We start from the raw sequence: 54,520 nt of genomic DNA, 5'->3' as shown, positions 1-54,520 counted from the left end.
GCTGGACAAGTAATGACCCAGGCGTTCACTGTCGTCATTCCCGCCCGCTACGCCTCCACTCGTCTGCCCGGCAAGCCATTGCAGGATATCGCCGGCCAGCCAATGATCCAGCGCGTCTGGAACCAGGCCCGCAAGAGCGCCGCCAGCCGCGTGGTCGTCGCCACCGACGACGAACGCATCCTGGCGGCGTGCCAGGGGTTCGGCGCCGAGGCGCTGCTGACGCGTGCCGAGCACAACTCCGGCACCGATCGCCTGGAGGAAGTCGCTTCCCGGCTCGGCCTGGCCAGCGATGCCATCGTGGTCAACGTCCAGGGCGACGAACCGCTGATCCCCCCGGCGCTCATCGACCAGGTGGCGGCCAACCTGGCGGCGCACCCGGAAGCCGCCATCGCTACCCTGGCCGAGCCGATCCATGAGGTCTCCGCGCTGTTCAATCCGAACGTGGTCAAGGTCGCCACCGACATCGACGGCCTGGCCCTGACTTTCAGTCGTGCGCCCTTGCCCTGGGCTCGCGACGCCTTCGCCCGCGATCGCGACAGCCTGCCGGAGGGCGTGCCCTATCGTCGCCACATCGGCATCTACGCCTATCGCGTGGGTTTCCTTGCCGATTTCGTCGCCTGGGGACCGTGCTGGCTGGAGAACGCCGAAAGCCTCGAGCAATTGCGCGCGCTCTGGCACGGGGTGCGAATCCATGTGGCCGATGCCCGCGAAACCATGCTTCCGGGCGTGGATACGCCGGAAGACCTCGAACGCGTTCGCCGCGTGCTGGGGGACTGATGCGCGTCCTGTTCGTCTGCCTGGGCAACATCTGCCGGTCGCCCACCGCCGAAGGCGTGTTCCGGCGCAAGGTCGAGGAGGCCGGGCTGGCCTCCCGTATCCATGTCGATTCCGCCGGCACCGCCGGCTGGCATGTCGGCAAGGCACCTGACCAGCGCACCCGCCTGGCCGCGCAAAGGCGCGGCTACGATCTGTCGGCACTGCGTGGACGCCAGGTCGGCATCGAGGATTTCTCCTGCCATGACCTGATCCTGGCCATGGACCTGTCCAACCTGGCCGACCTCGAGACCCTGCGTGCCGGGCGCGGTGCCGCCGAGCTGGATCTGTTCCTGCGTCGCTACGGATCCGAGCGGGACGAAGTACCCGATCCCTACTATGGCGGCGAAGAAGGCTTCGAGCAGGTCCTCGACCTGATCGAACATGCCTGCGACCGTCTGTTGATCGAAGTCAAGGGGCGACTGTGAGCCTGGAACTGCAAGAGCATTGCTCGCTGAAGCCCTATAACACCTTCGGCATCGACGTGCGCGCCCGCCTGCTGGCCCACGCCCAGGACGAGGCTGATGTGCGCGAGGCCCTGGCCCTGGCTCGGGAGCGTGGATTGCCGCTGCTGGTGATCGGTGGTGGCAGCAACCTGCTGCTGACCCGTGACGTCGAGGCGCTGGTATTGCGCATGGCCAGCCAGGGGCGGCGAATTGTTTCCGATGCCGCGGATTCGGTGTTGGTCGAGGCGGAGGCGGGCGAGGCCTGGGACCCATTCGTGCAATGGAGCCTGGAACGGGGCCTGGCCGGTCTGGAAAATCTCAGCCTGATTCCCGGCACCGTGGGTGCGGCGCCGATGCAGAACATCGGCGCCTATGGCGTGGAGCTGAAGGACGTCTTCGACAGTCTGACGGCGCTGGATCGCCAGGATGGAACCCTGCGTGAGTTCGACCGCCAGGCCTGCCGTTTCGGCTACCGCGACAGCCTGTTCAAGCAGGAGCCTGATCGCTGGCTGATCCTCCGCGTGCGCCTGCGCCTGACACGGCGGGAGAGGCTGCACCTGGACTACGGGCCGGTACGCCAGCGCCTGGAGGAGGAGGGCATCGCCAGTCCGACGGCCAGGGACGTAAGCCGGGTAATCTGCGCCATTCGCCGGGAAAAGCTGCCCGACCCCGCCGTATTGGGCAATGCCGGCAGCTTCTTCAAGAATCCGCTGGTGGATGCGGCGCAGGCCGAACGCTTGCGTCAGGCCTTCCCGGATCTGGTCGGCTATCCGCAGGCGGACGGTCGGCTGAAGCTGGCTGCAGGCTGGCTCATCGACAAGGGTGGCTGGAAGGGTTTCCGCGATGGCCCGGTGGGGGTACACGCGCAGCAGGCGCTGGTCCTGGTCAACCATGGCGGCGCCACTGGTGCCCAGGTCCGGGCATTGGCCGAGCGTATCCAGGAGGACGTCCGTCGGCGTTTCGGCGTCGAATTGGAGCCTGAACCCAATCTCTACTGAGGGTGCGGCTGGAGAATGAAAAAGGGATGCCGGCGGCATCCCTTTTTCATTGTGCGTGTTCGGCGGCTCTGGTCATGACGGGCGGTATGCCGGAGTGCCGCGGAATGGCGCGCAAAAAAAGGGGATGCCATGGCATCCCCTTTTTTCAGCCTGTCACTCAGGCATGCGGGCGCGAGGTTTCGCTTTCCTCGGTCTTTTTCGCGTGCTCTGTGTCGGCGGCGTCTTCGCCGGAAGCTTCAGGCTCGGCCTGTACCGCTTCCTGGGCTTCGTCCGCCTGAGACGGAACGTCGGCCTGGGCGATTTCTTCAGCCTGGGGTGCAGCAGGTTCCTCCTGGGCCGACGCTTCCTCGCTCGCTACAGCTGGGGTCTCCTCGACGGCGGGAGCGGCCTGAGCTGCCGCTTCGGCTGCTGCTGCGGCTTCGCGTGCCAGACGCTCGGCTTCGCGTTGCAGGCGACGTTTTTCCCGTGGGTCGTTGAGGGCACGGCCAGTCGCGTTGGCCGGCACCGCCGCGATGGCCGGGGTCGGCTCCTCGGTGGCTGCGGGCTCGCTAGGGGCTGCTACCTCGACGGGCGCCGGGGCGGCAACTTCTTCGGCCGCTTCCGTTGCCGGTTGCACGGCGCTCTCGGCGTCTTCGCGGCTTTCCACGCTTTCGCTGGCGAAGGGAGCTTCTTCAGTGACTTGCGCGACCAGCAGGGTGCTCTGGTCGGCTTCGTCCCGGACCACGCTGACGGTCACCGGCGCTTCGATGTCGGCGGTTTCGCCGGCATTGGCCTCGCTGTCCGCGCCCTGGGTTTCCACGGCTTCGCTGGTCGGCGCGTCGGTTTCATCGCTTGCCGTGGTTTCGCTGGCAGCCTCGCTGGTAGTGGCCGGGGCTTGCTCCACGTTTGCTTCTACGGCTTCGCTGGCGACAGCGATACCGGCAGCAGCGGCGGCTGCGACGGTGTTCAGCGGCGCGGCGGCGTTATCGGTCGCCTCGCTGCCTTCCAGCTCGCCGCTGACCTCGCGCTGGCGTTCGCGGCGGTTGCTGCGACGACGCTGGCCGCGGGAGCGGCGGCGCGGGCGCTCGCCATCGGTATCGTCCTGCTCGTCCTGCTCCAGGCTCTCGTCGTTCGGCAGCGCCTCGGCTTCCAGGGCCGCGGCGTCGCGAGCCTGGCGATCCTCGCGCGGCTGGCGCTCTTCGCGGGCCGGGCGCTCGGCGCGTTCTTCACGGCCTTCGCGGGGTTGGCGCTCTTCGCGAGCCGGGCGTTCGGCGCGCTCTTCGCGGCGGCGTTCGCTGCGTTCCTCGCGACCTTCGCGGCCTTCGCGCGGCTGGCGTTCTTCGCGGGGCGTCCGCTCGGCGCGCTCTTCACGGCCTTCGCGCGGCTGGCGCTCCTCGCGAGCCGGGCGCTCGGCGCGCTCTTCGCGGCGGCGTTCGCTGCGCTCTTCGCGGTTCGGGCGTTCGGCGCGCTCTTCGCGCGGTTGGCGCTCTGCGCGTTCCTCGCGGGGCTTGCGCTCTTCGTCGCGGCGATTGCCATCGCGGCCATCGCGGCGGCGGTTCTGCTGGCGGCCGTTGCGACGCTCGTCCTGGCGGGTTTGGCGCTCGGCAGCCGGCTTGCTGGTTTCAGCAGGCTTGGCGGCAGGTTGATCCTTGCCTGCGAACAGGCCGACCAGGGACTTCACCAGGCCCTGGAACAGGCTCGGCTCGGGCATCGGCTTGGCCGGCTCGACCGGTGCTTCGGTGTGTTGCGGTGCGGGCTGCTGGGGAGCGACGGTCTTGACTGCTGCTTCCTGGCGGACCAGGGTGCGGGTCGAGCTGACCGGCTGGGCTTCTTCGTGCTCGACGGTGGCCATTTCGTAGCTGGTCTGGCCGGCAACCAGTTCGGGGCTGTCATCGCGCAGACGCTGGACTTCGAAATGCGGGGTTTCCAGATGATCGTCCGGCAGGATGAAGATGCGCGCGCGGGTGCGCAGTTCGATCTTGGTGATGGCGTTGCGCTTCTCGTTGAGCAGGAAGGCGGCGACCTGGAAGGGCACGCGGGCGCGGACTTCCGCGGTGCGGTCCTTCAGGGCTTCTTCCTCGATCAGGCGCAGGATGGCCAGCGACAGCGACTCGACGTCGCGGATGATGCCCTGGCCGTTGCAGCGCGGGCAGACGATGCCGCTGGTCTCGCCGAGGGACGGACGCAGGCGCTGGCGGGACATTTCCAGCAGGCCGAAGCGCGAGATGCGACCGACCTGGACGCGCGCGCGATCGGCCTCGAGGGCTTCGCGGACACGCTCTTCCACGGCGCGCTGGTTCTTCGCCGGGGTCATGTCGATGAAGTCGATGACGATCAGGCCACCGATGTCACGCAGGCGCAGCTGGCGGGCGATTTCCTCGGCCGCTTCCAGGTTGGTCTGCAGGGCGGTTTCCTCGATGTCGCCGCCCTTGGTGGCGCGCGCCGAGTTGATGTCGATGGAAACCAGGGCCTCGGTCGGGTCGATGACGATGGAGCCGCCGGACGGCAGCTTCACTTCGCGCTGGAAAGCGGTCTCGATCTGGCTCTCGATCTGGAAGCGATTGAACAGCGGAACGCTGTCCTGGTACAGCTTCACCTTGCTGGCGTACTGCGGCATCACCTGGCGGATGAAGTTCAGGGCTTCTTCCTGGGCGTCGATGCTGTCGATCAGCACTTCGCCGATGTCCTGGCGCAGGTAGTCGCGGATGGCGCGGATGATGACGTTGCTTTCCTGGTAGATCAGGAAGGGCGCGCCACGTTCGCCGGACGCTTCCTTGATCGCGCTCCACAGTTGCAGCAGGTAGTCGAGGTCCCACTGCAGTTCCTCGGTGCTGCGGCCGAGGCCGGCGGTGCGCACGATCAGGCCCATGTCGGCCGGTGCGTTGAGGCCGTTCAGGGCCTCGCGCAGCTCGTTGCGTTCTTCGCCTTCGATACGACGGGAGATGCCGCCGGCGCGCGGGTTGTTCGGCATCAGCACCAGGTAACGGCCGGCCAGGCTGATGAAGGTGGTCAGGGCGGCGCCCTTGTTGCCGCGCTCTTCCTTCTCGACCTGGACGATGACTTCCTGGCCTTCGCTCAGGACTTCCTTGATGTTGATCCGGCCTTCGGGGGATTTCTTGAAGTATTCGCGGGAGATTTCTTTGAGGGGGAGGAAGCCGTGGCGTTCGGCGCCGAAGTCGACGAAGGCGGCTTCGAGGCTGGGTTCGACGCGAGTGATGCGGCCTTTGTAGATGTTGGCCTTCTTCTGCTCGCGGGCGCCCGACTCGATGTCGAGGTCGAACAGGCGTTGGCCGTCGACCAGTGCAACACGCAACTCCTCGGGTTGAGTCGCGTTGATCAGCATTCTTTTCATGTAGTACCAATGGTTTCCGGGGCTACCGGAAACGGCGATCGGCACACACGACTCTCACGGTCGGTGCTCGGGCGCGTATTCAGGAATGGCGGGCCATTCCCGTGTCCAGCGGCGCTCGGCACTGGGTGCCGGTCCGCGACTACGTCTCCTGCTTCCTGTGTTTCAGAAGCACTTGAGTCAGGAGGAGGAATCGGCTGTCGGAGGCGGACGAAAAATGCGTCTGGATCAAGCTAGAAGCTACGCAGTCCAACAGCCGTACATCTCCACCCTACACATGTTCCTTAAGAATCGGGCGCCGCTCGCAGTATCCGGAGCGGGTTGGCATCTCGCGCTCACCGAAGTGGTCGCGGCTCATGTTTCAAGGCTTTGGTTTCGAGTCGTTAGCGGGTTGGAAATTTTCGTATTTCCGCTGAAACGCCTCTGTAGGACGGCCTGACGTCCGTTCAAAGTGTTTGCAGGCGAGGGGGAAATGCAGGTTGGCAATCATCCGCAGGCCAGGCCGCTTATGGCGGCTTCCCGACTATAGCAGCAATGATTAAGTGCTTCAATTGAATGAAAAATTGTTATGATGTACGGATGACTACTCCCGCCTCTCCGACCACCGGTGTCCAGCTGCTCGATGTGCCGCCGGAACTGGCTGGTCAACGTATCGACAATTTCCTTATCGCCCGTCTCAAGGGTGCGCCCAAGACCCTGATCTATCGCATCCTGCGTAAGGGCGAAGTGCGCGTGAACAAGGGGCGGATCAAGCCCGACTATCGGCTCCAGGCCGGAGACCAGGTGCGCGTGCCGCCGCTGCGCCTGGCCGAGCGTGATGAGCCGGCGCCGCTGGCGCAGGGGCTGCTGGAGCGGATGGAGGCGGCGATCGTCTACGAGGACAAGGCGCTGATCGTGGTCAACAAGCCCGCCGGGATCGCCGTGCATGGCGGCAGCGGCGTGAGCGCCGGGGTCATCGAGGTGTTTCGTCAGTTGCGCCCCGATGCCAAGGATATCGAATTGGTGCATCGTCTCGATCGCGATACCTCCGGCCTGCTGATGATCGCCAAGAAGCGCAGCATGTTGCGTCACCTGCATGAGGCCCTGCGGGGCGAGAAGATCGTCGACAAGCGCTATCACGCCCTGGTCCGTGGCCACTGGCCGGCTGGCAAGAAGAACGTGCGCGCGCCGCTGCTGAAGAACAACCTGCGTTCGGGCGAGCGAATGGTAGAGGTGAACGTCGAGGGCAAGGACGCGCTGACCGAGTTCCGGGTGCTGCGTCGCTTCGGCGATTTCGCCACCCTGGTGGAAGCACGCCCGATCACCGGGCGGACCCACCAGATCCGCGTGCATGCCAAGCACGCCGGGCATGCCATCGCCGGCGACCCGAAGTATGGCGACGAGGATTTCTCCCGCGAGATCCGCGAGTTGGGCGGCAAGCGCCTGTTCCTGCATGCCGCGCAGTTGCGCGTGCCGCTGCCCGACGGGCAGGTGCTGGAGCTGGAGGCGCCGGTGGACGAGATGTGGCAGCGTTCGCTGGAGCGTTTGAATGACTGATTACGCGTTGCTGGTATTCGATTGGGACGGCACCCTGGTCGACTCGATCGCGCGCATCGTCGATTCGATGAAGGCAGCGGCGCGGGAAACCGCTCTGCCGGAGCGGGACGATACCCGGATCAAGGGCATCATCGGCCTCGGCTTGCCCGAGGCGATCGCTTCGCTCTATCCGGAGGTTGGCGATCCTGCTCTGGTCGAGCGTTTCCGGCGTGCCTACAGCGAGCATTACCTGGCGCAGGAGGCGCAGTCGTCGCGGTTGTTTCCCGGCGTGGCCGAAGCCATGGTGCATTTTCGCGAGGCCGGGTTCCGCCTGGCGGTCGCCACCGGCAAGAGTCGGCGCGGCCTGGACCGGGTGCTGGCAGGGCATGGCTGGAGCGATTTCTTCGATATCACCCGCTGCGCCGACGAAACGGCCAGCAAGCCGGACCCGTTGATGCTCCACGAGATCCTGGCGCACTGCCGGGTCGAGCCGGGGCGGGCGCTGATGATCGGTGATTCGCCGTTCGACCTGGAAATGGCGCGACGGGCGGGGATGGATTCGGTTGCGGTGGCCTATGGCGCCCAATCGCTGGAGCAGTTGCGGCCTTATGCGCCGCGGCTGGAAGTTGAGCATTTCACCGAGTTGCGCGCCTGGTTGGGCGGTGCTCGACGTGAGGCGGTTTCAGGAGTGGTTGAGCATGTCTGACGAGTGGAAGTCGGAAACGCCGAAGGCGAATGACGACAAGAGCTGGAAGCTGCTGGAGAAGGCGGTTCTCGCCGGGGTCCAGGAGCAGCGGCGGGCGCGGCGCTGGGGGATATTCTTCAAGTCGCTGACCTTCATCTATCTCTTTGTCGTGCTGCTGGCCTTCAGTCCGTTCGGCAGCCTGGAGAAATCGGCCTCGCGCAGCGGTAGCCACACGGCGCTGATTGAGGTGAAGGGTATGATCGCCGACGATGAGCCGGCCAGTGCCGACAATATCGTCACGGCCTTGCGCGCGGCGTTCAAGGATGAGGGTACCAAGGGGATCGTCCTGCGGATCAACAGTCCGGGCGGCAGTCCGGTGCAGTCGGGCTATATCTATGACGAGATTCGTCGCCTGCGCGGCGAGCACCCGAACGTCAAGGTCTATGCGGTGATCAGCGACCTGGGTGCCTCCGGCGCCTACTACATCGCCAGCGCCGCCGACCAGATCTACGCCGACAAGGCCAGTCTGGTCGGTTCCATCGGCGTGACGGCGGCCAGCTTCGGTTTCGTCGGCACCATGGAGAAGCTCGGTGTCGAGCGACGCGTCTATACCTCCGGCGAGCACAAGTCGTTCCTCGATCCTTTCCAGCCGCAAAAGCCCGAGGAGACTCAGTTCTGGCAGCAGGTGCTGGATACTACCCACAAGCAGTTCATCGACAGCGTGAAAAAAGGGCGCGGCGACCGGCTCAAGGTCGAGGGGCATCCGGAGCTGTTCTCGGGTCTGGTCTGGTCCGGCGAACAGGCATTGCAGCTCGGTTTGATCGACGGTCTGGGCAATGCCAGCTATGTGGCGCGCGAAGTGGTGAAGGAGAAGAAGATCGAGGATTACACCGTGCAGGAGTCGCCTTTCGATCGCTTCGCCAAGAAGTTCGGTGCCAGTGTGGCGGAGCGCCTCGCGCTGTGGATGGGCTGGCAGGGCCCGGTATTGCGCTGAGAGCGTTTCCCTTCCTTATATAAAGAAGCCCGGCCGAAGCCGGGCTTCTTTATATGGGAATGCCGGATATGGGAATGCCGGCTCAGGGGATTTCGACGCCTTCCTCGAGGAGCATGTCGACCAGGCGGATCAGGGGCAGCCCTACCAGGCTGGTGGCGTCCTCTCCTTCGGTGGCGCGGAACAGGCTGACGCCCAGGCCTTCCGCCTTGAAGCTGCCGGCGCAGTCCAATGGGCGTTCCGCTTCGACGTAGCGGCGGATGCGGCTCTCGTCGAGGTGGCGGAAGTGCACGGTGAACGGCACGCATGCCACCTGGATGCGCCGGCTGGCGCTGTTGAGGAGGGCCAGTCCGGTGAGGAAGGTCACGCTATTGCCGCTGGCGTCCCGTAGCTGCTGGATGGCGCGTTCGGGGGTGTGCGGCTTGCCGAGGATGTCGCCATCGAGTACGGCGACCTGGTCGGAGCCGATCACCAGGTGTTGCGGATAGCGTCCGGCCAGCGCTTCGGCCTTGCTGGCGGAAAGGCGGCGCACCAGTTCCTCGGCACTTTCCCCGGGGCGATGGCTTTCGTCGATATCGGGGCTGGCGCTTTCGAAGGGAAGGCGCAGGCGGGTCAGGAGTTCGCGTCGGTAGGGGGAGCTGGAGGCGAGGATCAGGTCGGGCATGAGGTTCTCCATGGCGAGCGGCCGATTTTAACGAAAAGACTCGTCCTTACAGCGGTTTATGGCTAATTTCCTTTGACAGGCGCGGGGGCGTCCCTATAATGGCGCGCTTATGTTGAATGGGCCGATTCCACCTCATATCGATCCGCGCAAGTTGGTCGACCGCGGCGCCACCCTCGAGGGTGTGTACGCGCTCGCCGATATGCCGCGTGTATGCGAGCAACTGACCAGCGATGCCGGTGAGGTGCGCGTGAAGGTTTCCTTCGAGCGCGACCACCAGAAGCTGGCGGTCATGCATATGCAGCTCGATACCGAGGTGAGCATGGTATGCCAACGCTGCCTGGATGCGGCGGCCATTCCCGTGCATGGCGAATATACCTACGCCATTCTTCGGGAAGGTCAGTCCGCCGACGGTCTGCCGAAGGGGTACGATGCGCTGGAAGTGGGGGAGGAACCCCTGGACCTGCTGGCGCTGGTCGAGGACGAGCTGTTGCTCGCCTTACCCATCGTTCCGGCCCATGACCCCGAAGTATGTCAGCACCCGGCTGGATTCGTCGTCGAAGACGAGCCGGAGTCGAGCGAAGTCGAGGACAAGCGTCCTAATCCGTTCAGCGTACTGGCACAGTTGAAGCGTGACCCAAACGTTTAGGAGTTAATCAATCATGGCTGTTCAGCAGAACAAAAAGTCTCGTTCCGCTCGTGACATGCGTCGTTCCCACGATGCGCTCGAGTCCAATGCTCTGTCCGTGGAAAAGAGCACAGGTGAAGTCCACCTGCGCCACCACGTATCCCCGGACGGCTTCTATCGCGGCCGTAAGGTAGTAGACAAGGGCTCCGACGAGTAATCCTTGTCCGCACCAATCATCGCGATTGATGCAATGGGTGGGGACTTCGGTCCCCACTGCGTTGTTCCGGCCTCTATTGCCTTCCTGGCCGAGAATTCCTCTTCGCAACTGATCCTCGTCGGTCAGCCTGCCCTCCTCGAAGAACTCCTTTCCCGCTATCCGTCGCTCGACCGGCAGCGCCTGCGCGTGCATGCGGCCAGCGAAGTGATAGGTTCAGACGAACGTCCCTCCCAGGCCTTGCGTGGCAAGCCGGACGCCTCCATGCGCGTGGCGCTGGAGCTGGTCCGCGACGGCCGGGCGCACGCGTGCGTCAGCGCCGGCAATACCGGGGCGTTGATGGCGCTGTCGCGGCACCTGCTGAAGACCCTGCCCGGTATCGACCGCCCTGCGATGGTGACGGCGGTTCCGACCGAGAAGGGGCATTGTCATCTGCTCGACCTCGGCGCCAACGTGGATTGCAGTGCCGAGCATCTCTACCAGTTCGCGGTGATGGGCGCGGTGGCGGCAGAGGCCTTGGGCTGCGTCTCGCCCCGGGTCGCCCTGCTCAACGTGGGGACCGAGGAGATCAAGGGCAACCAGCAGGTCAAGCTGGCGGCGAGCCTGTTGCAGAAGGCGCAGGGGTTGAATTTCAGCGGATATATAGAGGGCGATGGCCTGTATCGCGGCGAGGCCGACGTGGTGGTCTGCGACGGTTTCGTCGGCAACATCCTGCTGAAGGCCAGCGAAGGCCTGGCTGCCATGGTGTCGGCGCGGATCGAACAGCGCTTCCGCGATGGACTGGCGGCGAAGCTGGTCGGTGCGCTGGCGTTGCCGCTGCTGCGCCGGCTGCGCGGCGATATCGCTCCGGCACGCTATAACGGCGCCAGTTTCCTCGGATTGCAGGGGATAGTGGTGAAAAGCCATGGGTCTGCCGCCGAGGAGGGTTTCCAGAGCGCCTTGCGTCGCGCGGCACTGGAAGTCCGGGAAAACCTGCCGCAACGATTGCATGGCCGTCTCGAGCATCTGCTGCTCTAATGTGTGACCGGGCGGTCCAGGCAGCCATCCAACACTCAGTTTCCTGCGCCAGTCGCGGCTGGCGCGTTATCTCTGACGAGCAAAAGACCACAAGGGACCTATTCAATGTCTGCATCCCTCGCATTCGTCTTCCCCGGCCAGGGTTCGCAATCCCTCGGCATGCTGGCCGAGCTGGGCGCCCAGCAGGCGCTGGTGCGCGATACCTTCGCCGAGGCCTCCGAGGCGCTCGGTTACGACCTTTGGGCGCTGGTCCAGAATGGACCTGAAGAGCGCCTGAACCAGACCGACAAGACCCAGCCGGCCATCCTCACGGTTTCGATCGCGCTCTGGCGCCTCTGGCTGGCCGAGGGCGGCGCGCGCCCGGCGTTCGTCGCCGGGCACAGCTTGGGCGAATATTCCGCGCTGGTCGCGGCCGAAAGCCTGGCGTTCGCCGATGCGGTCAAGCTGGTCGAGCGTAGGGGCCAACTGATGCAGCAGGCGGTTCCGGCGGGGCAGGGCGGCATGGCCGCGATCCTAGGCCTGGAAGACGCCGATGTATTGGCGGCCTGTGCCGAGGCGGCCCAGGGCGAGGTGGTCAGCGCGGTCAACTTCAACGCGCCGGGGCAGGTAGTGATCGCCGGTGCCGCGGCTGCCGTGGAGCGTGCCATCGAGGCGTGCAAGGCGCGCGGCGCCAAGCGCGCGGTGGCGCTGCCGGTCAGCGTGCCGTCGCATTGCGAACTGATGCGTCCGGCCGCCGAGCAGTTCGCCGCCTCGGTCGAAAGCTTGCAGTGGCAGGCGCCGAAGATTGCGCTGGTGCAGAACGTCAGCGCCGCCGTGCCGGCTGATCTCGATACGCTGCGCCGCGACCTGCTGGCACAGCTGTACAGCCCGGTTCGCTGGGTGGAGAGCATCCAGCTGCTGGCGGAAAAGGGCGTCACCGAGCTGGTCGAGTGCGGGCCGGGCAAGGTCCTGGCAGGCCTCAACAGGCGCTGTGCGAAGGGCATCAATACCCATGGCCTGGATGGTGTCGAGGCGTTCGCCGCCACGCGCGCCGCCCTGGCCTGAGAGAGAGAAAGGAGAGAATCCCATGAGTCTGCAAGGTAAGGTCGCATTGGTAACCGGCGCCAGCCGTGGCATCGGCCAGGCGATTGCGCTGGAACTGGGGCGCCTGGGTGCCGTGGTCATCGGCACCGCGACCAGCGCGTCCGGCGCCGAGAAGATCGCCGAAACCCTCAAGGCCAATGGCGTCGAGGGTGCGGGCCTGGTCCTGGACGTTTCCAGCGACGAATCCGTAGCCGCGACCCTGGAGCACATCCAGCAGCATCTCGGCCAACCGCTGATCGTGGTCAATAACGCCGGCATCACCCGCGATAATCTGCTGGTGCGCATGAAAGACGACGAGTGGTTCGATGTGGTCAACACCAACCTGAACAGTCTCTACCGTCTGTCGAAAGCCGTTCTGCGCGGTATGACCAAGGCCCGCTGGGGGCGCATCATCAACATCGGTTCCGTGGTCGGCGCCATGGGCAATGCCGGGCAAACCAACTATGCCGCGGCGAAGGCCGGCCTGGAAGGCTTCACCCGTGCGCTGGCCCGGGAAGTCGGTTCGCGTGCCATTACCGTGAATGCGGTGGCGCCGGGCTTCATCGACACCGACATGACCCGCGAGCTGCCGGAAGCCCAGCGCGAAGCGCTGCTGGGCCAGATTCCGCTGGGTCGCCTGGGGCAGGCGGAAGAGATCGCCAAGGTGGTCGGCTTCCTCGCTTCGGACGGCGCAGCCTATGTGACCGGGGCCACCGTGCCGGTCAATGGTGGGATGTACATGAGCTGAATGTGACGTTACCTTTCTCGGGTCTGTCATAAGCGCTGTCTAGAATTCGTTGCGGAATTGCAGCCGGGTTATTAGATAGAATTATCGAAGTGGCCGTGGGAAGGTGAGGCGTTCAGCTTGAAAAGCAGAAAACCCTTTCTATACACTTACCCGCAGCCCAGCTGCTCGGATTTTCCATAGGAGTGAAAACAAGGTATGAGCACCATCGAAGAACGCGTTAAGAAGATCGTCGCTGAACAACTCGGCGTGAAGGAAGAAGAAGTCACCAACAGCGCTTCCTTCGTCGAAGACCTGGGCGCCGACTCCCTTGACACCGTCGAGCTGGTGATGGCTCTGGAAGAGGAATTCGAGACCGAAATCCCTGACGAGAAAGCTGAAAAGATCACCACCGTTCAGGAAGCCATCGACTACATCGTTGCTCACCAGCAATAAGTAGTCGTCGGATTTTCCGACGTGGAAAAGCCGCACAGCCTGTAAGGGCGTGCGGCTTTTCTTTAGCGCCTTACCTACTCTGGTAGTCTGTCGGCGCAACCCCGTGAAATGAGAAAGAGGAAGTCGTAGTGTCGCGTAGACGCGTCGTCATTACTGGCATGGGCATGCTGTCGCCGCTGGGCCTGGATGTCCCGAGCAGTTGGGAAGGTATTCTCGCCGGTCGCAGCGGGATCGCCCCGATCGAGCATATGGACCTGTCCGCCTATTCCACCCGCTTCGGTGGTTCGGTCAAGGGTTTCAATGTCGAGGAATACCTGTCCGCCAAGGAAGCCCGCAAGCTCGACCTGTTCATCCAGTACGGTCTCGCCGCCAGCTTCCAGGCCGTTCGCGATTCCGGCCTGGAGGTCACCGACGCCAATCGTGAGCGTATCGGCGTATCCATGGGTTCCGGTATCGGCGGCCTGACCAATATCGAGAACAACTGCCGATCCCTGTTCGAGCAGGGGCCGCGGCGCATCTCGCCGTTCTTCGTGCCCGGTTCGATCATCAACATGGTTTCCGGCTTCCTGTCGATCCACCTGGGTCTGCAGGGGCCCAACTACGCCCTCACCACCGCCTGCACCACCGGTACCCACAGCATCGGCATGGCTGCTCGCAACATCGCCTATGGCGAGGCCGACGTGATGGTCGCCGGCGGTTCCGAAATGGCTGCCTGCGGTCTCGGCCTGGGCGGTTTCGGCGCGGCTCGCGCGCTCTCCACTCGCAACGACGAGCCGACCCGTGCCAGCCGTCCGTGGGACCGGGATCGCGACGGCTTCGTCCTGTCCGACGGTTCCGGCGCCCTGGTGCTCGAAGAACTGGAGCACGCCCGTGCCCGCGGCGCGCGGATCTATGCCGAGCTGGTTGGCTTCGGCATGAGCGGCGACGCCTTCCACATGACCGCGCCGCCGGAAGATGGCGCCGGTGCCGCCCGCTGCATGAAGAACGCGCTGCGCGATGCCGGCCTGGATCCTCGTCAGGTCGATTACATCAACGCCCATGGCACCTCCACCCCGGCCGGCGACATCGCCGAGATCGCCGCGGTGAAGAGCGTGTTCGGCGAGCATGCCCATGCGCTGTCGATGAGTTCGACCAAGTCGATGACCGGCCACCTGTTGGGTGCCGCCGGTGCGGTGGAGGCGATCTTCAGCGTGCTGGCCCTGCGCGACCAGGTCGCCCCGCCGACCATCAACCTGGACAACCCGGACGAAGGTTGCGACCTCGACCTGGTGGCCCACGAAGCCAAGCCGCGCAAGATCGACGTGGCCCTGTCGAACTCGTTCGGTTTCGGCGGGACCAACGGCACCCTGGTGTTCCGCAGGTTCGCCGACTGATGCTGGACTGGGTCGACGGCCGGCCCGCCGCCGAGCTGTCCGTGCGCGATCGCGGACTGGCCTATGGCGACGGGCTGTTCGAGACCCTGGCGGTGCGCGCCGGCACGCCGCGTCTCCTGGAGCGCCACCTGGCGCGCCTGGAAGAGGGGTGTCGACGCCTCGCGATCCCTCTCGACGCCGCAGCGTTGCGCCAGGAGTTGCTGGCGTTCTGCGCGGCGCTGGGCGACGGTGTCGCCAAGCTGATCGTCACCCGCGGCGAGGGTTTGCGTGGCTACGCGCCGCCTGCCGAGGCCTCGCCGCGGCGAATCCTCTCCGGATCGCCGCGTCCGGCCTATCCCGAGCGCCACTGGCAGCAAGGCGTGCGCCTGTTCGCCTGCCGTACGCGCCTGGCCGAGCAGCCCCTGCTGGCCGGCCTCAAGCACCTCAATCGCCTGGAGCAGGTCCTCGCCCGTGCCGAGTGGGGCGACGCCGGGCATGCCGAAGGGCTCATGCTGGACGTGCACGAGCGGGTGGTGGAGGGGGTGTTCAGCAACCTGCTGCTGGTTCTCGACGGCACCCTCGTGGCGCCTGACCTGCGGCGCTGCGGCGTCGCGGGAGTGATGCGCGCGGAATTGCTCGAGCGCGCCGAAGGAATCGGCGTCCCGCTGGCGATACGGGATGTTTCCATGGCTGAACTGGCGACGGCCGACGAGGTCTTTCTGTGCAACAGCCAGTTCGGCATCTGGCCGGTCCGGGCATTGGACGAGCACGTCTGGCCGGTCGGCGAGCTGACCCGTAAACTGCAAGACCAACTTCGCGACGACCTGGATTTCTGACTTTGATGCGCAAACTGCTGGTGCTGCTGGAGAGTGGCCTGTTGTTCGTTGGCCTCTGCGTCGGCCTGGCTGCATGGCAGCAGCAGCGGGCGCTGGAGCAGCCCCTGCAATTGACCGAGGAGCGCCTGCTGGACGTTTCCTCGGGCTCCACGCCGGGCGGCATGCTCGCGCGTCTGGAGCAGGAAGAGGTGCTCCATGGCGCGTTCTGGCTGCGCCTCTACTGGCGTTTCAACCTGCCGGGCCAGGCCCTGCACAGCGGTGAATACCGCCTCTTGCCGGGGATGACGGGCGCCGACCTGCTGGAACTCTGGCGTGAAGGCGAGGTGGTGCAGTACAGCCTGACCCTGGTCGAGGGCTGGAGTTTCCGCCAGGTGCGCGAAGCGCTCGCCAGGCAGGGCAAGCTGGAGCAGACCCTGGCCGGCCTGAGCGACGGCGAGATCATGCAACGCCTCGGCAAGCCCGACGAAGTGGCCGAAGGGCGCTTCTTCCCCGATACCTACCGCTACACCCGTGGCATGCGCGACATCGACATACTGCGCAAGGCCTACCAGCGGATGCAGAACATCCTCGCCAAGGAATGGGATGGCCGCAGCCAGGACCTGCCTTATCGCGACGCCTACCAGGCGCTGATCATGGCCTCGTTGGTGGAAAAGGAAACCGGCGTGCCGGAAGAGCGTTCGCAGATCGCCGGCGTCTTCGTCCGCCGCCTGCAGCGCGGCATGCTGTTGCAGACCGATCCGACGGTGATCTATGGCATGGGCGAGCGCTACAACGGCAAGATCACCCGCGCCGACCTGCGCGAACCGACCCCTTACAATACCTATGTGGTGCCGGGCATGCCGCCGACCCCGATCGCCCTGGCCGGGCGCGAGGCTATTCGCGCCGCGCTGCATCCGGCCGAGGGCGAGACCCTGTATTTCGTGGCGCGCGGCGATGGCAGCCACGTGTTCTCCAGCAGCCTGGACGAACACAACAAGGCGGTCCGCGAGTATCAGTTGAAGCGTCGCTCGGACTATCGCTCCAGCCCCGCGCCCATCACCCCGCCGCCACAATGAGCGGCGCAGTCAAGATAAGGAGTGCCGTGTGACCGGCCTGTTCGTCACCCTGGAGGGCCCGGAAGGGGCCGGCAAGAGCACCAACCGCGACTACCTGGCCGAGCGTCTGCGCGAGCGCGGCATCGAGGTGCAGTTGACCCGCGAGCCTGGCGGCACGCCTCTCGCCGAGCGCATCCGTGAGCTGCTGCTGGCGCCCGGCGACGAGCCGATGGCCGCCGATACCGAGCTGTTGCTGATGTTCGCCGCGCGGGCCCAGCATATCGCCGGGGTCATCCGTCCGGCACTGGCGCGCGGGGCCGTGGTGCTCTGCGATCGCTTCACCGATGCCACCTATGCCTACCAGGGCGGCGGGCGCGGCTTGCCGGAGGTGCGCATCGCCGCGCTGGAAAGCTTCGTCCAGGGCGACCTGCGGCCCGACCTCACGCTGGTCTTCGACCTGCCGGTGGAAATCGGCCTGGCGCGGGCGGCGGCGCGTGGCCGGCTCGACCGTTTCGAGCAGGAGGACCGACGCTTCTTCGAGGCCGTGCGTCAGACCTACCTGCAGCGCGCCGCGCAGGCCCCGGAGCGTTACCAGGTGCTCGACGCCGGGTTGCCGCTGACCGAGGTGCAGGCTGGCCTGGATCGGCTGCTGCCGAATCTGCTGGAGCGTCTGAATGGCTGATATCTATCCCTGGCAGCAGGCGCTCTGGAGCCAACTGGGCGGCCGCGCCCAGCACGCCCACGCCTATCTGCTCTACGGTCCCGTCGGGATCGGCAAGCGCGCCCTGGCCGAGCATTGGGCCGCCCAGCTGCTCTGCCAGCGGCCCGCCGCCGCTGGCGCATGCGGCGAGTGCAAGGCCTGCCAGTTGCTGGCCGCCGGTACCCATCCGGACTACTTCGTGCTGGAGCCGGAGGAAGCGGAGAAACCGATCCGGGTCGACCAGGTCCGCGACCTGGTTGGCTTCGTGGTGCAGACCGCGCAACTGGGCGGGCGCAAGGTCGTGTTGCTCGAGCCCGCCGAGGCGATGAACGTGAATGCCGCCAACGCCCTGTTGAAAAGCCTCGAAGAGCCCTCGGGCGATACCGTGCTGCTGCTGATCAGCCACCAGCCCAGCCGCCTGTTGCCGACCATCAAGAGCCGCTGCGTGCAGCAGGCCTGCCCTTTGCCGGGTGCGGCGGCGAGTCTGGAATGGCTGGCGCGGGCCCTGCCCGACGAGCCGGCCGAGGCCCTGGAGGAACTGTTGGCGCTTTCCGGCGGCTCGCCGCTCACCGCCCAGCGCCTGCACGGCCAGGGTGTGCGCGAGCAGCGCGCGCAGGTGGTCGAGGGGGTGAAGAAGCTGCTCAAGCAGCAGATCGCCGCCAGCCCACTGGCCGAAAGCTGGAACAGCGTGCCGCTGCCATTGCTGTTCGACTGGTTCTGCGACTGGACGCTGGGCATCCTGCGCTACCAGTTGACCCGCGACGAGGAGGGGCTGGGGCTGGCCGACATGCGCAAGGTGATCCAGTACCTGGGCGACAAGTCCGGGCAGGCCAAGGTGCTGGCCATGCAGGACTGGCTGCTGCAACAGCGGCAGAAAGTGTTGAACAAGGCCAACCTCAACCGTGTCCTGCTTCTCGAAGCCCTGCTGGTGCAGTGGGCAAGCCTGCCCGGGCCGGGCTAGAATCCCGCTGATATTCGACTGGCAGGAACCTGCATGAGTTTGCCACCCAATCTGGGGCCGCGTAACGGCATCCTGTCCTTGACCATCAAGGACAAGTCCGTGCTTTACGCCGCCTACATGCCGTTCATCAGGAACGGCGGGCTGTTCATTCCCACCAACAAGAACTACAAGCTTGGCGACGAGGTCTTCATGCTGCTCAACCTGATGGAAGAGCCGGAGAAGATCCCGGTGGCCGGCAAGGTCGTCTGGATCACCCCGAAGGGCGCTCAGGGCAACCGTGCGGCGGGCATCGGCGTGCAGTTCAACGACGGTGACAACACCGCCCGCAACAAGATCGAAACCTACCTGGCCGGGGCGCTGAAGTCGGACCGGCCGACCCACACGATGTAACGCTAGACAGGATCATGCTGGTCGATTCCCACTGCCACCTCGATCGCCTCGACCTGGCCGCCCATGGCGGCTCGCTCGATGCGGCGCTGGATGCCGCGCGAGCGCGTGGCGTCGGTCAATTCCTCTGCATCGGCGTCAGCGCCGACAATGCCCAGGCGGTGAAGGCCCTGGCCGAGCGCTATGCCGACGTGCACTGTTCGGTCGGCGTGCACCCGCTGGACCTGGAGCCCGGAAGCGCGCCAGCGCTGGACTGGCTGCTAGGCGAACTGGCGCATCCGCGGGTGGTGGCGATCGGCGAGACCGGCCTCGACTACCACTACGAACCGGAAGCCGCCGAGTTGCAGCAGGAGGCGTTTCGCCTGCACCTGGAAGCCGCGCGGATCACCGCCAAGCCAGTGATCGTGCACACCCGCGAGGCGCGCGCCGATACGCTGGCGCTGCTGCGCGAGGCGGCGTTGCCGCAGGCCGGCGTGCTGCATTGCTTCACCGAGGACTGGGAGATGGCGCGATCGGCGCTGGACCTGGGCTTCTACATTTCCCTGTCCGGCATCGTCACCTTCCGCAATGCCGATGCCCTGCGCGAGGTGGCTCGCCAGGTACCGGCCGACCGCCTGCTGGTGGAGACCGACTCGCCCTACCTGGCGCCGATTCCCCATCGCGGCAAGCCGAACCTGCCGGAATACGTGCGCGATGTCGCCGAATTCCTCGCGACGTTGCGTGGCGTCAGCCTGGAAACCCTGGCGGAGCAGACTACCGCCAATTTCCATCGGCTGTTTCCGTTGGCCCGCTAGGCCGACAAACGGATAAAAAAAACCCGGGTTCTGGGGGATGAATCCGGGTCAAGACCATTAGGAGTGGAACAAAGGTACGCATTCCTCGGTACCTTCACTGGCTGGGTACTTGGGGGGAGATACCGCGCGCCAGTACCTTTCAGTATTGGTCATGTTCGTGGGGCGTCCAGACAGGGCTGGCGGTTTTTTAAACAGATTTGGAATACCCTCGCCGTCCTTGAGCACCTAGGTGCCTGCGACCTGGCGCAAGATCGCCAGGGTGTCGTCGATCACCGTCGAACTCGTGTAGAAGTGCGGGGAAAAACGGATACCTCCGCCACGCTGGGCGCAAATGACCCGCTCCTGGCGAAGCGTTTCGAAGAGTGTCCGGCTGTCCTGGCCGTCCAGGCTGAAGGTCAGGATGCCCGCGCGTCGGCTCGGGTTCCGCGGGCTGTGCAGGCGTACCCCGGGAATTCCCGACAGACCGTCCTGTAGCCACTGGACGCGCTCGGCGATGTCTCTGCCGACCCGCTCCATGCCGACCTCCTCCAACAGCCCCAGGCTGGCCTCCAGGGCCATCGCGCCGAGCATGTTCGGGCTGCCGCATTCGAAGCGCCGGGCGCTGCGCGCCGGCCGCCAGTCGCGACGCTCGTAATCGAGGGCATGTTCCAGCATGTGCCAGCCATATTCGTGCAGCGCCAGGCGCTCGCGCTGCTCGGGATGGCAATAGAAGACGCCCAGCCCTTCGGGGCCGAGCATCCACTTGTGCCCATCGGCCATGGCGAAGGCACAATCGTAGGCCTGTACGTCGAAGGGCAGGGCGCCGAGCTGCTGGATCGCGTCGATGCAGAACAGCACGCCGCGGCGGCGACATCCCGTGCCGATGCGCTCCAGGTCAAGGCGCAGGCCGCTGGCGTACTGCACCGCGCTGATCGACAGCAGGCGGGTGCGTGGGCCGCAGGCGGCGAGCAGGGCGCCCTCGGGGTCGTCGCCGGCGAGACCGACCTCGACCACTTCGACGCCGCGCGGGCGCAAGGCTTCCCAGACCACTCTATTGGAGGGGAACTCCTCGTTGCCGATGACGACCTGGTCGCCCTCTCGCCAATCCAGGCCGAAGGCTACGAAGGAAAGCGCCTCGGAGGTGTTCTTGACCAGTGCGAGGTCGCTGCCGGCGCGCGCATTGAGCAGTCGGGCAAGGCGTTCGCGCAGGCGATGTTCTATCTTCAGCCATTCCGGATAGTCGCTGGCGCCGTGGGCGACGTTCTCCCGGGCGAAGGCGCTCACCGCGTCGGCGGCGCGTCTAGGCCAGGGTGCGACCGCTGCGTGGTTGAGGTAGCGCAGACCGTTGGTCTGGTCGAATTCGTCCTGGTAACAATTCATCGTCGGATGTTCCGTGCATTTTCGTGCTGAATAGGCATAATACGCGGCTTCGATTTTTGACTCATTTTGACCTGACAGTCTTTTTATGCAGAAAGAGCCTCGCAAAGTTCGTGAATTTCGTCGCCGTGAACAGGAGATTCTCGATACCGCCCTCAAGCTGTTCCTCGAACAGGGGGAAGACAGCGTAACGGTCGAGATGATCGCGGATGCCGTCGGCATCGGCAAAGGCACGATCTACAAGCACTTCAAGTCCAAGGCGGAGATCTACCTGCGCCTGATGCTGGACTACGAGCGCGATCTCGCCGCCCTGTTCCATTCCGAAGACGTAGCCCGCGACAAGGAAGCCCTGTCGCGCGCCTACTTCGAGTTCCGCATGCGCGATCCGCAGCGCTACCGCCTGTTCGACCGCCTGGAAGAGAAGGTGGTGAAGACCAGCCAGGTGCCGGAGATGGTCGAGGAACTGCACAAGATCCGCGCCTCCAACTTCGAACGCCTGACCCAGCTGATCAAGGAGCGTATCGCCGACGGCAAGCTGGAGAACGTTCCGCCGTACTTCCATTATTGCGCTGCCTGGGCGTTGGTGCATGGCGCCGTGGCGCTGTACCACTCGCCGTTCTGGCGCGAGGTGCTGGAAGACCAGGAAGGTTTCTTCCACTTCCTGATGGATATCGGCGTGCGCATGGGCAACAAGCGCAAGCGCGAAGGCGACGCTCCCAGCGCCTGATGCCTGTGGTGCCGGGACGCAGTCACTGCGCCCCGCGCACTCTTTGCCGGCAGGGATATACTCGTCGCCCATCGATCCGCCGGCGGGACGTCGGCTGCCCATTTCCGGCGAATCCGCCGGCGGCACCGGCCCGCTGGCGGCTCCACGTTCGTTCAGGAGTTCTCCGATGAGTGTCCGTGAATTCCCCATCCACTACATCGAACCGGTGTTCCGGCCCCCGAGCGAGGCGCATTCGCTGATCCTCCCGGTGACCAATGGCTGTTCCTGGAACAAATGCGGCTTTTGCGAGATGTATACCCAGCCGCAAAAGAAATTTCGCGCCCGCGACGAGAACGAGGTACTGGAGGAGATCCGCCGCTGCGGCGAGCGCCTGATCGTCAAGCGGGTGTTTCTCGCCGATGGCGACGCCCTGGTATTGCCGACCCGCCGGCTGCTCGCGGTGCTGCAGGCGATTCGCGAGCACTTGCCGGAGGTGGAGCGGGTATCCAGCTACTGCCTGCCGCGCAACCTGCGCAGGAAGTCGGTCGACGAGTTGCGCGAACTGGCCGACGCCGGGCTGCGAATGGCCTATGTCGGCGCCGAGTCCGGCGACGACGAAGTGCTGGCACGGGTCAACAAGGGCGAGACCTATTCCTCTACCCTGGATGCGCTGGAAAAGCTTGGCGAGGCGGGGATCAGTCGTTCGGTGATGATCCTCAACGGTCTGGGCGGAATGACCCTGAGCGCGCAGCACGCGGACAACTCCGCGCGCCTGATGAACGCCGCCCAGCCGGAGTACCTGTCGACCCTGGTGGTGAGTTTCCCTACCGGCGAGCAGCGTTTCCGTGCTGGCTTCGCCGATTTCGAGGCGCTGGATCGGCGTGCCCTGTTCGTCGAGGTCGAACGCCTGTTGCAGGGATTGGAGCTCGAAGACACGGTATTTCGCAGCGACCACGCTTCCAACTATCTGGTGCTCAAGGGCGAGCTGGGTGCCGACAAGGCGCGCCTGCTGGCCGAGGTCCGCCAGGCCATCGAGCAGCCGCAGCACGCTGCCCTGCGCCAGGAGTGGCAGCGTGGCCTGTGATGGCGCGGAAGCTGCATCGGCTCGTCATTCGCCGGTTTTCCGACGCCGGCAGGGGAGATGACCGATGTTGCACCTGTTCCGTATCGCCCTGGCGATGCTCCTCCTGGGCAGCCTGTCCGCCTGCATGAAGCCCAGCGACCTGGCCGACGGCGCCGACTACTACCTGCGCGACGCCGGGGTGCTCGATCACAGCGCCAGCCAGCGCAGCAACAACCGGCGGATCCAGGCCGACTCCTTCATCTACATCGGCCAGGGCCCGTTCGTGCCGCCGGGCTACCGGTACGCGCGGCCGAACGTGGTGGCCGAGCAGGCCTTCGAAGGTTTCGTCGAGTATTTCCCGCTGGTGCGCCGCGCCAAGGCGCCGCTCGGCCTGGACGACGCGATGCGCGAGGCGCGTGCCGCCGGCGCCCACTACCTGCTGTACTGCCGTTTCGCCCGGGGCGACAACAGGATCGGCAACTGGGAGGAGTGGGAAGACGAAGAGGAACTCGGCCGGGTCGGGCGCGATCGCAGTGTCATCCAGGTCATGCTGATCGAGACCAGCACCCGTTTCCTAGTGGACAGCGCGACCATTCGCAGCCGCGGCGGTTTCCTGACGTTCTACGACGCCACCCCGGAAGACCTGCTGCGTCCGCCGCTGGAGCAATACGCCCAGGAATTGCTGGGCCTGAACAGTCGAGGAACAGGCTATGAGTGATACCGGCAAGGCCAACGACCTGCTGGCGCAGATCCCCAGGGGCGAAAAGAAGGGCCTGCCGCCCGTGCACCTGTGGAATCCGCCGTTCTGCGGCGACATCGACATGCGCATCGCCCGCGACGGTACCTGGTTCTACCTGGGCACGCCGATCGGACGCAAGCCGATGGTGAAGCTGTTCTCCAGCATCATTCGCCGCGACGGCGACGACTATTTCCTGGTGACTCCGGTGGAAAAGGTCGGTATCCGCGTCGACGATGCGCCCTTCGTCGCGGTGACCCTGCAGGTGCAGGGCGAGGGCGGGGCGCAGGTACTGCGCTTCGCCACCAACGTCGAGGACGAGGTCGAGGCGGACGCCGGGCATCCGCTGCGCGTCGAGATCGACCCCCGCACCCAGGAACCCACGCCCTACCTGCGGGTGCGCGACAACCTCGAGGCGCTGGTGCATCGCAACGTGTTCTACCAGCTGGTCGAGCTGGCGGTGCCGCGCCGGATCGACGGCATCGAATGGCTCGGCGTCTGGAGCCACGGCGAGTTCTTTCCCATCGGCCCGCAGCCGGACTGACAGGCGCAGCATGAAAAAAGGCTCCCGAGGGAGCCTTTTTCGTTTGCCTTACATGTTGGGGTAGTTCGGCCCGCCGGTACCTTCCGGCGCCACCCAGGTGATGTTCTGCGCCGGGTCCTTGATGTCGCAGGTCTTGCAGTGCACGCAGTTCTGCGCGTTGATCTGGAAGCGCTTGCTGCCGTCGTCGTTGGCCACCACTTCGTACACGCCTGCCGGGCAGTAGCGCTGGGCCGGCTCGTCGTAGAGCGGCAGGTTCTTCTCGATCGGAATGCTCGCATCGGCCAGCTTGAGGTGGATCGGCTGGTCTTCCTCGTGGTTGGTATTGGAGAGGAACACCGAGGACAGCTTGTCGAAGCTGAGCTTGCCGTCCGGCTTCGGGTAGTCGATCTTCGGCGCTTCGCTGGCCTTTTTCAGGCAGGCGTAGTCCGGCTTGTCGTCATGCAGGGTGACGGGGATCTTGCCGCCGAAGATGTTCTGGTCGATGAAGTTGAACGCGCCGCCGCCGATAGCGCCGAACTTGTGGATGGCCGCGCCGAAGTTGCGGCTGCGGAACAGTTCGTCGTACAACCAGCTGGCCTTGAACGCATCGACGTAGTTGGACAGCTCGTCGCCGCCTTCGCGGCCGGCGGCCAGGGCCTCGGCGATCGCGTCGGCGGCGAGCATGCCGGACTTCATCGCGGTGTGGCTGCCCTTGATCTTGGCGAAGTTCAGGGTGCCGAGGTCGCAACCGATCAGCGCGCCGCCGGGGAAGACCATCTTCGGCAGCGAATTCAGGCCGCCCTTGCAGATGGCCCGGGCGCCGTAGGCCACGCGCTTGCCGCCTTCCAGGTACTGCTTGACCACCGGGTGGTGCTTGTAGCGCTGGAACTCGTCGAACGGCGACAGGTGCGGGTTGCTGTAGGACAGGTCGATGATCAGGCCGACGAACACCTGGTTGTTCTCCAGGTGGTAGAGGAACGAGCCGCCGGTATTTTCGTCGTTCAGCGGCCAGCCGGCGGTATGGACCACCAGGCCGGGCTTGTGCTTGGACGGGTCGATGTCCCAGATTTCCTTGATGCCGATACCGTAGTGCTGGGCATCGGCCTTGCTGTCCAGGTTGTATTTCTTGATCAGTTGCTTGCCGATGTGCCCGCGGCAGCCTTCGGCGAACAGGGTGTACTTGGCCCGCAGCTCCATGCCGGGGGTGTAGTAGCCTTCTTTCGGGTTGCCTTCGCGGTCGACGCCGAGGTCGCCGGTGACGATGCCGCGGACCACGCCGTTCTCGTCGATCAGCGCTTCCTGGGCGGCGAAGCCCGGGTAGATCTCCACGCCCAGTCCTTCGGCCTGCTGGGCCAGCCAGCGGCAGAGGTTGCCCAGGGAGATGATATAGTTGCCCTCGTTGTGCATGGTCTTGGGCACGAAGAAGTTGGGCACCTTGGTAGCGCTCTCGGCGCTCTTCAAGACGTAGATGTCGTCGCCGGTCACCGGAGTATTGAGCGGCGCGCCGAGTTCCTTCCAGTCGGGGAACAGCTCGTTCAGCGCGCGCGGCTCGAACACCGCGCCGGAGAGGATGTGGGCGCCCACTTCGGAACCCTTCTCGACCACGCAGACGCTGATCTCTTGACCGGCTTCGGCGGCCTTCTGCTTCAGTCGGCATGCGGCGGACAGACCGGCGGGGCCGGCGCCGACGATGACGACGTCGAATTCCATGTATTCGCGTTCCACTATCGATCTCCTACTCAAGGCTCACGGTATCTGTTTATTGGTGGCTGAGATCTTTCCCTGATCAGAGCGGGCGCATTATATATAGCTGCATGGGCAGGTCCAATACAAACGTTTGTTTGAATTCTTTGGAAGCCTGATAGAATCGGCATTCGAGGGGGGGAAACCACCCTTTTGCCGTATTGACCGAAAAGGGTGATCCGGTCAAGATACGGGCGGTTTTGCGGTCGCTGTCTAGCAGAGTGTCGGTTTCCGGCCGGCGAGCATCACCGGCCAGGCCTGTCTGGCGACATCCTTATTCACCGGAGAATAACGAGGAATCCATGAAGGTTCTTGTAGCAGTCAAACGAGTGGTCGACTACAACGTCAAGGTCCGCGTCAAGGCGGACAACTCCGGCGTCGACCTCGCCAACGTCAAGATGTCCATGAACCCCTTCTGCGAAATCGCCGTGGAAGAAGCCGTACGCCTGAAAGAGAAGGGCGTGGCTACCGAGATCGTCGCTGTCTCCGTCGGCCCGACCGCCGCCCAGGAGCAACTGCGCACCGCGCTGGCGCTGGGCGCTGACCGTGCGATCCTGGTGGAGAGCAACGACGAGCTGAACTCCCTGGCCGTGGCCAAGCTGCTCAAGGCCGTGGTCGACAAGGAGCAGCCGCAGCTGGTGATCCTCGGCAAGCAGGCCATCGACAGCGACAACAACCAGACCGGCCAGATGCTCGCCGCGCTGACCGGCTACGCCCAGGGCACCTTCGCCTCCAAGGTCGAGGTCGCTGGCGACAAGGTCAACGTGACCCGCGAGATCGATGGCGGTCTGCAGACCGTCGCGCTGAACCTGCCGGCCATCGTCACCACCGACCTGCGCCTGAACGAGCCGCGCTACGCGTCGCTGCCGAACATCATGAAAGCCAAGAAGAAGCCGCTGGACGTGGTGACCCCGGACGCCCTGGGCGTTTCCACCGCTTCCACCGTGAAGACCCTGAAGGTCGAGGCGCCGGCTGCGCGCTCCGCTGGCATCAAGGTCAAGTCCGTGGCTGAACTGGTAGAGAAACTGAAGAACGAGGCGAAGGTAATCTAATGGCTATCCTGGTTATCGCTGAGCACAACAACGCGGCCCTGGCGGCTGCCACCCTGAACACTGTTGCCGCTGCCAAGGCCATTGGCGGCGACATCCACGTGCTGGTCGCCGGACAGAACGTTGCCGCCGTGGCCGAAGCCGCCGCCAAGGTCGAGGGCGTCTCCAAGGTGCTGGTCGCCGACAACGCCGCCTACGCCCATCAACTGCCGGAAAACGTCGCACCGCTGATCGCCGAGCTGGGCAAGAACTACAGCCACGTGCTGGCCCCGGCTACCACCAACGGCAAGAACTTCCTGCCGCGCGTCGCCGCGCTGCTGGACGTCGACCAGATCTCCGAGATCGTCGAAGTGGTCAGCCCCGACACCTTCAAGCGTCCGATCTACGCCGGTAACGCCATCGCTACCGTGCAGTCCTCGGCTGCGGTCAAGGTGATCACCGTGCGTACCACCGGCTTCGACGCCGTCGCCGCCGAAGGCGGTTCGGCTGCCGTCGAGCAGGTTTCCGGCCCGGCCGATGCCGGCAAGTCCGCCTTCGTCGGCGAAGAGCTGGCCAAGTCCGACCGTCCGGAACTGACCGCTGCCAAGATCGTGGTCTCCGGCGGCCGCGGCATGCAGAACGGCGACAACTTCAAGATCCTCTACGCCCTGGCCGACAAGCTGGGTGCCGCAGTCGGCGCTTCCCGCGCCGCGGTCGACGCCGGTTTCGTGCCGAACGACATGCAGGTCGGCCAGACCGGCAAGATCGTCGCCCCGCAGCTGTACATCGCGGTGGGCATCTCCGGCGCCATCCAGCACCTGGCGGGCATGAAGGACTCGAAGGTGATCGTCGCGATCAACAAGGACGAAGAGGCGCCGATCTTCCAGGTCGCCGACTACGGCCTGGTCGCCGACCTGTTCGACGCCGTACCGGAGCTGGAAAAGGCCGTCTGAGCCCGATTCCAAGCCGACAAGACCCGCTCCCCGGAGCGGGTTTTTTTATGTCCGGGCTGCGACGCGTGACCCTTTGGTCACGATTCCTGCCTTCGGTCCGCCCAAGCGGAGGTGTCTCATTTACAATGCGCGACGTCTCTAGCTCCTGAATGTGCTTTTCCGGCATCTAGCAACCGAGGTTTTCATGATCATCAAACCGCGCGTGCGTGGCTTCATCTGCGTCACTACCCATCCGGCAGGCTGCGAGGCCAACGTCAAGCAACAGATCGACTACGTCGAGGCCAAGGGCCCCGTCGTCAACGGACCGAAGAAGGTCCTGGTCATCGGTTCCTCCACCGGCTATGGCCTGGCTGCCCGCATCACCGCCGCGTTCGGTTCCGGCGCCGATACCCTCGGGGTGTTCTTCGAGCGTCCGGGCAGCGAGAGCAAGCCGGGCACCGCCGGCTGGTACAACTCGGCGGCCTTCGAGAAGTTCGCCCACGAGAAAGGCCTGTATGCCCGCAGCATCAATGGCGACGCTTTCTCCGACGAGGTGAAGCGGCTGACCATCGAGACCATCAAGCGCGATCTCGGCAAGGTCGACCTGGTGGTCTACAGCCTGGCCGCGCCGCGCCGTACCCATCCGAAGAGCGGCGAAGTGTTCTCCTCGACCCTCAAGCCGATCGGCAAGTCGGTCAGCTTCCGTGGCCTGGACACCGACAAGGAAGTGATCAAGGACGTCGTCCTGGAGGCGGCCAGCGATCAGGAGGTCGCCGATACCGTTGCGGTGATGGGCGGCGAGGACTGGCAGATGTGGATCGATGCGCTGCTGGAGGCCGACGTGCTGGCCGACGGCGCGAAGACCACCGCGTTCACCTACCTGGGCGAGAAGATCACCCACGACATCTACTGGAACGGTTCCATCGGCGCGGCCAAGAAGGATCTCGACCAGAAGGTCCTCGGTATCCGCGACAAGCTCGCCCCTCTGGGCGGCGATGCGCGCGTGTCGGTGCTCAAGGCGGTGGTGACCCAGGCCAGCTCGGCGATCCCGATGATGCCGCTGTACCTGTCGCTGCTGTTCAAGGTGATGAAGGAGCAGGGCACCCACGAAGGTTGCATCGAGCAGGTCGACGGCCTGTACCGGGAGAGCCTGTACGGCGCCGAGCCGCGCCTCGACGAGGAAGGCCGCCTGCGTGCCGACTACAAGGAACTGCAGCCGGAAGTGCAGTCCCGTGTCGAGGAGCTGTGGGACAAGGTAACCAACGAGAACCTTTACGAGTTGACCGACTTCGCTGGCTACAAGAGCGAGTTCCTCAACCTGTTCGGTTTCGAGGTCGCTGGGGTCGACTACGAGCAGGACGTCAACCCGGACGTGCAGATCGCCAACCTGATCCAGGCCTGAGGCCTGGATCCGAGCCGTCCTCGCGACGGTTCCCGCTCCCCCGAACCGGCGCCCAGGCGCCGGTTCGCGTTTTCAGCGACCGGCCACCTGGGCGTTCCGTACGCCGTCGAGGAAGGCCTGGTAGTGCTGCGCGGTTTCCTCCGGGCGTTCGACCATCGGCACATGTCCGCAGTTTTCCATGATCACCACGCTGGGCCGCTTCAGCAGCGGACGCATCACCTCGATGCTGGAGACGTCCAGCACGCGGTCGCGGTCGCCCCACAGCAGCAGGGTCGGTGCCTCGATCTTCGGCAGTTCCGGCTCCAGCGGGATGTAGCGCTGGCGCAGTTGTTCGAATATCTGCGCGTTGAACGCCGACGCGGCTACCGCGCGTTCGCCGAGGTAGCGCTTGAGCGGCGCCGGCAGCGGCGGTTGCTGGACGAACACGAAGTCGAGCAGCTTCTGGAAGTCTTCCGGCTGGCGCACCACCAGGGGATTCTCGCCGCGCTCCAGGTCCTCGAACAGTTCGCTCTTGCGCGCCGGCATCACCCCGGCGTTGTCGATCAGCGCCAGCGATAGCACCTGTTCCGGATGGCGCGCCGCGTAGAGCGCGGCGATGTGCCCGCCCATGGAGTTGCCGGCCAGGTGCAGGCGGCGCACGCCGATGGCGGCGGCGAAATTGGCGACTCGCTCGGCCTGGGTGCCGACGTCGTAGCTGGCCTGTTGCGGCTTGCTGCTGTCGCCGAAGCCGGGCAGGTCGAGGGCGACCACATGGTAGCGCTCGGTCAGCGGCCGGGCGAAGCGCAGCCAGTTGTCCTTGTCGGCGCCGAAGCCGTGGATCAGCAACAGGGTCGGGTTCTTCTCCGAGCCGCCTTCCAGGTAGGCGATCTCCAGGTTGTCGACCTGCACGCTGTGCTCGCTGAGACCGGCGAGGCCGCGCTCGACGGTGCGTACGCTGGCGAGGAGGGTAGCCGGGACGAAGTAGAGGACGCCGGCGGCGACCGCCAGCAGCAGAGCCAGACCGAGGAGGAATCGTTTCATGGGTGTCCGAAGGCTTCAGGAAAAAAGGGGCCAGCGCTGAACGCTAGCCGTGCCGGCCCGCTGTCGCAAGCCTTGCGACGAGTCTAGGCGTGCTGCCGGTGGTCGGCGCCGAACCTAAGGACGGCGGTTCATTCGCCGGGTCGATAGAGATGTCGATGCTCGGCGCGGTACAGCGAAGAGTCGGCGAAGCCTTCGGCGGCCAGCACCTCGCCGACCAGGATCAGCGCGGTGCGGCGGAAATTCCTGGCGGCGACCTTGGGCAGGATGTCGCCGAGGGTGCCGCGAACCTGTTCCTGGTCGGGCCAACTGGCCCGGTGGATCACCGCGACCGGGCAGTCGGCGCCGTAGTGCGGCAGCAGTTCCTCGACGATCTTCGCCAGGTGGGCGACGCCCAGGTGGATCGCCAGGGTCGCCCGGTGCCGCGCCAGGTCGCCCAGGCTCTCGCCTTCCGGCATCTTCGTGCGTGCGGCGTAGCGGGTCAGGATCAGCGTCTGGGACACTTCGGGTAGGGTCAGCTCGCAGCCGAGCAGGGCGGCGCAGGCGGCGGTGGCGGTGACTCCGGGGACGATCTCATAGGGGATGCCGAGTTCGCGCAGGTGGCGGATCTGCTCGCCGATGGCGCCGTACAGGGAGGGATCGCCGGAATGCACGCGGGCTACGTCGAGGCCGCGGCGATGGGCTTGCGCGAGTAGCTCGACGATCTGTTCGAGGTCCAGCTCGGCGGTGTTCACCACCTGGCCGGCCTGGTGCCCCTCGAGCAGCGCTTGCGGAACCAGCGAGCCGGCGTAGAGGATCACCGGGCACTGGCGGATCAGGCGCTGCCCCTTGACGGTGATCAGGTCAGGGTCGCCGGGACCGGCGCCGATGAAATAGACGGTCATGGGAGTTCTCGTTCGGTGAGAAGTCGTGCCAGGGCGATGCTCGCCCGATCGTCGCTGCGTTTCGCCCCGAGCAGATCGGCGCGACCGCCGCCCAGGTGTTCGGCCAGGGCCAGGGCGGCGGCCTCGGCGACGCTGGAGCAGCCGGTTTCGCGCAGCGCGACGGCGGAGGGGCTGAGCAGGCGCGGCTCGTAGTCGTGCAGGACGGCGGGCGCGAGGAAATGCACGGGGCGTTCGAGCAGCGTGGCCAGTTGCCGCAGGCCGGGTTCGTCGCGTTTGCCGTCGATGCTGGCGAGGGCGTCCAGGTCGGCCAGGCTGTGCCCGTGTTCGCCCAGCGTTCGCTCCAGCAGCGCGCGTAGATGCTCGGCGCTACAGCCTCGGCGGCAGCCGATGCCGGCGATCAGCAGGCTGGGGATGGGCAGGGGCATGCGCGCACCGGAGGAGATGGAAGGAGAGGCACTATGGACCCGCGACCGGCAAGGGTCGCGGGTGGCAGGAGGTCAGGCGTCGACGCCGCCCCGGTTGCGCCGGAACAGCCAGGCAGCGGCCAGGCCGAGGGCGGCCCAGAACAGCGCATTGCTGACCAGCGAGGCGATCACGAAACGCTGGGCCAGGGCTTCCGGCGCCAGGCTGGCATGGACCTCGGGCTGCGGCGCGCCGAACAGGTGCGGCAGCGCCAGCAGGACGGCGCCGACCAGCTTCAGCGGCCAGTTGCCGCCGAACACCAGCAGGGCCAGGCCCACCGCGGTGGCGGCGGCGGTGGCGATCCACCAGTACTGGCGTTGCACCAGGTCGGCCGCGGCGGTACCCGGCAGCTCCGGCGGCAGGCCCAGCGACGGCGCAAGGCAGAACACCGCGTAGCCGGCCAGGCCCCAGAGCAGGCCCTGCCAGGTCTGGCCCGGCGCGCGCAGGGTGAAGAGGCCGGCGAGCATCAGGGCGAAGCCGACCGCCACCACCAGGTTGCCGCCGGTGGTGGAGAGGGTACGCTGCCAGCCGTCCTCCGGCTCCCAGGCCTCCTCGTCGTGGACATGGGCGGCGACGCCGGGGGCGTGTTCGTGGGGCTGGGTCGCGACCGGCTCGCTCTTCTCGTAGGTCTCCGCCTCGAGGATCAGCGGGGTGACCCAGAGAATCTGCAGCAGGGTCAGCAGCAGGGCGGCGAGCAGGCCGGCGAAGCCGGCGGTCTGGGCGATGCGCTTGATCATTCTGGTTCTCTCGCGACTCAGTGGCAGGGGAAGCCGGAGCTGTGCCGGGTATCGTGGGCGGCGTTGTGTACCGCGTCGATGTGCGAGAAACCGGCGAAATAGACCAGCAGCGCGCCGAGCAGGCCGGCGCCGATGGCCAGGCTCAGTCGCTTCGACAGGGAGGTGGTGGAGCTGGCGTGCGCCAGGGTGCTGCTGGACATGGTGCGTTCCCTCTGGATTGGCATGGGCGTGGCAGAGGAGTACGCACGAGGAACGGGACCGGACGGCCCGCTTCACGCTTGCGCCCGCCCACCGCGGGTGAATCAAACGAAAGGTTCCAGGCCGGTCTCCGGGCTCGCGCGCGATGCGCTTACCGTTGCGGGGGCAGCGCCGGACTGGCTCGGAGAGCGTCACCGGCTTCCCGTTTCACCTCGTGCGCGCCGGCACGAGACACCTGGGACAACCCGCCTAGGACAGCATGAAGGACCGCCGGGCGTCAACCGGCCCGATTGACCCTGGCCCGCGCACTGCGTAGCCTTGCCGGTTCGAGGTTCCTCGCCGGCGACGGCGGGGCTAAGAGGGAACGCGGTCGATGCCGCGGCTGCCCCCGCAACTGTGAACGGCGATCGTTCCCCAATGCCACTGCGTGACGCGGGAAGGCGGGGAACCGGCGGAGACGCCAGACCGTGAGCCAGGAGACCTGCCTCGTCGATCCCGTGGCGCGATGCCCGGGGACAAGACTTCCATACAACCGGGCGGGGTGATCCGGTGGCGAATCCGTTGCGCGGCCCCTGCGTCCGCGCCACTCGTCCGCATGCCCGCCGAGCTGAACAAGGGCTGCCCATGAAAACCCTGGCGAAACTCCCCGTCACCATCGTCACCGGCTTCCTCGGCGCCGGCAAGACCACCTTGCTCCGGCACATGCTGGACAACGCCGAAGGCCGGCGCATCGCGGTGATCGTCAACGAGTTCGGCGAACTCGGCATCGACGGCGAGATCCTCAAGCAATGTTCCATCGGTTGCAGCGAAGAAGAGGCGCAGGGCCGCGTTTTCGAGCTGGCCAACGGTTGCCTGTGCTGCACCGTGCAGGAAGAGTTCTTCCCGGTGATGCGCGAGCTGGTGGCGCGCCGCGGCGACCTTGACCAGATCCTCATCGAGACCAGCGGCCTGGCCCTGCCCAAGCCGCTGGTGCAGGCTTTCCAGTGGCCGGAAATCCGCAACGCCTGCACGGTCGACGCGGTGATCACCGTGGTCGACAGCCCGGCGGTGGCGGCCGGCACCTTCGCCGCCCATCCCGAGCAGGTGGACCAGCAACGCCGCCAGGACCCCAACCTCGACCATGAATCACCGTTGCACGAACTGTTCGAGGACCAGTTGGCCAGCGCCGACCTGGTGATCCTGAACAAGGCCGACCAGCTCGACGCCGAGGCCCTGGTGCGGGTCCGCGCGGAGATCGCCAGGGAGCTGCCGGCGGCGGTGAAGATCGTCGAGGCGAGCCGGGGCGAGCTGCCGCTCCCGGTCTTGCTGGGCCTCAACGCCGAGGCCGAGCTGCACATCGACGGCCGGCCGACCCACCACGACCATGAAGGCCACGAGGACCACGACCACGACGAGTTCGACTCCTTCCACGTCGATCTCCCCGAGGTGGAGGAAGCTGCGCTGCTCGAGGCCCTCGGCGAGCTGGTGGAGCGTCACGACATACTTCGCATCAAGGGGTTCGCCGCCATTCCGGGCAAGCCCATGCGCCTGTTGGTGCAGGGCGTCGGCAAGCGCTTCGACAGGCATTTCGACCGCAAGTGGCTGGCCGACGAAGCCCGCAGTACCCGGCTGGTGGTGATCGGCCAGGAGCTGGACCAGGCCGCCATCGCCAACCAGCTGCGCACAGCGCTTGCCTGATCCGTGATCCCCGGCCGGGGCCGGCGATGGCGATTCGCCGGCCCCAGCTTCTTGCGTCCTACCGGTAGAACGTCCATGCACCTGTTGCGCACCCAACCTGGCGGCTTCGTTCCCGACGACGGCATCGCCCACCTGGCCCAGACTCCCGCCGAGCTGGTGATCCTCTGCAGCGGCGATTCGCACCTGGCATTGCTGGCCGAGGCCGCCCGTGCGCTGCCGGACGACTACCCGAGCCTGCGCCTGGCCAACCCCATGCAGTTGCAGAACCACGCCTCGGTGGACCTCTACGTCGACGAAGTGCTGCGGCACGCGCGGGTGATCCTGCTTTCGCTGCACGGCGGCATCGGCTACTGGCGCTACGGCGTGGAGCAACTGGTGGCGCTGGCCGAGCGCGGCGCGCTGCTGATCCCGGTGCCCGGCGACGACCGCCCCGACCCGGAGCTGAGCGCCCTCGGCAACCTGCCGGCGGAGCAGGCCGAGCGCTTCTGGCAATACTTGCGCCAGGGCGGCCTTGAGAACGCCGGGCAGTTCTACCGCTGCCTGGCCAGCCAGTGCCTCGGCCGCGACTACGCCTGGCGCGAACCGCAGGCGCTGCCGCGGGTGGCGCTGTTCCATCCACGGCATGCCGAGGCGACCCTGGAACACTGGCGTGCCGACTGGCAGGCCGGGCGTCCGGTGGTCGGGTTGCTGTTCTATCGCACCCACCTGCAGGCAGCCAACACCGCCTTCATCGCACGCTTCTGCGAGCGCCTCGCGGCGCAGGGGCTCAACCCGTTGCCGATCGCGCTGGCCAGCCTCAAGGAAAGCGCCTGCCTGGCGCAGGTGGAAGACTGGCTGGAGCGCAGCGACGCCGCGCTGATCGTCAATACCACCGGTTTCGCCCAGTCCAATCCGGAGGCGCCCGAGTTGCGTCCGTTCCGTCGCGACGTGCCGGTGTTGCAGGCGATCTGCTCGCTGGACAACCGCCCGCTCTGGCTGGACAACCCGCAAGGCCTGGGGCCTCGCGACCTGGCCATGCACGTGGCGCTGCCGGAGCTGGACGGACGCATCGTCACCCGGCCGATCAGTTTCAAGGGCCTGGCCTGGCGCAGCGAACGCAGCGAGAGCGACGTGGTCTGCTATCTCGCCGACGACGAGCGCATGGATTTCGTCGCCGAACTGGCGCGGCGCTGGGCCGAGCTGGCGCGCAAGCCAAACGCGGAAAAACGGGTGGCGCTGGTGCTGGCCAACTACCCGACCCGCGATGGCCGGATCGGCAACGGCGTCGGCCTGGACACCCCGGCGGCGGCGCTGAACATCCTTCGTGCCCTGCGCCAGCAGGGCTACCCGGTCGACGGACTGCCCGCCAGCGGAACCGAGCTGATCCGCCAGTTGCTCGGCGGCGTCAGCAACGACCTGGAGCATCTCGACCTACGGCCCTGCGCCCAGAGCCTGGCGCTGGACGACTACCTGGCCTGCTTCGCACGCCTGCCGGAGCGCAATCGCCAGGCGGTGCTGGCGCGCTGGGGCGAACCGCAACAGGACCCGATGTTCCGCGACGGGCGGATGATGGTCGCCGGCCTGCGCTATGGCCTGACCTTCGTCGGCATCCAGCCGGCGCGCGGCTATCAGCTCGATCCGGCAGCGATCTACCACGATCCCGACCTGGTGCCGCCGCACGGCTACCTGGCGTTCTACTTCTGGCTGCGCCACGCCTACCGCGCCGATGCCCTGCTGCACGTCGGCAAGCACGGCAACCTGGAATGGCTGCCGGGCAAGGGAGTCGGCCTGTCCGCCGAATGCTGGCCGGACGCGTTGCTCGGTCCGCTGCCGAACATCTATCCGTTCATCGTCAACGACCCGGGGGAGGGCGCCCAGGCCAAGCGCCGCACCCAGGCGGTGATCATCGACCACCTGATGCCGCCGCTGACCCGCGCCGAGAGCTACGGCCCGTTGCGCGACCTGGAGCGCCTGGCCGACGAGTTCTACGATGCCTCGCTGCTCGACCCGCGCCGCGCCGAACAGTTGCGCGGCGAGATTCTCGTCCTCCTGCGCGACAACCGTCTCGACCGCGAGATCGGCTTGCAGCTCAGCGACGATCCGGACAGTTGGCTGCCGCAGCTGGACGCCTATCTCTGCGACCTGAAGGAGTCGCAGATCCGCGACGGCCTGCATGTGTTCGGCGAATCGCCGAGCGGGCGATTGCGCCTGGATACCCTGCTGGCGCTGCTGCGGGTTCCGCGCGGCGATGGCAAGGGCGCCAACGCCGGGTTGCTGAAGAGCCTGGCGGACGACCTTGGCCTGGGCTTCGATCCGCTGGCCTGCGACATGGGCGAGGCCTGGCAGGGCGCGCGGCCGGGCTGCCTGGAAGAGCGGGGCGGGGAGCCCTGGCGTACCCTCGGGGATACCCGCGAACGCCTGGAATTGCTGGCGTTGCACTGGATAGAACGCTGCCTGGGCGGCGAATCGCCGCCTGCCGCCTGGCGTGCCAGCGGCGAGGTGTTGCGCGGCTTGTGCGAACAGGTGGCACCGACCCTGGACGCCTGTGGCGCGGCCGAGATCGACGGACTGCTGGCAGCCCTCGAAGGGCGCTTCGTACCGGCCGGTCCGAGCGGCGCGCCGAGTCGCGGGCGACTCGATGTGCTGCCCACCGGACGCAACTTCTTCTCGGTGGACGTGCGCAACCTGCCGACCCCGACCGCCTGGCGCATCGGCTTCCAGTCGGCCAATCTGCTGCTCGAGCGTCACCTGCAGGAACATGGCGATCACCTGCGCCAGCTCGGCCTCTCGGTGTGGGGCACGGCGACCATGCGCACCGGCGGCGACGACATCGCCCAGGCCCTGGCCCTGCTCGGCGTGCGACCGGTCTGGCAGGCCGGCAGCCAGCGCGTCGCCGATTTCGAGATCCTCCCGGTCTCCCTGCTGGACCGCCCGCGGGTCGACGTGACGCTGCGGGTCTCCGGGTTCTTCCGCGACGCCTTCGCCAACCTGATCCGCCTGTTCGATGCGGCGGTGCAGGCGGTCGCCGAGCTGGACGAGGCGGAGGAGTTGAACCCGCTGGCCGCTCGCGTACGCCTGGAACGCCAGCGCCTCGAGGCGCAGGGTACGGCGCCGGCGGAGGCGCGCCGGCAGGCCGGCTGGCGGATCTTCGGCGCCAAGCCGGGTGCCTACGGCGCCGGCGTGCAGGGCGCAATCGAAGAGCGGCTGTGGGAGACCCGCGCCGACCTTGCCGAGGTCTACCTGAACTGGGGCGGCTACGCCTACGGTGCCGCCGACGACGGCACGCCGGCGCGGGAACGCTTCGCCCAGCGCCTGGAACGCCTGCAGGCGGTGCTGCACAACCAGGACAACCGCGAGCACGACCTGCTCGATTCCAACGACTACTACCAGTTCCAGGGCGGCATGCTGGCGGCGGTGGAAACCCTGCGCGGCGCGCCGGTGGCCAGTTACCACGGCGACCACAGCCAGCCGGACAACCCGCGCATCCGCACGCTCAAGGAAGAACTCAACCGGGTGGTGCGGGCGCGGGCGGTGAATCCGAAGTGGATCGCCGGGATGAAGCGCCACGGCTACAAGGGTGCCTTCGAACTGGCGGCGACGGTGGACTACCTGTGCGCCTTCGATGCCACCAGCGAGCTGATCGACGACCACCAGTACGCGCTGCTGGCCGACGCCTACCTGCTCGACGCGGAGACCCGCGAGTTCGTCCGCCAGCACAATCCGCAAGCCTTGCGCGACATGGCCGAGCGCCTGGTGGAGGCGCAGCGGCGCGGGCTCTGGCAGGAGCCGGGGGCCTATCGCGAGGCCCTGGAGAACCTGCTGCTGGACGTCGAAGAGGAATAGCGGAGCGGCATGGCCGCTCGCGCCGCTTTCAGCGCCCCTCGGCGAGCCGCCGGGCGGCGTCGCGGAGAATCCGCTCGGTGCCTTCCCAGCCGAGGCAGCCGTCGGTGATCGAGACGCCGTAGCGCAGTTCGCCGCCGAGCGCCTGGCAACCGTCGAACAGGTGGCTTTCCAGCATTACCCCGACCAGGTCGCTGGCGCCGACCAGGCGCTGGTCCAGCACGCTGGCGAGGACGCCGGGCTGGTTCAGCGGGTTCTTGCCGCTGTTGGCGTGACTGCAATCGACCATCATCCGCGTGGCGATGCCCTGGCTTTCCAGGGCCTGGCGTACGGCCTGCACCTGCTCGGGACCGTAGTTCGAACCGTGGCGGCCGCCGCGCAGCACCACATGGGTGTCCGGATTGCCGCGGGTCTCGATCAGCGCCGGGTGACCGTGCGGGTCGAGGCCGAAATGGCGGTGGCCGTGGGCCGCCGAACGGATCGCGTCGCAGGCGATGCCGACGCCGCCGTCGGTGCCGTTCTTGAAGCCCACCGGCAGGCCGAGGCCGCTGACCAGCTCGCGGTGGATCTGCGATTCGCTGGTGCGCGCGCCGATCGCCGCCCAGCTCAGCAGGTCGTCGAAGTAGCCGGCGGCCAGCGGTTGCAGGAGTTCGGTGGCCAGCGGCAGGCCGAGGCGCAGCATGTCCAGCATCAGTTGCCGGGATAGCGCCAGGCCGGCGGCCATGTCGTCGCTGCCATCCAGGTGCGGGTCGTAGGCGAGGCCCTTCCAGCCCACCGTGGTGCGTGGCTTTTCCACGTAGGCGCGCATCACCAGGAGCAACTGGCCGTCGAGTTCGTCGCTCAGCGCGGCGAGGCGTTCGGCGTATTCGAGGGCGGAGCGGGGATCGTGGATCGAACAGGGACCGACTACCACCAGCAGGCGTGGGTCGTCGCCGTCGAGGATGGCGCGGATGGCGTCGCGGCTGGCGGCGACCTGGCTGGCCAGCTCCAGCGGCAACGGCTGGCGAGCCTTGAGTTCGAGCGGGCTGGGCAGGCGTTCCAGGGCGGTACGGGCGGTGGCGCTGGGCAGGGCGACGGCCTGGGCGTTCGGCGAAAGGGCGGTCAGTGCGGATACGGATGAGTTCATGGTCTGGCTTCCTGGGCTGGCGGCGGGCATCCCGCGCGCGTCGTGCCCTATCGAGGTGTTCGGCAATGTCGTGGGTTGGCGAGCGGCTGGCGGCCGTCGCTAAATCGCCAGGTGTTGAGCGGGTAGCCAGTGCGGTAGCGGTATGCGGTCATGATCGATGTCCTGTGCGTTGGTCTGTGGTTGTGGCCTTGTGGGCCGGAAAAACGGGCCGGAAAAACAAAACCCCCGGTCGGGGAGCCGACCGGGGGTTTGCGTGTGCAGGGTAGGCGTCCCGTATACCGTGGGCGCCGTTGGGGTATCAGGCGCCGGAGTGGCTAAACCAATACCCGAAGAAATACGCGGCACGGGGTGCCTGCGGCGCACGCGCGCGCAACGACAGGCCAGGGCGCGAGGCGCTGGAATGCAGGTGCGGATGGCGGGTGTGCGGCATGGGTTTCTCCCGTGAACGAGTCCCGAGCTTACTGCAAGCGAGGCGGCCGGTTCAACGACTGTTTCACGGTTCGATACCGGCGCCGCCGGCCTGATAGACTTGGCGGTCCGTATTTCCGTCCGTCCGCCGCAGGAATCCCCATGAGCGCTACCGTGCATTACCCCCTGTCCGCCGTGGTCGCCGCCGACGAACTGAAGCTGGCGCTGTGCCTGGCCGCGGTCGATCCGGCGATCGGCGGGGTACTGATCGAGGGGCCGCGCGGAATGGCCAAGTCGACCCTGGCGCGGGGCGTCGCCGAACTGCTGCCGGCGGGCGAGTTCGTTACCCTGCCGCTGGGCGCCAGCGAGGAGCGCATCGTCGGCAGCCTCGACCTGGACGCCGCCCTCGGCGAAGGTCGCGCGCGGTTTTCCCCGGGCGTGCTGGCCAAGGCCGACGGCGGCGTGCTCTACGTCGACGAGGTGAACCTGCTACCGGACCACCTGGTGGATTTGTTGCTCGACGTCGCCGCCAGCGGCGTCAACCTGGTCGAGCGCGATGGCATTTCCCACCGGCATCCGGCGCGTTTCGTGCTGATCGGCACGATGAACCCGGAAGAGGGCGAACTGCGCCCGCAACTGCTCGACCGTTTCGGCCTCAACGTGCGCCTCGACACCCAGCCGCCGCCGGCCGAGCGGGCAGAGATCATCCGTCGCCGGCTGGCCTTCGATGCCGACCCGCAGGCCTTCGTCGAACGTTGGGAAGGCCAGCAGGACAACCTGCGCCGCCGTTGCGCCGAGGCACGCCGGCAACTGGCGCGGATTCCCCTGGACGATGCGGCGCTGGACAGCATCGCCCGACGCTGCTTCGAGGCGGCTGTCGATGGCCTGCGCGCCGACCTGGTCTGGCTGCGCGCGGCGCGCGCCCATGCGGCCTGGCGCGGCGGCGAGCGGATCGAGGCGGAGGACATCGATGCGGTGGAACATTTCGCCCTGCTGCATCGCCGTCGCCAGTCGAGCCCGCCGCCATCGGCGGCCAATCCACCGCCACCGCCCGCGGCCCCTGCCGCGCTCCCGGAGCGCGCCGGCGACGGCGAAGGGCAGTGGGGCGAATTGCCGGCTCGGCCGGTGGCCATGGGGACCGCCCGCGAGCTGCCGCGCTGGCCAAAAAAGCCCTGAGCATCCGCCCGCGCTCGGTCATGGGTGCGGATGCCAGGAGCAGACCCGGAGCCCTGCGCGGCGGTCTTGGCGGCGCCCTGAGCCAGGGTGCGGAGGGCGCCATCCAATGGTTGCCGACCCTGCTGCGCGGACGTCCCCGACAGCGCCGCGACCTGCTTCGCCAGCCGCGCAGCCGGCGCCCGGGCGAACTCTGGCTGGTGATCGTCGATGCCTCCGCCAGCACCCGCCGGTACGGCGCTCTGGCCCAGGCCAAGGGGTTGTTGGCGACGCTGTTCGAGGAGGCCTATCGGCAGCGCGTCCGCCTGGCCGTGCTGCACGCCACCGGGCAGCAGGCGCAATGGCTCTGGCAGGGGCAGAAGGCTTCGCGGGAGTTGCAGGACTGGCTACGCCAGCTGGGCGCCGGCGGCGGTACGCCGCTGCTCGACGCCCTGCACCAGGCTGCTGGCTGGCTGGCGCGCCGACAGCGGCAGAAACCCGCCGAGCATCAGCGTCTGCTGGTGCTTACCGACGGCCGCCTGCGCGACTGGCCGGCGCTGCCGGAGGCTGCCTGCCCGAGTCTGCTGATCGACCTCGAAAGCGGCCCGCTGCGCCTGGGCAAGGCCGAGCGCCTGGCCCGGGAGCTGGGGGCCGAGTATCGGCATATCAGCGAATTGAACGAAGTCTGAGGGCGTTTCGGCGAGCCCTGCGGCTTTTTCGGTCAAATTGTATTTCGACTGTCATTCAATAAATATTATGCGCGTAATATCTTCCTGCGATCCAGCCAATCCATCTCACGGAGATATCCTCATGTCGCCGATTTCAGTCGTTATCGCCGGTTACGCCCGTTCGCCGTTCCACTTCGCCAGGAAAGGCGCGCTGGTCGATATCCGCCCGGATGACCTGGCCGCCGCGGTGCTCAAGGGCCTGGTGGAGAAACTCGATCTCGACCCTGTTCAGCTGGAGGACGTGGTCATGGGCTGCGCCTATCCGGAGGCGGAACAGGGCATGAACATCGCGCGCATCGCCAGTTTCCGCGCCGGCTTCCCGCAGAGCCTCGGCGGCGCGACCCTCAACCGTTTCTGCGGTTCGTCCATGAGCGCTGTCCACTACGCCGCCGGGCAAGTCCTGCTGGGTGCCGGAGAAGCCTTCATCGCCGCCGGGGTGGAGTCGATGACCCGGGTGCCGATGGGCGGCTTCAACCTGTCGCCCAATCCCGCGTTGCTGCAGGACTATCCGGCGGTATACATGAGCATGGGGCAGACCGCCGAGAATGTCGCCGAGCGCTACGCCGTCAGCCGCGTCGAGCAGGAAGAGATGGCCGTACGCTCCCACGCCAAGGCAGTCGCCGCGCGCGAGGCCGGCTTGCTGCGCGAGGAGATCGTCGCCATCGACACCCCTGCCGGCCGGGTCGCCGAGGATGGCTGCATCCGCCCGGGTACCAACCTGGAGAGCCTAGCCCAACTGAAGCCGGCGTTCGGCGGCAGCGTCACCGCCGCCACCTCGTCGCCGCTCACCGATGGCAGCGCCGCGCTGCTGGTCTGTAGCGAGGAATTCGCGCGCCGCCACGGGCTGGCGATCCTGGCGCGGATCAAGGCGGTGGCGGTGGCCGGTTGTGCGCCGGAGATCATGGGCATGGGTCCGGTGCAGGCGACGCGCAAGGTTCTGCAACGGGCCGGGCTGGGCATCGCCGACATCGACCTGGTGGAGATCAACGAGGCCTTCGCCAGCCAATCCATCGCCTGCATCCGTGAACTGGGGCTGGACATGGACAGGATCAACCTGGATGGCGGCGCCCTGGCCATCGGCCATCCGCTGGGCGCCACCGGCGCGCGGATCACCGGCAAGGCCGCCGCGTTGCTGCGGCGCACCGGCGGGCGCTATGCCATCGCCACCCAGTGCATCGCCGGCGGCCAGGGCGTGGCGACCCTGCTGGAAGCGGTGGAGTGATCGCGCGCCAATGAAAAAAGGCCCGGTGGATGAGCCGGGCCTGGATGGGGAACCTGCGCCGGCGGCCCGGCGCAGGGTAGTTGCGGTTACTTGATGAAGTCGTGACCCCAGCGTTCGATCTGGCTGGCGCTCTTCTGCATCTGCAGCGACCGCGATTGTGCTTTCTGCCCGGCGGCGGCGATCTCGTCGTCGACCACCTTGGTCGACAGCGACAGCCAGCTGGTCACGAAGGCCATGGCGTCGCTGTGGATCTCCAGGGCGTCCTGGTTGATGTTGGCGATGCCGTCGCACTTGCTGTGGTAGCACTCGTCGTAGGCCTTGCCGGCGGTGCCGCCGTACTTCTGCGCCTGCTCTTCGGTCTTCAGGCCCTCGGCGCCGGTGAACAGGCCGCCGAAAGCGATGCCGCTGTTGAAGAACTCGGCGTAGTCGGAGCGGAAGTCGATCTCGGTGCCTTCCGATTGCTGGCCGCGCAGGCGGAAGTAGGCTTCGAACAGGCGCTCGATGGCGGCCGAGCCGGGCGGACCCTGGAGGCCGAAGTCGGAACCGTCGCCGTCATAGATGAAGTTGCCGAAGTTCGGCGAGCCGATCATGTCGAAGTTCAGGTAGGCCTTGATCTTCTTCTTCTCTTCCGGGGCGAGGTTCTGCACGTAGTGGGTCGAGCCCACCAGGCCGGCTTCCTCGGCGCCCCACCAGGCGAAGCGCACCTTGTTGACCGGCAGCGCCTTGGCCAGCAGCACGGCCATCTCCAGTTGGGCGGCGCTGCCCGAACCGTTGTCGTTGATACCGGGGCCTTCGAACACCGAGTCGAGGTGCGCGCCGACCATCACCACGTTGTTCGGGTTGCCGCGACGGGTCTCGGCGACCACGTTGTAGGTCTCGGTCTTCTTGCGTACCACGTCGACCACCAGGTGCAACTGCAGGTCCGGGGTCTGCGACCAGGCCACACCGTTGTCGTAGGTGGCGAAGATCACCGGGATGCCGCCCTCGTAGGACTCGCCCACGGTGACGTTCTCCAGGCCCTTGCGGTCGTCGGTGTTGCCCTGGTTGAAGATGATCACCCCGGCGGCGCCGGCGGCCGCGGCGTTCTCGGCCTTCTGCTCGAAGTTGCAGGTGCCGCGCTGGATCAGCGCGATCGAGCCGGCCGGGAAGTTGGCGAAGTCTTCCGCTTCGCAACCGCTGGTGGAGGTGTTGCCGGCGCCGAGGGACAGGTCCACCGGGACCACCTTGGCGGTGACGTCGCCTGCCTCGGTCTGCGACAGGTAGGTGAAATCCTTCTCCCATTCGTAGGTGACCGGCTGCGGCACGGTGGCGCTCAGGCTACCCGGGCCTTTCGGGTAGTAGGCGGTGAACGGGAAGGGCTGCACGCTGACCTTGTAGCCGGCTTTCTGCAGGGTCTGCTTCACGTAGTCGACGGAGGCCTGGTAGCCCGGCGTGGCGGCGGCGCGGTTGCCGTCGTTGAGGCTGGCGATGTCTTCCAGCTTCTGCAGGCGCTTGACCACGTTGCTGGCTTGCAGGCAGCGCGGCAGGCCAAGCGGGGTGCTGACCAGCAACGGCGATTTGCAGATCGACGGGTTGGGTTTGCCGGGGGTCCAGAACTCGGTGAACTGTTGCGCTTCCGAAGGCGCCGCCAGGGATGCGGCGGAAACCGAGAGGGCGAGGGCGCCGAGTGCGTATCTGAGATTGTTCTTGTTGCTCATGAGACTCCGTTCCTTGTGAGGCGATGATCGATAAGCCGTTGATGGCATGGCGCTATTGCCCGAAATGTCGCCTCGGGCACGGCCTGACTGCCAGACTAGGAGCGCTTTCCGGGCTGTCCTGGCGTAATTCCTGAAATGTGAATTTCATCAACTTTTCGCGGAAGAATTGCTGATAGCTCGCTGGCGGGATGGAGGGCGGCTTTCTATCGTTAATGCCCTTCGGCGCGGGCCCATGGCCGTTGGTCGGGGCTGGGAGGATGGCGCAGCAGGAAGGAAACTGTCTGGCGCGCGGATAAGCGCGCGAGCGGAGGTGACCGGCGGCAGCGCTGTCACAGATTTGTTGGAATTTTTGTATACATTCTTCTGGATATTTTCGGATCGAATTGTCTACAGTGTGCGCACAACAATAAAAGCGAGAACAGCGCACCATGAAAACGACGTCCTCCGGAACTCCATCCGTTCCACGGCCTGAAGACGAGAACCTCGGTGTCGGCGCCAACATGGCCTACGGCCTGCAACATGTGCTGACCATGTATGGCGGTATCGTCGCGGTCCCCCTGATCCTCGGCCAGGCCGCTGGCCTCGCGCCCGGCGACATCGGCCTGCTGATCGCCGCTTCGCTGTTCGCCGGCGGCCTGGCGACCCTGCTGCAAACCCTCGGCGTGCCGTTCTTCGGCTGTCAGTTGCCGCTGGTCCAGGGGGTGTCCTTCGCTGGCGTGGCGACCATGGTGGCGATCATCGGCAGCGGTGGCAGCGGCGGCATTCCCGCAGTGCTCGGCGCGGTGATGGCGGCCTCGCTGATCGGGTTGCTGATCACGCCGATCTTTTCGCGCATCACCAAATTCTTCCCGCCGCTGGTGACCGGCATCGTCATCACCACCATCGGCCTGACCCTGATGCCGGTCGCCGCGCGCTGGGCGATGGGCGGCAACAGCCACGCGCCGGACTTCGGCAGCATGGCCAACATCGGCCTGGCGGCGATCACCCTGGTCATCGTGCTGCTGCTGAGCAAGCTCGGCAGCGCCTCGATCTCGCGCCTGTCGATCCTCCTGGCGATGGTCATCGGCACCGTCATCGCGGTGTTCCTCGGCATGGCCGACTTCTCCAAGGTCACCGAAGGCCCGCTGGTGGCGTTTCCCACGCCGTTCCACTTCGGCATGCCGACCTTCCAGGTCGCCGCGATCATCTCGATGTGCATCGTGATCATGGTGACCCTGGTGGAAACCTCGGCGGACATCCTCGCGGTAGGCGAGATCATCGACACCAAGGTCGACTCGCGGCGCCTGGGCAACGGCCTGCGCGCGGACATGTTCTCCAGCATGCTGGCGCCGATCTTCGGCTCCTTCACCCAGAGCGCCTTCGCCCAGAACGTCGGCCTGGTGGCGGTGACCGGGATCAAGAGCCGCTACGTGGTCGCCACCGGCGGGTTGTTCCTGGTGATCCTCGGCCTGCTGCCGGTGATGGGCCGGGTGATCGCCGCGGTGCCCACCGCCGTGCTCGGCGGCGCCGGCATCGTGTTGTTCGGCACGGTCGCCGCCAGCGGCATCCGCACCCTGTCGAAGGTGGACTACCGCAACAACATGAACCTGATCATCGTCGCCACTTCGATCGGCTTCGGCATGATCCCGATCGCCGCGCCGACGTTCTACGATCACTTCCCCAGTTGGTTCGCCACCATCTTCCATTCCGGCATCAGTTCCTCGGCGATCATGGCGATCCTGCTCAACCTGGCGTTCAACCACTTCACTGCCGGCAACTCCGACCAGCAGTCGGTGTTCGTCGCCGCCAGCGAGCGGACCCTGCGCTACCAGGACATCGCCGCCCTGCACGAAGGCGACTATTTCCTCGACGGCAAGCTGTACGACGCCCAGGGCAACGAAGTGCCGCTGGCCGGCGACGACAGCCATGGCGCGCCGCCGCGACGGCGCAGCGAAACCGCTGAAGCCGGCAGCGCCTGAGCGGCGCCGCGATGAACGACGGCCCTCCTTGCGAGGGCCGTTTTCGTTGTGCGCTTCAGAACAGCGCCTTGCCGCGGTCCAGGCGCTGGTCCACCAGCCATTTGCCGTGGGCGATGGAGGCGCGCTGGGCGTTTTCCAGGTTGGCGAGGAAGGCGAAGCGCACGGGCAGGGCGATGCGCTTGCTGGTGTGGCCTTCGGGATCGGTGATGTGGCAGCCACCGGCCCAGGGCGTGGGAATGCCCGGATGCTCGACGACGTCGGCGGTGATGGTGTAGCTGCGATGCTGGCAGTGCAGGCTGGCCATGGCGTGCTCCTCTCTGTCGGAGGCCGACCCGGCTACCTGCGCGACGCCTGTGGTTGCCACGGAGGAGCCTCGGGGCGGCGAGGTTTTCCCTGCGTGTCCCTACCTCTATAGCAGATCGTCGCCGAGCCGCCGCGAGAGCCGACGAAGGGCCCCGCTCAGCGGCGCTGGCGACGGCCGAGCATGCGCTCCAGGGTGCCGTCGCGGCGGACCCACTGGTGATAGCCGGCGGCGAGCGCATGGAGCAGCACCACCGAGGTGCTCAGCCACAGGCCGACCACGCGGTGAACGGCGTCGAAGGGCTTCTCGAATGCCTCCCAGCTCAGGTTCCAGGTTTGCGAAATCCAGGCGAACAGCGCGGTGTCCTTGAAGCTGGGTACCACGAACAGGCCGAAGTCGGTGGGCAGGCGGGTGCCGACGTAGCCGGTGAGCGGCATCACCAGCATCAAGGCATACAGCGACAGGTGCGCGTAGTGCGCCAGGCGGTGCTCCAGCGGCGTGCCGGGGACCGCTGGCAGGCGCGGCCCGCGCAGCCGTGAGACGATCCGAGGGATCAGCAGCAGGCCGACCAGCAGGCCCAGCACCCAGTGCAGGTTGAGTACCGGCAGGCGCTGCGGGTGGTCGTGGCCGAGCACCCAGATGACGAAATAGGCCAGCACGATCGCGCCGATGAAACAGAACGCCATGCTCCAGTGCAGCAGGCGGGTGGACAGGCTGTAGACGGTCGCTGGATGCGTCACGGGAATGCCTCGCAGAGAGTGAAGGCGTGCAATCTATGAAACGTCCGGAGAGCGATCAAACGTATTTATGGATAATCGATAACGGAAAACTTAATCGAAACTTTCACATGTGACGTTATTGCACCGAAACAGTGCTGCGAGTCGCTTTTTTCCGAAACGGAGCCCACTTGGCGGAATAATTCCGGGTCGGGGTCATTGTAAGTGGGTTTTTCCTTCGCCGAGGCTATTCCTCACGCTGGGAGAGCCTGGGGGCGGCGCGCGGCAGACCCCGCAAGCATTATCGGGAAATATATTCCGTTGTCTTTCCGCTGACGTTTTGCCGACAGCAAGCTGACACAGATGTAATTGAACTCGATCGCTTCGTTTCTATAGTCTTCGAACACTTCGCCGTGCACTTTCAAGGACGGCAAGTGCATATCCTGCGTCTTTTCCGCCATGACGATTCTCGAGGTGAGAGCATGAGTAGTGAGCACGATGGCAAGGACCAGGACGACCTGTTCTCCCCGTTGCCTTACCTGCTGGTTTCCGGCGCTGTCGTGCTCATGACCCTGCTGCTGCGCTGCCTGTTCTGCCCGGGCGAGCAGTTCTGATCGCCCGGACCGGGACGACTCAGCGACCGCGGCTGAGGAAGTCGATCACCAGGCGATTCATCGGCGCTGCGCACTCTTCCGGCAGCCAGTGGCCGCAGCCGGGCAGGACATGGCCTTCGACGTCCTCCGCATAGGCTTTCATCTGCTCCAGCTGGAACGTGCCCATGCCGCCGTGGCCGCCGCCGGCGAGGGTCATGGTTGGCATCTGCAGGCGGGTCTTCGCCAGTTCGGCGTTCTGCCGCACGCTCTCGTTCAACGCGCGGTAGTACTCGAACGAGGCGTTCAGGCTGTGCGGCTTGGCGTACGACCTGGCGTACAGATCCAGCAGGCGCTCGCTGAACACCTCGGTGTTGCTGGCATGGGACTTGATGAAGTGCTCGAGGAAGAAGCGTTCCTTGCCGGCGATCAGGGTTTCCGCCAGGCGGTCGTCGGCGGCGAAGAAACTGAAGTGCCAGACCAGCGACTCGCCCTGGGCGGTGAAGGCCGGGAAGCGGTAGATCCGCGCGTCCGGGATCGGCGCTTCCATGTACACCAGGCGGGCGATGTCGGCCTGGTTCTTCACCACCATCGGGTAGGTGTTCCAGATACCGATGTCGTGGGCCACCAGGTCGAACGGGCGATCCGGGCTGAATTGCCGGGCCAGCTTGTGCAAGTAGACGGCGACCTGTTCGCCGCTATAGCCGGTCTTCGGCGGCTCGGACTGGCCGAGGCCGGGCAGGTCCGGCGCGATCACGGTGAAGCGCTTGGCCAGTTCCGGCATCAGTTGGTGCCATTCGTACCAGGTCTGGCCGAAGCCGTGCACCAGCATCACCAGCGGCCCCTGGCCGCCTTTCACGTAGTGCAGCTTCACACCGTCGACTTCCCGGTAGGCGCTTTCGAAGCCATTCGGGACGGGGAATTCCTCGGCGGCGAAGCCGCCCAGGGAGAAGGTCAGGGCGATGCCGGCCAGGAGGCCGCGGCAGAGTCTATCGAGGATCATGGTTGTGCTTCCTTGGTGGGGTCAGTGAGGGATGTGGCCGCCGAGGGACGGCTCGGTGGCAGCTTGGCGTGGCGCCAGCATCAGCAGCAGGGCCACGGCCATCGCCGCCAGGCAGACCAGCGCGCCGACCTCGCCGAGCGGCGCCAGGCCGCTGCCGTCGATCACCCGGCTGCCGGCGAGGGCGCCGATGCCGATCCCGGCGTTGCAGGCGGAGATGTTCAGCGAGGCGGCGAACGCCGGGGCCCGCGGCGCGGACTTCATCACCCGCACCTGGCCGACGATGAACAGTGCTGCCTGGGCCACGCCCCAGGTCGCCAGGGTGGCGGCGAGCAGCCAGGCGTTGCCGAGGGTCGGCACCAGGGCGAGCATGCCCAGCGCCATCAGCAGGACGAACAGCAGGGTTGCGCCCAGTGGGCTGCGATCCACCAGGCGCCCGCCGAGCCAGTTGCCGAGCAGGCCTACCGCGCCGAAGCCCATCAGCGTCCAGCCGACCAGCGAACCGCTGAAGCCGGCCAGGCGCTGGAGGATGTCGGCCAGGTAGGTGTAGGGGGTGAACATGCCGGTGAAGACCAGCAGCGACAGCAACAGGTGGCCGAGCACCAGCGGTTGGCGCAACACGCTCGCCTGGCTGCGCAGCGAGACACCCGGCCGTCCGGGAATGCGCGGCAGCCAGGCGGCCAGCAGCAGCGCCTTGGCCAGGGCCAGCGCGGCGAGTGCGGCGAATGCCAGGCGCCAACCCCAGGCGTCGGCGATCAGCGTGCCGATGGGAATGCCGAGCACGGTGGCGGCGACGATGCCGAAGAACACCAGCGCCACGGCGCGCCCTTCGCGCGAGGGGCCGGCCAGGTGCGCGGCGGTTTCGCTGGCCATGGCCCAGAACACCGGGAGCGCCAGGGCCGGGACGAAGCGCGCCACGGCCATCGTCCAGATATCGCCGGCCACGGCGGCCAGCGCATTGGCCGCGGCGAACAGCAGCAGGCAGGCGACGAACAGCCGCTTGCGTTCGACGCCCGCCAGCGCGGCGGTGAGGAACGGACCGAAGGCGGCGACGCTGAAGGCGAACAGGCTGACCAGCAGGCCGGCCTGGGCGACGCTGACCTGGAGGTCTGCGGCAAGCGCCGGGAGCAGGCCGACGATGACGAACTCGGTGGTCAGGATGGTGAAGCCGGCGGCGGCCAGCAGGAGGATCGGCAATAGCACGGCAAGACTCCTCCGCGAGCGCAGCCGTGGCCGCGCCCGGGAACGATGCATGGGAGGGAAGGGAATCAGGCCGTAGCGGACTGGCCGAGGGTCGGGTAATCGGTGTAGCCGGCGGCGTCGCCACCGTAGAACCGCGCCTGGTTGGCCTCGGCCAGCGGCGCGCCGAGACGGATCCGCTCGACCAGGTCGGGGTTGGCGATGAACGGCCGGCCGATCGCCACCGCGTCGGCCAGTCCGGCCTGGAGTATCGCTTCGGCGCGCTCGGCGTCGTAGTTGCCGCAGACGATCAGCGGCGCGCGGAAGCGTTCGCGCAGGCGCTCGCGGAAGCCTTGCGGGTAGGCCGGGCCGCCGCTCCATTCCCACTCGGCCAGGTGCAGGTAGGCGATGCCGCGTCGCTGCAGGGCTTCGGCGAGGTAAAGGGTCATCGCTTCCGGCTCGTCGTCGTGCATGTCGTTGATCGTGCCCCAGGGCGACAGGCGCAGGCCGACGCGCTCGGCACCGACCGCGGCGACCAGCGCGTCGACGATCTCCAGCAGGAACCGCGCGCGGTTCTCCAGGCTACCGCCATAGGCATCGCTGCGCCGGTTGCTGGCGCTGGCGAGGAACTGGTCGATCAGGTAGCCATTGGCGCCATGCAGCTCGACCAGGTCGAAGCCGGCGTCGAGCGCGTTGCGCGCGGCGCGGACGAATTCGTCGCGGACCCGGCGGATGTCTTCCAGGGTCATTTCCCGCGGCGCGTCGGCCGGCGCCATGGATCCGCCGCCCTGGCCATCGGCGATGAACACCTGGGCCTTGGCCTGGATCGGCGAGGGCGCGATCGGCGCCTCGCCGCCGGCCTGCAGCGAGCGATGCGACATGCGCCCGACATGCCAGAGCTGCGCGGCGATCAGTCCGCCGGCGGCGTGCACCGCCTCGGTGACCTGGCGCCAGCCGGCCAGTTGCGCCTCGCTGTAGATACCGGGGGTGTAGGCGTAGCCCTGGCCGAGGCGGGAAATCTGCGTGCCCTCGCTGACGATCAGCCCGGCGCCGGCGCGCTGCGCATAGTAGAGAGCGTTCAGGGCGGTCGGCACGTCGCCCGGCTGTTGCGCCCGGGAGCGGGTCATCGGCGCCATGACGATGCGGTTGCGCAAGGCCAGGTTGCCTACGGCGAGCGGGGAGAGGAGCAGGTTGGACATGGTCTTTTCCTTTCGAAGGCGGCAGGGAGATGGCTTGAATATCTGTATCGGTCGCTAAATAATATGGCGACGGCAACGCTCGTCAAGTAAATTTATAGTGATCGATACAAATAATGGAGGTCAGGATGGCAACGCGAGGCAGGCCACGGGCATTCGACAGGGACACCGCCCTGCAGCGAGCCATGGACGTGTTCTGGGTGCGTGGCTACGAAGGCGCTTCGCTGGCGGCCCTGACCGAGGCGATGGAAATCAGGCCGCCCAGCCTGTACGCCGCCTTCGGCAGCAAGGAAGGGCTGTTCCGCGAAGCCCTGGCCCACTATCTCGGCCAGCACGGCCGCTATCGCCGGGATGTCCTCGATGGCGCGCCGAGCGCCCGCGAGGGCGTGGCCGAGCTGCTCCGCGAGACCGTCGCGCGCTTCTGTTCCGATGAGTTCCCGCGCGGTTGCCTGGTGGTGCTCGCGGCGCTGACCGGAACCCCGGAAAGCGAGGCGGTGCGGGACGCGTTGAGCGCCGAGCGCGGCGAGTCGATCCGCCTGTTCCGTGAGCGCATGCGGCGCGGCATCGCTGACGGCGACCTGGCGGCGGACACCGACATGGAGGAGTTGGCGACCTTCTATGCCACCGTGCTGTTCGGCCTCAGCGTGCAGGCCAAGGACCGGGTGCCTTGCGAGCGCCTGCTGGCGGTGGTCGAACGGGCGCTGCGCGCCTGGCCCTGAGCGGGTCGCATCAGGCCGCCGCGCTGCGGCGCAGCCATTCCAGCAGCAGGGTGGCAGGCTCTCCGGCCTGCAACGGTCGCGGGGTCAGCAGGTGATAGCTGCTGCCGTCGGCGAGGAATCCCAGCGGCGCCGCCAGCAGGCCGGCGGACAGATCGTCGCGCACCAGTTGCCAGGGGCCGATGGCTACGCCGAGTCCGGCGCCGGCCGCCTGCAGGCTCAGGTAGAAGTGCTCGAAGCGCTGCCCTTCGGTCGTCGCCGGCGCCTGTCCGGCGAGACGGGTCCAGGTGTTCCAGGCTTGCGGGCGGGTCGCCGTGTGCAGGCGCGGTGCGACGGCGCGAAGCCCGGGCGGGTCTGCATCGAGGTGGAAATGCCGTTCGACGTCGCTCGCCCGGCAGACCGGCCCGATCTGCTCGTCGAACAGCCAGTGGGCATGGCTGCCGGGCGGCCAGGGGAAGTCGTTGCGGCGGATCGCCAGGTCGATGCCGCGGCCGAAGGCGAACGGCCCGCCGCCGGCGACCAGTTGGATCGACAGTCGTGGCTGTTCCTGCATGAATCCGGCGATCCGCGGGATCAGCCAGCGCATCAGCAAGGTCGGTTCGCAGGACAGCACCACCGCGGTGGGTCCGGCCTCCGCGCGCAGGGCCTCGCCGGTGCGCTCGATCAGGTCGAGGGCCGGGCCGGTGCCGGCGAGCAGGCGCCTGCCGGCCTCGCTGAGGAAAACCCGCTGGCCGCGGCGTTCGAAGAGCGCACAACCGAGTTCCTCCTCCAGGGTCCGCACGGCGCGGCTGATGGCGCCGTGGGTCAGGCACAGGGCCTCGGCGGCACGGGAAAAGTTCTCCAGGCGGGCGGCGGCCTCGAAGCAGCGCAGGGCGTTCAGCGAGGGCAGGCGGCGGCGCCTGAATGGTGAGTTTTCCTCACCATGATTGTCAGTATTCATCGTTCTCGCTCGGCGCTGGAGACCGGTAGATTGTGCCATCCATTCTACCTTGGAGCCTTCCAGGCATGACAGAGTTGCTAGCTTTCCTGACCATCACCGTGCTTGCGGTGATCAGCCCCGGCGCCGATTTCGCCATGGTCTCGCGCAACAGCCTGCTGTATTCCCGCCGCGCCGGCCTGCTCACCGCGCTGGGCATCGGCGCGGGGGTGACGGTACATGTCGGCTACAGCATCCTCGGCGTCGGCGTGCTGGTGCGCGAGTCGCTGGCGCTGTTCACCGCGCTGAAGCTGGCGGGCGCCGCCTACCTGGTGTTCCTCGGCCTGCGCATGCTGCTGGCGCGAGAGGACACGGTGGCGGAGGAGGCGGCGGGCGGCGCCGGGGTTTCGTCCTGGGCGATGTTGCGCAGCGGCTTCCTGACCAATGCGCTCAATCCGAAGACCTGCCTGTTCGTGGTCAGCCTGTTCATGCAGGTGATCGATCCGCATACCGCGTTGCCGGCGCAACTAGGCTACGGGGCCTTCATCGCGCTCGCCCACGTGGCCTGGTTCGGCCTGGTCGCCTGCTTTCTCTCGAGCCCGGCGGTGCGCGGCCGGCTCCTGCGTTTCCGCCGGCGCATCGACCAGTTCTTTGGCGCCCTGCTGGTCGGTTTCGGCGTCCTGCTGGGGGCGAAAAGCCCATGAGCATGGATCACTGATGGCCGCTTGCCGCCTTTGAAGCGAGGCCGGCGGCTCCCTAGAATGCGCCGTTCATGCCGTCGCCAGTTGAGGGACGGTCCCAGGATCGCGGGACGCATGGGAGTTGCATGAAGAAGGGAGCGACGCTTTTCGCCGTCCTCTGGGCGGTACTCGGCCTGGGCCTGCTGGTCGGTTTGCCGGTGGCCATCCATTTCATTCTCGGCCAGTACGACGAGGCCGGGTTCAGCGGGCCGCAACTGGTCTTCGAGGAACAGGGCCATTCCTACCTGGCGTTCACCCTCGACGACTATCGCGCCAACGAAGTGGACAACGGCGTGGTACACGGCAGCAGCCGCAGCTATGCCCAGGTGGTCGACCTGGAGGACGGCAGCCTGCGCTGGAGCATGCGCCTGGATGCCGACAACGAGCGCGGCGACGACTGGGGTTCCGGCGAACTGCTGGGCCAGTCGTCGCGCTACCTGTTCTTCCTGCGCAACGAACTCTACGTACTCGACCGGCGCGACGCTGCCCCTGCGCTGGCGTTCGACGAACTGGAGCGGCGCACTGGCGGCCTGCCGTTGAAGTCGGCGCCCTGGGGGAAGGACGCCTATCGCTACGACGAAGGCCGGGGCGGATTGCTGATGCTCGCCCTGGACGGTCGCGTCTGGTTCCTCGACGGCGACAGCCTGGCCCTGCGCGAAGCCCCGGAAGTCGATGCCGCGCGGTATTTCCACGGCGACCCGCCGCCGCCGGCGAGTGCCGGGATCGCTTGGCAGGCGCCGGGCCTGACGCGCCTGCCCGACGGACGCCTGCTGATCCTCGCCAGCGATCACGAGGCCCGCGCGCTGGAGCGTGGCGAGGCGCTGCCGGCAGCGAACCAACGGGCGCGACGCCAGCGCCTGTCACTGGGCACCCTGGATTGGCGGTCGCCGGCGGAGAATCGACTGCGTCCACTGCTCGACGCGGCCTTCCTGCAGGCTGGCCTGCTGCCCGATCCAGCCGCTGCCCCGGCGCAGATCGACCCGCACCAAC

53 protein-coding genes, 1 pseudogene and 2 riboswitches (1 of these 56 only partly in view) are annotated in these 54,520 nt (G+C 66.7%); of the genes and pseudogenes, 37 read left to right on the top strand and 17 right to left on the bottom strand.

Annotated elements, in window-relative coordinates; genetic code table 11:
• The 4 genes in view from HMPREF2581_RS27135 to murB are tightly spaced (each overlapping or abutting the next) and all read left to right on the top strand, a layout consistent with a single transcriptional unit that may run on beyond the window.
• Positions 1-13, top strand: partial view of a Trm112 family protein gene (locus HMPREF2581_RS27135; RefSeq protein WP_003091157.1) — the 3' portion only. The gene continues 173 nt to the left of window position 1, outside the view; 13 of the gene's 186 nt are visible here — the last part of the coding sequence; its start codon lies beyond the left edge, outside the window; the stop codon is at positions 11-13.
• Positions 13-777, top strand: a complete 765-nt coding sequence (kdsB, locus tag HMPREF2581_RS27130; protein WP_003130694.1) for a 3-deoxy-manno-octulosonate cytidylyltransferase — start codon at positions 13-15, stop codon at positions 775-777. The genes HMPREF2581_RS27135 and kdsB overlap by 1 nt, the downstream gene beginning before the upstream one ends.
• Complete coding sequence (locus HMPREF2581_RS27125) at positions 777-1,241, top strand: low molecular weight protein-tyrosine-phosphatase (protein WP_003138590.1); 465 nt, start codon at positions 777-779, stop codon at positions 1,239-1,241. Before kdsB ends, HMPREF2581_RS27125 begins: the two co-directional genes overlap by 1 nt.
• Positions 1,238-2,257, top strand: a complete 1,020-nt coding sequence (gene murB, locus HMPREF2581_RS27120) for a UDP-N-acetylmuramate dehydrogenase (RefSeq protein WP_003119807.1) — start codon at positions 1,238-1,240, stop codon at positions 2,255-2,257. Before HMPREF2581_RS27125 ends, murB begins: the two co-directional genes overlap by 4 nt.
• A 157-nt stretch (positions 2,258-2,414) precedes the next feature.
• Here the strand turns inward: murB and rne are convergent, their stop codons facing one another.
• Positions 2,415-5,588 (bottom strand): ribonuclease E, encoded by a 3,174-nt coding sequence (rne, locus tag HMPREF2581_RS27115; RefSeq protein ID WP_003138592.1) that lies wholly within the window; start codon positions 5,586-5,588, stop codon positions 2,415-2,417.
• Between the two features lie 576 nt (positions 5,589-6,164).
• Between rne and rluC the strand changes: the two genes are divergently transcribed.
• The 3 genes from rluC to sppA are packed head-to-tail and all read left to right on the top strand — an operon-like array spanning position 6,165 to position 8,779.
• Positions 6,165-7,121 (top strand): 23S rRNA pseudouridine(955/2504/2580) synthase RluC, encoded by a 957-nt coding sequence (gene rluC, locus HMPREF2581_RS27110; protein WP_003104143.1) that lies wholly within the window; start codon positions 6,165-6,167, stop codon positions 7,119-7,121.
• On the top strand, positions 7,114-7,806 hold the full coding sequence (locus tag HMPREF2581_RS27105) for an HAD-IA family hydrolase (protein WP_003138595.1): 693 nt from the start codon (positions 7,114-7,116) through the stop codon (positions 7,804-7,806). Before rluC ends, HMPREF2581_RS27105 begins: the two co-directional genes overlap by 8 nt.
• On the top strand, positions 7,799-8,779 hold the full coding sequence (gene sppA / locus HMPREF2581_RS27100; RefSeq protein WP_003091146.1) for a signal peptide peptidase SppA: 981 nt from the start codon (positions 7,799-7,801) through the stop codon (positions 8,777-8,779). Before HMPREF2581_RS27105 ends, sppA begins: the two co-directional genes overlap by 8 nt.
• A gap of 82 nt (positions 8,780-8,861) precedes the next feature.
• Here the strand turns inward: sppA and HMPREF2581_RS27095 are convergent, their stop codons facing one another.
• Positions 8,862-9,440: a Maf family protein gene (locus HMPREF2581_RS27095; protein WP_003091145.1), complete on the bottom strand. Its 579-nt coding sequence runs from the start codon at positions 9,438-9,440 to the stop codon at positions 8,862-8,864.
• 109 nt (positions 9,441-9,549) lie between these two features.
• Here HMPREF2581_RS27095 and HMPREF2581_RS27090 point away from each other — a divergent pair, with 109 nt between their 5' ends.
• From HMPREF2581_RS27090 to HMPREF2581_RS27030, 13 genes are all read left to right on the top strand, one after another.
• Complete coding sequence (locus tag HMPREF2581_RS27090; protein WP_003091144.1) at positions 9,550-10,086, top strand: YceD family protein; 537 nt, start codon at positions 9,550-9,552, stop codon at positions 10,084-10,086.
• A 13-nt stretch (positions 10,087-10,099) separates the two neighbouring features.
• Positions 10,100-10,282 (top strand): 50S ribosomal protein L32, encoded by a 183-nt coding sequence (gene rpmF, locus HMPREF2581_RS27085; protein ID WP_003091143.1) that lies wholly within the window; start codon positions 10,100-10,102, stop codon positions 10,280-10,282.
• A gap of 3 nt (positions 10,283-10,285) precedes the next feature.
• Complete coding sequence (gene plsX / locus HMPREF2581_RS27080) at positions 10,286-11,296, top strand: phosphate acyltransferase PlsX (protein WP_071533934.1); 1,011 nt, start codon at positions 10,286-10,288, stop codon at positions 11,294-11,296.
• 105 nt (positions 11,297-11,401) lie between these two features.
• Positions 11,402-12,340, top strand: coding sequence for an ACP S-malonyltransferase (fabD, locus tag HMPREF2581_RS27075; protein WP_003091139.1), 939 nt, complete (start codon positions 11,402-11,404; stop codon positions 12,338-12,340).
• Between the two features lie 22 nt (positions 12,341-12,362).
• A complete protein-coding gene (fabG, locus tag HMPREF2581_RS27070) occupies positions 12,363-13,106 on the top strand; it encodes a 3-oxoacyl-ACP reductase FabG (RefSeq protein WP_003091137.1) in 744 nt (247 codons plus the stop codon).
• Between the two features lie 195 nt (positions 13,107-13,301).
• Entirely contained in the window at positions 13,302-13,538 is a 237-nt protein-coding gene (gene acpP / locus HMPREF2581_RS27065) for an acyl carrier protein (protein WP_003091135.1), read from the top strand.
• A 128-nt stretch (positions 13,539-13,666) separates the two neighbouring features.
• On the top strand, positions 13,667-14,911 hold the full coding sequence (gene fabF, locus HMPREF2581_RS27060; RefSeq protein ID WP_003104132.1) for a beta-ketoacyl-ACP synthase II: 1,245 nt from the start codon (positions 13,667-13,669) through the stop codon (positions 14,909-14,911).
• Positions 14,911-15,726, top strand: coding sequence for an aminodeoxychorismate lyase (gene pabC, locus HMPREF2581_RS27055; RefSeq protein WP_003091129.1), 816 nt, complete (start codon positions 14,911-14,913; stop codon positions 15,724-15,726). The genes fabF and pabC overlap by 1 nt, the downstream gene beginning before the upstream one ends.
• Before the next feature lie 5 nt (positions 15,727-15,731).
• Entirely contained in the window at positions 15,732-16,781 is a 1,050-nt protein-coding gene (mltG, locus tag HMPREF2581_RS27050) for an endolytic transglycosylase MltG (RefSeq protein WP_003091127.1), read from the top strand.
• 28 nt (positions 16,782-16,809) lie between these two features.
• The gene (tmk, locus tag HMPREF2581_RS27045; RefSeq protein ID WP_003138599.1) at positions 16,810-17,442 is read left to right on the top strand and encodes a dTMP kinase; all 633 of its coding nucleotides are present in this window, start codon (positions 16,810-16,812) and stop codon (positions 17,440-17,442) included.
• Positions 17,435-18,421, top strand: a complete 987-nt coding sequence (locus tag HMPREF2581_RS27040; protein WP_003138609.1) for a DNA polymerase III subunit delta' — start codon at positions 17,435-17,437, stop codon at positions 18,419-18,421. The genes tmk and HMPREF2581_RS27040 overlap by 8 nt, the downstream gene beginning before the upstream one ends.
• 33 nt (positions 18,422-18,454) lie before the next feature.
• Positions 18,455-18,811 carry a PilZ domain-containing protein gene (locus tag HMPREF2581_RS27035; RefSeq protein WP_003091119.1) on the top strand — a complete coding sequence of 119 codons (357 nt, stop codon included), beginning with the start codon at positions 18,455-18,457 and terminating at the stop codon, positions 18,809-18,811.
• A 14-nt stretch (positions 18,812-18,825) separates the two neighbouring features.
• Positions 18,826-19,602 (top strand): TatD family hydrolase, encoded by a 777-nt coding sequence (locus tag HMPREF2581_RS27030; RefSeq protein ID WP_003091117.1) that lies wholly within the window; start codon positions 18,826-18,828, stop codon positions 19,600-19,602.
• A gap of 225 nt (positions 19,603-19,827) precedes the next feature.
• Here HMPREF2581_RS27030 and HMPREF2581_RS27025 read toward each other — a convergent pair whose 3' ends face one another.
• Entirely contained in the window at positions 19,828-20,961 is a 1,134-nt protein-coding gene (locus HMPREF2581_RS27025; protein ID WP_003138612.1) for an aminotransferase class V-fold PLP-dependent enzyme, read from the bottom strand.
• A gap of 85 nt (positions 20,962-21,046) precedes the next feature.
• Between HMPREF2581_RS27025 and HMPREF2581_RS27020 the strand changes: the two genes are divergently transcribed.
• The 4 genes from HMPREF2581_RS27020 to HMPREF2581_RS27005 all read left to right on the top strand — a co-directional run bounded on the left by HMPREF2581_RS27020 (position 21,047) and on the right by HMPREF2581_RS27005 (position 24,007).
• Positions 21,047-21,685, top strand: coding sequence for a TetR/AcrR family transcriptional regulator (locus tag HMPREF2581_RS27020; protein ID WP_003091114.1), 639 nt, complete (start codon positions 21,047-21,049; stop codon positions 21,683-21,685).
• 166 nt (positions 21,686-21,851) lie between these two features.
• Positions 21,852-22,748, top strand: coding sequence for a radical SAM protein (locus tag HMPREF2581_RS27015; RefSeq protein WP_003091113.1), 897 nt, complete (start codon positions 21,852-21,854; stop codon positions 22,746-22,748).
• Positions 22,749-22,812: 64 nt separating this feature from the next.
• On the top strand, positions 22,813-23,445 hold the full coding sequence (locus HMPREF2581_RS27010; protein WP_003091112.1) for a DUF4823 domain-containing protein: 633 nt from the start codon (positions 22,813-22,815) through the stop codon (positions 23,443-23,445).
• Positions 23,438-24,007 (top strand): DUF1285 domain-containing protein, encoded by a 570-nt coding sequence (locus HMPREF2581_RS27005; RefSeq protein ID WP_003138614.1) that lies wholly within the window; start codon positions 23,438-23,440, stop codon positions 24,005-24,007. The genes HMPREF2581_RS27010 and HMPREF2581_RS27005 overlap by 8 nt, the downstream gene beginning before the upstream one ends.
• Before the next feature lie 48 nt (positions 24,008-24,055).
• On the opposite strand, the gene HMPREF2581_RS27000 is transcribed toward HMPREF2581_RS27005, so the two are convergent.
• Positions 24,056-25,711, bottom strand: a complete 1,656-nt coding sequence (locus HMPREF2581_RS27000) for an electron transfer flavoprotein-ubiquinone oxidoreductase (protein WP_003138616.1) — start codon at positions 25,709-25,711, stop codon at positions 24,056-24,058.
• 320 nt (positions 25,712-26,031) lie between these two features.
• On the opposite strand from HMPREF2581_RS27000, the gene HMPREF2581_RS26995 reads away from it, so the two are divergent.
• From HMPREF2581_RS26995 to fabV, 3 genes are all read left to right on the top strand, one after another.
• The gene (locus HMPREF2581_RS26995; protein WP_003091107.1) at positions 26,032-26,781 is read left to right on the top strand and encodes an electron transfer flavoprotein subunit beta/FixA family protein; all 750 of its coding nucleotides are present in this window, start codon (positions 26,032-26,034) and stop codon (positions 26,779-26,781) included.
• Positions 26,781-27,710: an electron transfer flavoprotein subunit alpha/FixB family protein gene (locus HMPREF2581_RS26990; protein WP_003091099.1), complete on the top strand. Its 930-nt coding sequence runs from the start codon at positions 26,781-26,783 to the stop codon at positions 27,708-27,710. Before HMPREF2581_RS26995 ends, HMPREF2581_RS26990 begins: the two co-directional genes overlap by 1 nt.
• Positions 27,711-27,894: 184 nt before the next feature.
• The gene (gene fabV / locus HMPREF2581_RS26985) at positions 27,895-29,091 is read left to right on the top strand and encodes an enoyl-ACP reductase FabV (RefSeq protein WP_003102929.1); all 1,197 of its coding nucleotides are present in this window, start codon (positions 27,895-27,897) and stop codon (positions 29,089-29,091) included.
• Positions 29,092-29,163: 72 nt separating this feature from the next.
• On the opposite strand, the gene HMPREF2581_RS26980 is transcribed toward fabV, so the two are convergent.
• From HMPREF2581_RS26980 to HMPREF2581_RS26960, 5 genes are all read right to left on the bottom strand, one after another.
• Complete coding sequence (locus HMPREF2581_RS26980; protein WP_003138620.1) at positions 29,164-30,111, bottom strand: alpha/beta fold hydrolase; 948 nt, start codon at positions 30,109-30,111, stop codon at positions 29,164-29,166.
• Between the two features lie 128 nt (positions 30,112-30,239).
• A complete protein-coding gene (gene cobM / locus HMPREF2581_RS26975) occupies positions 30,240-30,992 on the bottom strand; it encodes a precorrin-4 C(11)-methyltransferase (RefSeq protein ID WP_003102926.1) in 753 nt (250 codons plus the stop codon).
• Positions 30,989-31,417, bottom strand: coding sequence for a cobalamin biosynthesis protein (locus HMPREF2581_RS26970; RefSeq protein ID WP_003138621.1), 429 nt, complete (start codon positions 31,415-31,417; stop codon positions 30,989-30,991). Before HMPREF2581_RS26970 ends, cobM begins: the two co-directional genes overlap by 4 nt.
• A 72-nt stretch (positions 31,418-31,489) precedes the next feature.
• Positions 31,490-32,191: a CbtA family protein gene (locus HMPREF2581_RS26965; protein WP_009313838.1), complete on the bottom strand. Its 702-nt coding sequence runs from the start codon at positions 32,189-32,191 to the stop codon at positions 31,490-31,492.
• Positions 32,192-32,208: 17 nt separating this feature from the next.
• The gene (locus HMPREF2581_RS26960) at positions 32,209-32,391 is read right to left on the bottom strand and encodes a CbtB domain-containing protein (RefSeq protein ID WP_003091059.1); all 183 of its coding nucleotides are present in this window, start codon (positions 32,389-32,391) and stop codon (positions 32,209-32,211) included.
• 101 nt (positions 32,392-32,492) lie between these two features.
• A riboswitch (cobalamin riboswitch) is annotated at positions 32,493-32,643 on the bottom strand.
• A 58-nt stretch (positions 32,644-32,701) separates the two neighbouring features.
• Positions 32,702-32,893: riboswitch (cobalamin riboswitch) on the top strand.
• A 120-nt stretch (positions 32,894-33,013) separates the two neighbouring features.
• Between HMPREF2581_RS26960 and cobW the strand changes: the two genes are divergently transcribed.
• On the top strand, positions 33,014-34,066 hold the full coding sequence (gene cobW / locus HMPREF2581_RS26955; protein ID WP_003110205.1) for a cobalamin biosynthesis protein CobW: 1,053 nt from the start codon (positions 33,014-33,016) through the stop codon (positions 34,064-34,066).
• Between the two features lie 75 nt (positions 34,067-34,141).
• Positions 34,142-37,888, top strand: coding sequence for a cobaltochelatase subunit CobN (gene cobN / locus HMPREF2581_RS26950; protein ID WP_003138639.1), 3,747 nt, complete (start codon positions 34,142-34,144; stop codon positions 37,886-37,888).
• Between the two features lie 28 nt (positions 37,889-37,916).
• Here cobN and HMPREF2581_RS26945 read toward each other — a convergent pair whose 3' ends face one another.
• Positions 37,917-39,011, bottom strand: coding sequence for a 3-deoxy-7-phosphoheptulonate synthase (locus HMPREF2581_RS26945; protein ID WP_003091055.1), 1,095 nt, complete (start codon positions 39,009-39,011; stop codon positions 37,917-37,919).
• Positions 39,012-39,581: 570 nt separating this feature from the next.
• Between HMPREF2581_RS26945 and HMPREF2581_RS26940 the strand changes: the two genes are divergently transcribed.
• The 3 genes from HMPREF2581_RS26940 to HMPREF2581_RS26930 all read left to right on the top strand — a co-directional run bounded on the left by HMPREF2581_RS26940 (position 39,582) and on the right by HMPREF2581_RS26930 (position 42,521).
• On the top strand, positions 39,582-40,595 hold the full coding sequence (locus HMPREF2581_RS26940; RefSeq protein WP_003138640.1) for a magnesium chelatase ATPase subunit I: 1,014 nt from the start codon (positions 39,582-39,584) through the stop codon (positions 40,593-40,595).
• A 20-nt stretch (positions 40,596-40,615) separates the two neighbouring features.
• Positions 40,616-41,260: a vWA domain-containing protein gene (locus HMPREF2581_RS26935; protein WP_003130735.1), complete on the top strand. Its 645-nt coding sequence runs from the start codon at positions 40,616-40,618 to the stop codon at positions 41,258-41,260.
• Between the two features lie 121 nt (positions 41,261-41,381).
• A complete protein-coding gene (locus tag HMPREF2581_RS26930; RefSeq protein ID WP_003138642.1) occupies positions 41,382-42,521 on the top strand; it encodes a thiolase family protein in 1,140 nt (379 codons plus the stop codon).
• 86 nt (positions 42,522-42,607) lie between these two features.
• Here HMPREF2581_RS26930 and paaP read toward each other — a convergent pair whose 3' ends face one another.
• Positions 42,608-44,218: an aminopeptidase PaaP gene (paaP, locus tag HMPREF2581_RS26925; protein ID WP_003101464.1), complete on the bottom strand. Its 1,611-nt coding sequence runs from the start codon at positions 44,216-44,218 to the stop codon at positions 42,608-42,610.
• Between the two features lie 428 nt (positions 44,219-44,646).
• Between paaP and HMPREF2581_RS26920 the strand changes: the two genes are divergently transcribed.
• Positions 44,647-46,176, top strand: coding sequence for a nucleobase:cation symporter-2 family protein (locus HMPREF2581_RS26920; RefSeq protein ID WP_009313844.1), 1,530 nt, complete (start codon positions 44,647-44,649; stop codon positions 46,174-46,176).
• 55 nt (positions 46,177-46,231) lie between these two features.
• Here the strand turns inward: HMPREF2581_RS26920 and HMPREF2581_RS26915 are convergent, their stop codons facing one another.
• On the bottom strand, positions 46,232-46,480 hold the full coding sequence (locus tag HMPREF2581_RS26915; protein WP_016254239.1) for a hypothetical protein: 249 nt from the start codon (positions 46,478-46,480) through the stop codon (positions 46,232-46,234).
• A gap of 155 nt (positions 46,481-46,635) precedes the next feature.
• Positions 46,636-47,217 carry a cytochrome b gene (locus HMPREF2581_RS26910; protein WP_003110288.1) on the bottom strand — a complete coding sequence of 194 codons (582 nt, stop codon included), beginning with the start codon at positions 47,215-47,217 and terminating at the stop codon, positions 46,636-46,638.
• A gap of 458 nt (positions 47,218-47,675) precedes the next feature.
• Here HMPREF2581_RS26910 and HMPREF2581_RS33680 point away from each other — a divergent pair, with 458 nt between their 5' ends.
• Positions 47,676-47,807, top strand: a complete 132-nt coding sequence (locus HMPREF2581_RS33680) for a hypothetical protein (protein ID WP_003091046.1) — start codon at positions 47,676-47,678, stop codon at positions 47,805-47,807.
• 19 nt (positions 47,808-47,826) lie between these two features.
• Here HMPREF2581_RS33680 and cif read toward each other — a convergent pair whose 3' ends face one another.
• From cif to HMPREF2581_RS26885, 3 genes are all read right to left on the bottom strand, one after another.
• On the bottom strand, positions 47,827-48,786 hold the full coding sequence (gene cif / locus HMPREF2581_RS26895) for a CFTR inhibitory factor Cif (RefSeq protein ID WP_003110290.1): 960 nt from the start codon (positions 48,784-48,786) through the stop codon (positions 47,827-47,829).
• 21 nt (positions 48,787-48,807) lie between these two features.
• On the bottom strand, positions 48,808-49,986 hold the full coding sequence (locus HMPREF2581_RS26890) for an MFS transporter (protein ID WP_003091044.1): 1,179 nt from the start codon (positions 49,984-49,986) through the stop codon (positions 48,808-48,810).
• Positions 49,987-50,051: 65 nt separating this feature from the next.
• The gene (locus HMPREF2581_RS26885) at positions 50,052-51,161 is read right to left on the bottom strand and encodes an alkene reductase (protein WP_003101455.1); all 1,110 of its coding nucleotides are present in this window, start codon (positions 51,159-51,161) and stop codon (positions 50,052-50,054) included.
• 125 nt (positions 51,162-51,286) lie between these two features.
• Here HMPREF2581_RS26885 and HMPREF2581_RS26880 point away from each other — a divergent pair, with 125 nt between their 5' ends.
• On the top strand, positions 51,287-51,877 hold the full coding sequence (locus HMPREF2581_RS26880) for a TetR/AcrR family transcriptional regulator (RefSeq protein WP_003138646.1): 591 nt from the start codon (positions 51,287-51,289) through the stop codon (positions 51,875-51,877).
• Positions 51,878-51,887: 10 nt separating this feature from the next.
• On the opposite strand, the gene HMPREF2581_RS26875 is transcribed toward HMPREF2581_RS26880, so the two are convergent.
• Positions 51,888-52,814, bottom strand: a complete 927-nt coding sequence (locus HMPREF2581_RS26875) for a LysR family transcriptional regulator (protein ID WP_003138647.1) — start codon at positions 52,812-52,814, stop codon at positions 51,888-51,890.
• A gap of 65 nt (positions 52,815-52,879) precedes the next feature.
• On the opposite strand from HMPREF2581_RS26875, the gene HMPREF2581_RS26870 reads away from it, so the two are divergent.
• Positions 52,880-53,494, top strand: a complete 615-nt coding sequence (locus HMPREF2581_RS26870; RefSeq protein ID WP_003091040.1) for a LysE family transporter — start codon at positions 52,880-52,882, stop codon at positions 53,492-53,494.
• A 122-nt stretch (positions 53,495-53,616) separates the two neighbouring features.
• A pseudogene (locus HMPREF2581_RS26865) lies at positions 53,617-54,520 on the top strand (PA2928 family protein); the annotation flags it as partial.

The organism is Pseudomonas sp. HMSC057H01 (genome assembly GCF_001836405.1).
Lineage (GTDB): Bacteria > Pseudomonadota > Gammaproteobacteria > Pseudomonadales > Pseudomonadaceae > Pseudomonas > Pseudomonas aeruginosa.
The sequence above is the reverse complement of the archived record's forward strand: the minus strand, read 5'-3'. Positions and strand labels throughout refer to the sequence as shown.

What these genes read in the sequence shown, in the direction of transcription:
- kdsB (WP_003130694.1), top strand. Translation starts at nt 13, where the DNA reads ATGACCCAGGCGTTCACTGTCGTCATTCCCGCCCGCTACGCCTCCACT.
- HMPREF2581_RS27125 (WP_003138590.1), top strand. Translation starts at nt 777, where the DNA reads ATGCGCGTCCTGTTCGTCTGCCTGGGCAACATCTGCCGGTCGCCCACC.
- rne (WP_003138592.1), bottom strand. Translation starts at nt 5,588, where the DNA reads ATGAAAAGAATGCTGATCAACGCGACTCAACCCGAGGAGTTGCGTGTT.
- rluC (WP_003104143.1), top strand. Translation starts at nt 6,165, where the DNA reads ATGACTACTCCCGCCTCTCCGACCACCGGTGTCCAGCTGCTCGATGTG.
- HMPREF2581_RS27105 (WP_003138595.1), top strand. Translation starts at nt 7,114, where the DNA reads ATGACTGATTACGCGTTGCTGGTATTCGATTGGGACGGCACCCTGGTC.
- sppA (WP_003091146.1), top strand. Translation starts at nt 7,799, where the DNA reads ATGTCTGACGAGTGGAAGTCGGAAACGCCGAAGGCGAATGACGACAAG.
- HMPREF2581_RS27095 (WP_003091145.1), bottom strand. Translation starts at nt 9,440, where the DNA reads ATGCCCGACCTGATCCTCGCCTCCAGCTCCCCCTACCGACGCGAACTC.
- HMPREF2581_RS27090 (WP_003091144.1), top strand. Translation starts at nt 9,550, where the DNA reads ATGTTGAATGGGCCGATTCCACCTCATATCGATCCGCGCAAGTTGGTC.
- rpmF (WP_003091143.1), top strand. Translation starts at nt 10,100, where the DNA reads ATGGCTGTTCAGCAGAACAAAAAGTCTCGTTCCGCTCGTGACATGCGT.
- fabD (WP_003091139.1), top strand. Translation starts at nt 11,402, where the DNA reads ATGTCTGCATCCCTCGCATTCGTCTTCCCCGGCCAGGGTTCGCAATCC.
- fabG (WP_003091137.1), top strand. Translation starts at nt 12,363, where the DNA reads ATGAGTCTGCAAGGTAAGGTCGCATTGGTAACCGGCGCCAGCCGTGGC.
- acpP (WP_003091135.1), top strand. Translation starts at nt 13,302, where the DNA reads ATGAGCACCATCGAAGAACGCGTTAAGAAGATCGTCGCTGAACAACTC.
- pabC (WP_003091129.1), top strand. Translation starts at nt 14,911, where the DNA reads ATGCTGGACTGGGTCGACGGCCGGCCCGCCGCCGAGCTGTCCGTGCGC.
- mltG (WP_003091127.1), top strand. Translation starts at nt 15,732, where the DNA reads ATGCGCAAACTGCTGGTGCTGCTGGAGAGTGGCCTGTTGTTCGTTGGC.
- HMPREF2581_RS27040 (WP_003138609.1), top strand. Translation starts at nt 17,435, where the DNA reads ATGGCTGATATCTATCCCTGGCAGCAGGCGCTCTGGAGCCAACTGGGC.
- HMPREF2581_RS27035 (WP_003091119.1), top strand. Translation starts at nt 18,455, where the DNA reads ATGAGTTTGCCACCCAATCTGGGGCCGCGTAACGGCATCCTGTCCTTG.
- HMPREF2581_RS27030 (WP_003091117.1), top strand. Translation starts at nt 18,826, where the DNA reads ATGCTGGTCGATTCCCACTGCCACCTCGATCGCCTCGACCTGGCCGCC.
- HMPREF2581_RS27025 (WP_003138612.1), bottom strand. Translation starts at nt 20,961, where the DNA reads ATGAATTGTTACCAGGACGAATTCGACCAGACCAACGGTCTGCGCTAC.
- HMPREF2581_RS27020 (WP_003091114.1), top strand. Translation starts at nt 21,047, where the DNA reads ATGCAGAAAGAGCCTCGCAAAGTTCGTGAATTTCGTCGCCGTGAACAG.
- HMPREF2581_RS27015 (WP_003091113.1), top strand. Translation starts at nt 21,852, where the DNA reads ATGAGTGTCCGTGAATTCCCCATCCACTACATCGAACCGGTGTTCCGG.
- HMPREF2581_RS27010 (WP_003091112.1), top strand. Translation starts at nt 22,813, where the DNA reads ATGTTGCACCTGTTCCGTATCGCCCTGGCGATGCTCCTCCTGGGCAGC.
- HMPREF2581_RS27005 (WP_003138614.1), top strand. Translation starts at nt 23,438, where the DNA reads ATGAGTGATACCGGCAAGGCCAACGACCTGCTGGCGCAGATCCCCAGG.
- HMPREF2581_RS26995 (WP_003091107.1), top strand. Translation starts at nt 26,032, where the DNA reads ATGAAGGTTCTTGTAGCAGTCAAACGAGTGGTCGACTACAACGTCAAG.
- HMPREF2581_RS26990 (WP_003091099.1), top strand. Translation starts at nt 26,781, where the DNA reads ATGGCTATCCTGGTTATCGCTGAGCACAACAACGCGGCCCTGGCGGCT.
- fabV (WP_003102929.1), top strand. Translation starts at nt 27,895, where the DNA reads ATGATCATCAAACCGCGCGTGCGTGGCTTCATCTGCGTCACTACCCAT.
- HMPREF2581_RS26980 (WP_003138620.1), bottom strand. Translation starts at nt 30,111, where the DNA reads ATGAAACGATTCCTCCTCGGTCTGGCTCTGCTGCTGGCGGTCGCCGCC.
- cobM (WP_003102926.1), bottom strand. Translation starts at nt 30,992, where the DNA reads ATGACCGTCTATTTCATCGGCGCCGGTCCCGGCGACCCTGACCTGATC.
- HMPREF2581_RS26970 (WP_003138621.1), bottom strand. Translation starts at nt 31,417, where the DNA reads ATGCCCCTGCCCATCCCCAGCCTGCTGATCGCCGGCATCGGCTGCCGC.
- HMPREF2581_RS26965 (WP_009313838.1), bottom strand. Translation starts at nt 32,191, where the DNA reads ATGATCAAGCGCATCGCCCAGACCGCCGGCTTCGCCGGCCTGCTCGCC.
- HMPREF2581_RS26960 (WP_003091059.1), bottom strand. Translation starts at nt 32,391, where the DNA reads ATGTCCAGCAGCACCCTGGCGCACGCCAGCTCCACCACCTCCCTGTCG.
- cobW (WP_003110205.1), top strand. Translation starts at nt 33,014, where the DNA reads ATGAAAACCCTGGCGAAACTCCCCGTCACCATCGTCACCGGCTTCCTC.
- cobN (WP_003138639.1), top strand. Translation starts at nt 34,142, where the DNA reads ATGCACCTGTTGCGCACCCAACCTGGCGGCTTCGTTCCCGACGACGGC.
- HMPREF2581_RS26945 (WP_003091055.1), bottom strand. Translation starts at nt 39,011, where the DNA reads ATGAACTCATCCGTATCCGCACTGACCGCCCTTTCGCCGAACGCCCAG.
- HMPREF2581_RS26940 (WP_003138640.1), top strand. Translation starts at nt 39,582, where the DNA reads ATGAGCGCTACCGTGCATTACCCCCTGTCCGCCGTGGTCGCCGCCGAC.
- HMPREF2581_RS26935 (WP_003130735.1), top strand. Translation starts at nt 40,616, where the DNA reads ATGGGTGCGGATGCCAGGAGCAGACCCGGAGCCCTGCGCGGCGGTCTT.
- HMPREF2581_RS26930 (WP_003138642.1), top strand. Translation starts at nt 41,382, where the DNA reads ATGTCGCCGATTTCAGTCGTTATCGCCGGTTACGCCCGTTCGCCGTTC.
- paaP (WP_003101464.1), bottom strand. Translation starts at nt 44,218, where the DNA reads ATGAGCAACAAGAACAATCTCAGATACGCACTCGGCGCCCTCGCCCTC.
- HMPREF2581_RS26920 (WP_009313844.1), top strand. Translation starts at nt 44,647, where the DNA reads ATGAAAACGACGTCCTCCGGAACTCCATCCGTTCCACGGCCTGAAGAC.
- HMPREF2581_RS26915 (WP_016254239.1), bottom strand. Translation starts at nt 46,480, where the DNA reads ATGGCCAGCCTGCACTGCCAGCATCGCAGCTACACCATCACCGCCGAC.
- HMPREF2581_RS33680 (WP_003091046.1), top strand. Translation starts at nt 47,676, where the DNA reads ATGAGTAGTGAGCACGATGGCAAGGACCAGGACGACCTGTTCTCCCCG.
- cif (WP_003110290.1), bottom strand. Translation starts at nt 48,786, where the DNA reads ATGATCCTCGATAGACTCTGCCGCGGCCTCCTGGCCGGCATCGCCCTG.
- HMPREF2581_RS26885 (WP_003101455.1), bottom strand. Translation starts at nt 51,161, where the DNA reads ATGTCCAACCTGCTCCTCTCCCCGCTCGCCGTAGGCAACCTGGCCTTG.
- HMPREF2581_RS26880 (WP_003138646.1), top strand. Translation starts at nt 51,287, where the DNA reads ATGGCAACGCGAGGCAGGCCACGGGCATTCGACAGGGACACCGCCCTG.
- HMPREF2581_RS26875 (WP_003138647.1), bottom strand. Translation starts at nt 52,814, where the DNA reads ATGAATACTGACAATCATGGTGAGGAAAACTCACCATTCAGGCGCCGC.
- HMPREF2581_RS26870 (WP_003091040.1), top strand. Translation starts at nt 52,880, where the DNA reads ATGACAGAGTTGCTAGCTTTCCTGACCATCACCGTGCTTGCGGTGATC.